Consider the following 57,671-nt stretch of genomic DNA (forward strand, 5'->3'; position numbering starts at 1 on the left):
AAGAACACCGCATCACCCGATCTCGAAAACAAGACAAACGATGCTAAAGTGACTACTGAGGCGATAGCTTCCTAATAGTCACCGATTACGGGTGACCTTCTCAAACACCACTTCCCTGGGCGCGGCCTCTGCTGCAGTGCCTCATCGACCATCTCGAAGGGCACCAGTTGCGTCAGCTCCCCCAGATGGCCGGGCGCAAAGGCGCCCGAGGCCACCACAAGGGTGCGATTGATGACAGACTTGTTTTCCAACGGGGCTCCCGCGCCGAACAGTGATCTTGGTCGACACCGTTCTAGCAGGAGCTCCGTGTCTATTTCAGACGGCCTTGACTTGGCCCGCAGGCGCTTAACTACATGGCATTGGCTCTAGAGGAGGTGCGGCGCCTGGTGTCCGGGCACACCGGTGTAGCTCTGTGACCGACAAACACGATCTTCGCTTCCCGACCGAGGCCCCGCGAGCACCCGCCTGTTTGGGTACGCGATCTGTTGAGGAGCGTGGTCGGTTGTGGTGATGCAGGATCCAGAGGGAGATTCCCGAGGCGGAGCATGAACGGATCGTGGCACGGGTGGCTGCGATCGGTGTGGCCAAGGCGTCCGGCGAGGTGTGCAGGCATGATCAGCGAATGCCGCCACCCCGCTTAACCGCAGCTCAGGACACGGAACTCAATGTTCGAGTGGTACAGCCGGGCGTATTCACACCCAGGATCTGGGAGCGCGGGCGACCGAGGCGAGGGCGGGGAAGAGCAAACCGGTGGGGTGAGCTCTCCCAGCCCTCATGCTCTGTCAGGAGTTCACAAGGATGCATGCTGGATGAGGCGCCACCAGTAGATGCCGTTGTCGCGGTTGATGTCGATCAGCGAGACACGGTTCACCACGACTGGGATTTCGGTGGTGTGCTGGGCGAGTATGTTCTGGATCGGTGCCAGGGGCGCCCCAGTGCTGTGGGAGTAGGCCAGGCTCACGTGAGGCCTGAACCTGTCCGCCGCTTCTGATACCCGGTCCGTTCCCCAGACATCAGCGATGCCGTCACGAACCGCAAGCCGAACCGCGTTCACCGCCTCGATCCGCCGGACGGGCAGGTTGACCCCTTCGGGATCCACGACTGGAGGCCCCAAGGTGACGGGCACGGGCCCGACCGCGGCTACACGTGCACTCACCGCTGCGGCGATCGCGTGCAGGTCCTCGTCGCTGACCTCGTCGGCGAAGCCGACGCCCTGCATCGTCATATGGAGCCACTCCAGCGGGATCGGGCCGAGCACCCCTGTTGCTGCCAGCTCAGGCTGAAGTGCCTGCGCGAACTCGTGGATGGCGGGCTGATCTTCGACGAGGATGTGCCAGGTGTAGTACGAGCGGCCGACGCGCCAGCCTGGTCGCCACCACCAATGGTCACGCGTCGTGGTCTCTTCCACTGCCAAGGGCCCGCCTTTCCACTTGGGAGGTCGTCGCCTCCTGCACCATGGTCACGACTGAGTCCGTATTCCCAAGGCTGGGCAGGATACGGACAGCCCCGGCGTCACGCAGGTCATCAGCGGAGCTTCGCCCCGATGCCACCGCGATCACTGGTACGCCGTTTTCCAGGGCGGCTTCGACATCGGCCGGCGTATCTCCGATGAGAGTCGCATTGCCGGGCGCGACCGGTTCCCCAAACACGGATGTAGCTCGTCCTAGTGCGATGCGCACCAGCTCGGCGCGCACGTCATCGTCCTCCCCGAAGGCCCCGATGTCCCAGCGGATATGCCTGTCAAGGCCGAAGACTTGGAGCTTGATTTCCGCGACCATTCGTACGTTTCCCGTCAGAACGGTCTGAACAACACCGGGTATCGCGCTCAGGGCGTTCAGAGCCGCGGCGGCGCCAGGTAGTGCGTGGCCACGCTCCCGCAACTCCGCAGCCCGCGCGAGGTGCGCCTTGGTGAGCGCTGAAGCGAACCGTTCGAAGTCGTGCCGGTCGGTATGCAACCCATGGAGTCTAGCGGTCTCCCGGAAGATCACAGATTCGGTGATGCCGTCGATCTTCGCCTGCTTGAGCATGGGTACGCCTGTCACCTGCTCGAATGCCTGGGCTGACAGTTCGCGACCGACGCCCCTTGTGTCGATGAGGGTATGGTCGATGTCCCACAGCACGATTCGGCGATCCATCATTGATTCCTCCAACCTCACCCATCGCTGCTCCAGACTGTCACACACTCGTGTAGATCTGGCCCTGTGCACCTGGGCCCGCCTACGCTCGATGCATCAATAGGCAGGGGGTCGGATGAGCGTCTCTGCGCTTCCCATCGGCGAACGTATTCGCTATTGGCGAGAAAAGAAGCACCGCAAACAAGCCGCCGTCGCCGGGCTATGCGGTATCACCGAAGAGTACCTGAGCCAAATCGAGCGTGGCTTGAAGATCCCCTCTCTACCAGTGCTCCAAGCCCTCGCGGCTGAACTCGGGGTCCCGGTTTCGGCTCTTCTGGGTGAGAAACGCAACGAACTCCTGGCAGAGAATGCCTACGTTGCCGACAGCGTCGTCACCGCCCTGATGGGGTACGGGCCGGCTGGCAGCGCGCAGCCCGTGACGCTGGCCGAGCTACGTGAGCGAGTGGAGTCGGTATGGCGGATCTGGCAAACCAGTCCGAAGCGTTTCACCGAGGCCGCCTCCGTTCTCCCTGCTCTCATCGTCGATACCGAGAACGCCATACGAGCTCACCGCCTCAGCTCTGACAGCGCGGCGCGGCGGGATGTTCTGAGAACGGCCGCAGACCTCTATTTCATGCTTCGCTCGTATTGCCGTCGTGCTGGGCGGGTTGAGCTATCGCTCATGGTTGCGGACCGAGCGTTGCGCGCAGCCGAGGACGCTGATGATCCGATTCGGTTGAGTGCGGCGCAGTGGAATCTTGGACATGTTCTTCTCGCCGATGGCGAGTACGAGGGAGCCAAGCAGGTCGCGCTCCGAGGCATTGAAGGTCTGCGTGCCCTGCCACGGGACGCAGACACGATCGCGATGGCGGGTGCGCTGGAACTGGTCGCGGTCGTCGCCGACGCTCGGCGCAAGCGGTGGGGGCAAGCACGCGAACGCCTCTCCAGCAACGCCACGCCGCGGGCACAGCAGGTCGGCGAGGGCAACACGATGTGGACTGTCTTCGGTCCTACCAACGTTGAACTCCACGCGGTAAGCATCGAAATGGAGGCCGGCGAGGCCGCAGAGGCCCTACGCGTTGCGGATCAGATCGACACCAGTCACCTACCGTCGATCGAGCGCCGTTTCACGTTCCTCCTGGAAGTTGCTCGCTGTTACGACTTGCGTCGCGAAGACCCGGCCGTGCTGGTACACCTCCTCGACCTGGAGCAGATGGCCCCCGAGGACCTGGCCAGGAACCCGCTCGCTCGAAACATGGTCACCCGTCTCCGTCGTCGTGTACGGGCTACGTATCGCCGACAGGTTGATGCCCTGGCTGAGCGCCTAAGCTCTGTTTGATCTCCTAGCTGCTGGTTACCCGAACTGACAGTTCGGGTGAGTCCCTCTCGCCGTCCTTACCGTCGCTGGAAACGTCACTCGACGAACAGCGATGGTGACCAATGCAAGGGATGGCAAACACAGTCCAGACTGCCGCTGGCACGCAAATCGCGGCGATGGCGGCTGAATGGGATGGCATCCGTGTGCCGAGGCACATCGGCCTGGCCATGCTCCAACGCCTGTCCGACGCCAGCCTGCCGGTCATCGTCGATCCAGCAGAACGCGCCCTGTATTTCCTGGTCCCCGTCGGCACCGCCGACGACTGGGAACTACCCGATCGGCGAGTTCTCGATATCAGGCGCCACGTCAACCTCCCTCCTACGCAGCGGCAGATGCCGCCTGGCTGCTACTGGCTCACGTTGCCGGGGTGCTCAGTGCGATGCGTCGGCTTGAGATCGCTACGCACGGCGCTGGTGGGCGTGTGGAACATCCTGCTTGCCTCCCGAGCGGGCACGAGGCCAGCCAGCGTGGCCGCCGGCGCGTATGCCGATGGCATGCGGGACATCGCTCGGTCCGGTGCTGGTCCTGCAGTGCTCCGTCCGGCTCCCCGTATCCAACAGAGGCCCATATGACAACCGAATCCACAGGACCGGGAAGCATGATCAACCCGTTCATCGCGACGCCGTCCCGCACGTACGCCTCTCTGCGCGGCGCAGAGAACGACGCCCTCGCCGCCGACCGGGAAGCCGTCGCCGAGCTGCGCGCCGCGATCGACAGGGTGGACGACGTCGTCCGGGAGAACGCCGAAGCGCTCATCAGGGCGGTCCGCTATCTCACCGGCATCGGCTTCGACCAGTTCGCCGACCTGGGCGGCGGCCGCCCCATGCAAGGCCTGGACGCCCGGAAACTGCCTGACCTGGCGGTCGTCGCCGCGCACGAACAGCCGGAGACGCGGTGGCTGCTCATCGACTCTGACATCACCGCGATCACGGCGGGCCGAGCCCTCCTGCGGGGTATAGCGCAGGCGGAGCAGGCGGACTTGCGCGACACCACGAAGGTCTTCCAAGCGGTCGAGGCGCACCTGGACCTGGACCGGCCGATCGCCGTGATTCTCGGGGCGGTGCTGCACTTCCTGACCGATCAGGAAGCGGCCCAGCTCATGGCCGACCTGTGGGATCGCCTGCCGGCAGGCAGCATGGTGGTCGTCACACACCTGACCAGCACCGGCGTAGACCCCGAAGTGGTCGCGCACGGCAAAGCCACCTACGAGGCCCAGCACGACATCCGTATCTACCCCCGCACCGTGGGGGAGATCACGGCGCTGGCCGGCAATTTCGCCATCGCCGATCCCCCGAGTGTCGTCCGCACGATCGAGTTCATGCCCGAGGAGGGGCCGTCTCCGGAGGAGGCCCCGCACTTCCTCATGTGGATGGCGACGCGGTGAAACCGCCGCGCCGCCCGCTGAACGATGCGTGCCGTCCCGAGCGCACCGGGCGGCCCGTGTCGCACCACCGTCTCGCCCCCCGGGGACGAGCTTCGTTCCTCTCCCCGGGGCGCGAGACGGCCAACATCTTTCCCGCCCTCCTTGGAGGAACCGTGAGCGACTTTCCCGAATTGGCCAGGCTGCCGTACACCATCCGCCAGCTCATCGTGAAAGGGCCCACCGGCCCGATCGACCGCATCCAGCCGGTCAGCACCTCCCGGCACGGTCTGGCCCTGCATGTGTACGGCACCCGCCAGGCCGTGTTCCTCCGCGCCACCCCAATGCGCAGCCCGGAGCTGCTGCTCTACAAGCGGGAGCGGTCGGCAAGCCTGAGCCTGCCCCTGGACGCGCCGGCGCCGCGCCTGCTGTGGACCACCGCGGTGGACGGCTGGCTGGTGCTGGCCTACGAGCTCATCAACGACAACGCCGATCACGCGTTTCTGTCGCCGGACCCGGAGTCGCTGGACGTACCGCTCGTCCTGGACGCCGTGCAGCGGCTGGGCAAGGTGCTCACCCCGGGCACGGATGAGCGCGCCCGGCCCGTGTTCGACCTGGTCACCAGCATGTGGGCGATGGCCAACCACATGCTCAACAAGGCGCCCACCGTGCTGCGCGGGCGGGACCTGTTCGAGGACGCGCTCCACGGGTTCGACCTGGAGGCGTTGCAGGGCGACACGCTGCTGCACGGCAACCTCAGCCCGCGGCACCTGCGCATCAAGGACGGCCAGGTGTACGCAGTGGACTGGTCGCAGGCATGCCGGGGCGCCGCCGGCGTCGACCCGGCGCTGCTCGCCCCGCATTTCGTTGAGGCCGGCTACAGCCCCGAGCACACCGAGGCGCTGATGGCGAGCATTCCCGCGTGGAACGAGCTGCCAGCCGCCCAGGCGGCCGGGCTGACCGCGTTATGGACGCTGGCCCGGCTGTATGCCGTCGAACACGGCCACCAGGTGCGCCACCCCGAGCAGACCCGCCTCTCCGACGCCGGACGTGCTTGGCTCGCTCACCTGCTGGCCCGGCTCTGACCGGAGCCGTCGATGCTGGCGCGGCAACCCGTACCGGTGCTGCCCTCCCCGCGGGGCTGCGCTGCTGGGCCGCGCCCCGTGCGGGGTGTGCCCGGTGTCGTCGTCCCCGCCGCCCCGCACCTGGCGCAGGCCGGGAGAACCCCAGCCCGCTCCGGCCTGCGCCATCAATCCATCCCGTCCTCAAGGAGACACCGATGCTGGCGCGCGACGAAGCCGCCGCTGACGAGGTAGCACGCCAGACGGTCCAGGAACTCGAGCTGGTCGCCCACGGCTGGTTCCACGTGGAGTACTCCCTCCACAGGCGTGAGTTCATCGCCTACTACCGGGGGCGCGACTGCCCTCCGGGCGGGCTAATCCTGCGGGCGGCCGTCCCTGACCAGCTCCTCACGCTGATGGACCGTGTGGCGCCGCCCGGCTGGCGGATGCCGGACCTGCCGGTCATGTCCGCACGACAGGCGTCGAGGCTCACCCGCTACGGCGCGCCTGGAAACCGGCGTAGCGGGTGAGGCAGCCAATGCGTACGACCCGATTCCAGGAAGAAGCCTATGGACGTGACGGCGACGTCGTATGTGTACGGCCGCGAGATCGATGGCAGCCACGAACGGTGGGTCATCTTGGTGGCGGTCCCCGTGCGCGGTGGCACGCTCCTGCACGAGGAACACACACGCAGCGGCCCCAACAACAGCAGGCGCATGCTGCTCAACCGCATCGTGCCGCTGCCCGCGGGCACGACGGTGGAGACGTGGTTGCAGGAGCGGGACCAAGAACTGCAGGCCAGCGGATGGGACCCGCCCAACCGCGTCGCCGGCTTCTGCTAACACCCGCATCTCTGCTCCCCCTCGCCGTGCTCCAGCCAGCACGGCGCCATCGGGGGGCGATGGCCGAGGAGAGAGAAGGGACGGCGCGGCTAACTCCGCCCAGCAGTCCACCCACAGCCATCATCGACCAGTTGCCCATCACAACCAAAGAAGAGGGGACCCAACCGGTGACCATCGACAACGACGTCCAAGACGCCTCCGCGCTACGTGCCGCCATGGTGCGCGAACTGCGCGAGCAGGGGGCGATCCAGTCTGAGCGTGTGGCGGCAGCCATCGCCACCGTGCCGCGCCACCTGTTCACGCCGGGCGAGACGTTGGAGACCGCGTACGCCGCGAACACCGCGCCGATCGTCAAAGCCGACGCCAACGGTATGACCCTCAGCTCCGTTTCCGCCGCTCACCTCCAGGCCACCATGCTGGAACAGGCGGAGATCGAACCGGGCATGCGCGTTCTGGAGGTTGGGTCCGGCGGCTACAACGCCGCCTTGCTGGCCGAGCTCGTCGGCGAAAGCGGACGCGTCACCACGGTGGACATCGACCCGGACATCGTCGAGCGCGCTGGCACCTTCCTGCGCGAGGCCGGCTACGACCACGTCCACGTGGTGCTGGCCGACGCGGAGCAGGGACTCGCCATGTCTGCCCCCTACGACAGGATCATCATCACGGCCGGGAGCTGGGATATCCCGCCCGCATGGATCGAGCAGCTCACCGACACCGGCCGGATCGTCGTCCCGCTCCGGTTCGCGGGGGTGACCCGCTGGATCGCGTTCGACCGTGACCGCTCGGGTCTGGTCAGCCGCGGCTACGGTTTGTGTTCCTTTGTGCCGGTCCAGGGGGCCGGCTCTCACACCGAGCGCGCCGTAAGCATCGACGACGGGGTGGTGCTGCGCCTCGACGACGACACCCTCACGGTCGATACGGATGCGTTGCGCCGGGCGTTGCACCTGCCGCGCATCGCACGCTGGTCCGGGACCGCGTTCGACATGCCCGACGAGGTGGTGCTGTTCCTGCTCACCACCGACCCGCACATGACGATGCTGCACGCTGACCAGCGACGCGTCGACCAGGAGCTGCTCGCTCCCTCGACGCTGCGGGGTGTGCCCGCGCTGATCAGCGGCGACAGCTTCGCCTACCGGACCAGGCGGGAAAACGACCAGACCGGCGGATACGAGAGCGGCGTCTACGCGCACGGCCCGGCCGCCGAGCAGGTCGCCGCCCGGTACGTGGAGCTGCTGCGCCAGTGGGTCAGCGAGTATCACCGCCGCGGTGCCGCGTCCATCCGGTACATCCCGATGCCCGCGAACGCGCCGACCCTTTCCGCAGGCGTCTTCGCGAAGCGGCACGGGACCGTCGTGGTCACCTGGCCATAGACCGCCGGGGGACACCCCCGGGGAACCCAACCGCCCCCACGAAGGAGGTTCACCATGTCCATGACCCAGCTCAACCCGCCAGTCGCGGCAGCCTTGCCCGTGCCGCCGAGGAATACCGGCTGGAGCGACGACGAGTGGACGGACTTGGACGTGTCCATCATCGAGTCCGGCGTGGCCGCCGAGCAGCTCATCCGCATGACCGACGACGGCTGCAACTCGACGTGCGCGACCGCGTGCAACAGCTGCCCGTAAGCGCCCCGTGCGCCTGAACAGATCCGACGCCTGACCCGAACGCCCGGCCGGCGCGGCTCACCACCGGCCGGGCAACCCCGATGCGGGAGCGGCAGATGTACCACTACCTCAACACCGCGGTGTTACGTGCCCCGGCATGGCGGCCAGACCAGCCGCCACCCTCGTGGCCTGATCTGACCGGGTCGGACGCCGGCCCCACCTCCTGGCGGGCCTGGCTGGCTCGCACGTGGCAGGCGCCCGGCTTCGCAGCGGCCGTCGAGCAGGCCAGCCCGGATCTGGCGCGGCGGGTGTGCACGATCCTCGATGGACGGCCGGTGCCTGTCCCGGCAGTGCGCCGCGCGGTCCTCGCGGTGATGCGCTACCTGCTGCGTGCTTCCACCCGCCCGACACCGTTCGGCCTGTTCGCCGGCGTCGCTCCGGCTCGCATCAGCACCGCAACGGACCTGCCTGAGGTGCGCATCGGGGACGCGCACCGCCCGATCGCCCGTGTCACAGCCGAATGGCTCGCCGCGATCGTTCAGCGGCTGGAAGGCGAGACAGCGCTCCAGCGACGCTTGACCGTGGTCGCCAACAATTTCGCGTTCGAGCGGGACGGCCGCCTGGTGCTTGAGCACCGCGCCAGCACTGAGGCGGGCGGCGCCCCAGGGGAGGTGAGCGTGCGCGCCACCGCCCCCGTACGGGAAGCCCTCCGGCTGGCGCGTGACCCCCTCCCCGTCGCGGACCTGGTGGCCCGGCTATCGGGCACCTCCCCGCACACCCCCGAACGCAGCATCGAGGCGCTCGTGGCCGAACTGGTCGCCCAGCGCCTCCTGCTCACCAGCCTGCGCCCGCCCATGACGACCTGCGACCCGCTCCGGTACCTGCTGCACGAGCTGGACGCCGTGGACGCGGAAGACATCAGCGAGGTGGCCGACATCGTCAAGGGCCTGCGCGGCATCGCCGAGGAGCTCACCCGGCACGACCACGCACCCGCCACCGCGGCGGGCGGTCACCGGGCGCGCGCGGCCGCCGCGATGACAGCCCTCCACCCTGCGACACGCCCGCCGCTCACACTCGATTTACGGCTGGATGGGCACGTGATGGTGCCGGCTGCCGTGGCGGCGGAAGCAGCCGCGGCAGCAGCCGCGCTCGTCCGCCTGGCCCGCCGCCTTGCTCTGAACGCGGGCTGGCTGGCCTGGCACGAGCGGTTCCTGGACCGCTACGGCTTGCGCGCCCTGGTCCCGCTGCGGGACGTGGTCGACGCCGACACCGGGCTCGGCTACCCGCCCGGTTACATCGGCGCCCCCGGCCTGGGCGGCGAGGTGCTGACCGATCGCGACAGCACGCTGCTGGCCCTGGCACAGAACGCCGCGGTGCGCCGCCAGCGCGAGATCCGGCTCGATGACGACCTGATCGCCCAGCTCAGCCCAGTGGACACGCAGACACTGATTCAGCCGACCACGGAGCTGACCGTACGCATCGACGCCCCCAGCACGCAGGCGTTGGCCGAGGGTACGTTCACGCTCGCCGTCACCGGGGTATCGCGCACGGCCGGCACCACCACCGGCCGGTTCCTCGACCTGCTCGACCCCGCCGACCGGCAGCCGATGACGGCCACGTACGCGAAGCTCCCCACCGGCGTACGGGACGCGCTCGCGGTGCAAGTCTCGGCGCCTTCGCCCTACACCAGTACCGAGAACGTCGCCCGCGTCCCCCAAGTGCTGCCCGACCTGCTGCCCGTGGGCCAGTACCCCGGCGCCCGCCCGGTCGCTCTGGACGACGTGGCCGTCACCGCTGACCGGCACGGAGTCTACCTCGTGTCGCGCTCCCGCCGCCGCGTCGTCGAGCCCGTGGCCCTCAACGCGGTGAACCCGCGCCAGCACACGCACCCACTCGTGCGGTTCCTCCTGGAAGCCCCGCACGCTCTGCGCGCCCCGTGCGCGGGCTTCGACTGGGGTGCCGCCGCGGCGCTGCCGTTCGTTCCGGCGCTGCGCTACCGGCGCACTATCCTCTCGCCCGCACGGTGGCGGCTCACCACGGCCGACCTGCCCGCGCCGGCGGCCGTATGGCAGGAATGGGAAAGCACGCTGACCAGATGGGCCGAGCAGGTCGCGCTCCCGCAGACGGTCTCCCTCGGCGGGGGAGACCAGCACCTTCGGCTCAACCTCGCCGAGCCCGCGCACCGCGCCCTGCTGCGCGCCCAAGTGGACCGCGCCGGCACCGTTGTGCTGCGCGCCGCACCCGAGCCTGAGGCGGCCGGGTGGATCGGTGGGGGCGCCCACGAGCTCGTGATCCCGCTCGCCACGACCCTCCCGCCAGCCGAGCCGCCCCCGCTCCCGCCCACGGTGACCCGCCGCTCCCACGGCCGCCTGCCTGGCCAGGACGGGCGGCTGTCGGTCAAGGTGTACGGCCACCCCGACCGGCACGACGCCATCCTCACCCGCCACCTGCCGCGCCTGACCGAGGCGCTCGGCAGCGACGCCCCATGGTGGTTCCTGCGCTACCACGACCCCGATCACCATCTCCGCATCCGCCTCACAGTGCCCACCGGCGCATTCGCCGCTACCGCCGCCGAGGTCGCCGCGTGGAGCGAGCAGCTGCGACGGGCCAGGCTTACCGGGCGCGTGCAGTGGGACACCTACTTCCCGGAGACCGCCCGCTTCGGCGGGCCCGACGCCGAGGCGGCGGCCGAGGCGTACTTCGCCGCCGACTCGGCCGCGGCCCTCGCCCAGGTGCTCGCGGTCACCTCTCTGGGAGGGCCCCACCTGCACGCCCTGGCCGCCGCCAGCATGCTCGACATCGCCGCCGCGCTGCTCGGCGACCGTGCCGCGGCGATGCGGTGGTTGATCGACCACACCCGCCCCGACGCTTCCGCCCCCGACCGGGCTATCTACGAGCAGGCCGTACGCCTGGCCGCCCCGGACGACCACGCCGAGCTCCACGCAGCGCAACCGGCAGGCGAGCAGATCATCACGTGCTGGGAGCGGCGACGGCGGACGCTGGCCGCCTACCGCCGCACGCTGGAGGAGACGGGAACGCCGCCCGCGGTGGTGCTGCCGGATCTGCTGCACCTGCACCACGTCCGCATGGCCGGACCCTCGCTGTCCAGCGAGCGGGCGTGCCTGCACCTGGCCCGCGCCGCCGCGTTGAGCTGGACCAACCGCCCCACAAGGAGCAGACCATGAGCGCGCCACAGCCCCACGCGCTGGCGGTAGCCGGGTCCATCGCCACGGCGCTGGCCGACCCCCAGCCATGGGTCGCCGAACCTCCCGGCAACGGACGGATCTGGCCGCAATCCCTCGCGGGCGGTGCAGCCGGTATCGCCCTGCTGCACATCGAGCGCGCCCACTCCGGCCACGGCGACCCCGCCACCGCGCACGCCTGGCTGCACGTGGCCGCCTCCGGCGCATTGACGGCGGCGGCCAACGCCGGCCTGTTCTTCGGCGCTCCCGCCTTGGCCTTCGTCACGCACGCGGCCGCAGACGACTCGGGCCGATATCGGGGCGCACTGGCCCGCCTGGACGACGCCGTCATGACCCTCACCCGCACACGCCTGACCGCAGCTCACGCCCGCATCGACTGCGGCGAACGACCCGAGATGAAGGAATTCGATCTGATCCGCGGGCTGGCCGGCCTGGGCGCCTACCATTTCAGACGCCATCCCGATCACCCGATCACCGGCGAGGTGCTGTCCTACCTCGTCCGCCTGACCGAACCGCTGCCCGCAGGCGGCGAGCTGCCGCCGTGGTGGACGAGCGTCGCACCCAACGGGGAGCCCAGCTCGGACTACCCGCACGGACACGGCAACCTGGGCATGTCCCACGGCATCTGCTCGGCGCTGGCCCTCCTCTCCCTGGCCGTGATCCGCAACGCCGGCGTCGCCGGCGTGAAAGAAGCGATCGAAGCCATCTGCGGCTGGACCGACACCTGGCGGCAGCACGACGACGCCGGACCGTGGTGGCCCGGATACATCACCCACGACCAGGCGTGTACCCAGCGCGTCGACCCGTCGCAGCGGCCCCGGCCGTCGTGGTGCTACGGGATCAGCGGCACGGCCCGCGCCCAGCAACTGGCGGGCATGGCGCTCGGCGACCACACCCGCAAACAGGCGGCTGAGGCCGCCATGCTGGCGACGCTGCGCGATCCCGCGCAACTCGACCGGCTCCCAGAGATCGGCCTGTGCCACGGCACAGCCGGGCTGCTCCAAGCCGCCTGGTGGATGGCCGCCGACGCCCACACCTCCCAGATCAGTGCCGAGCTCCCCAACCTGGCCCACCGGCTGACCGAGCAGCTATCCCGGAGCCTGCCCGGACCCGAACTCCTCGACGGCGCCGCCGGGGCCGCGCTCGCCCTGCACACCATCGGCACCGGCATCGCGCCAGCATCGCGCTGGGACACCTTCCTGCTGCTGGCCTGACCATCGGAGAACCTGCATGGATACCTGCCCGTGGCGGCAAGTCAACCTCGCCTTCCCCGACTGGGCCAGCGCCGAGCACATCGCGGTGACCCACCTCGCTCCGCTGCTGGAAGCGGCCGAACATGAACGGCTCATCACCGCCTGGTTCTTCATGCGCAAGAGGCCCTGCTGGCGCATCCGATACGCGCCCAGCAGCGGCCGAACGCAGCCACACTTCCGGGCCCACCTGAACAACCTCATCCGGCAACGCCACATCGACACCGCGACCGAGGCCGTCTACGAGCCTGAACAGCACGCTTTCGGCGGCGCCGAAGCCATGTGGTGCTCTCACGACCTGTTCCACCTCGACAGCCGGCACCTTCTCCACCACCTCACCCACTCGCCAGGTATGCAGCGCCGCCGCGAGCTGTCGATCCTGCTGTGCACCGTGTTGCTCCGCGCGGCCGGGCTGGACTGGTACGAGCAGGGCGACGTGTGGGCACGGGTAGCCGACCACCGCGATCTGCCCAGCCCGATCCCGCCCGAGCACGGCGCCCGTTGGAGGCCGGGCTGCGGCGGCTCATGAGCGTGGACGCCGGCCCCCTCCTGCGCGACGGCGCGCCGCTGGGGTTCGCCGCCGAATGGGCGGCAGCGTTCGCCGCTGCCGGGAGCCAACTGGCCCGCCTGGCATCCAGTGGGCTGCTGCACCGTGGCCTGCGCGCCGTCCTCGCCCACCACATCGTCTTCGCGTGGAACCGGCTCGGCATGCCCTACACCACCCAGGCCGTCTTGGCCCACACCGCCAAGCAGGTGGTGTTCGGGCCCGTCCCCGCTCGGCACCATCGGACCACCGAGGAGTAAACGATCATGGACGTCGTGCTGGAGCAGGCAGCTCAACGGTTCCCCCTGATCCCACGCCCCCGACCTGCGTGCCCGCCGCTGACGGCGCGCGTCGCCGCGCTGTGCGACCTCGCCGACGCGGCCGCACACCGGGCCGACGCCGACCACCTCGCGCTTGCCGCCGAGACGCTGAACAAGGCAGCGCTGATCGCGAGCGACTGCGGCGTCCCGGGCCTGGCGCGCTCGCTGTGCTGGCGGCATTTCACCATCTACCGGCTCGGGTGGCCGCTGGGCGGCCAGCATGCGCGGCGGGCGCTGGAACCGCTCGTCAACCTCGCCAGGCTGGCCATCCGCGCCGGCAACGGCTTCGGCGGCTACCAGCTGATCGAAAACCTGCTCCACGCCGTCAGCTCCGGCGGGCGGGCCGACATCGACGGGCGCCCGGTGTCGTTCGACTCCTTCACCCGCACCAGCGACGACCTGCGGATGGTCCGCCAGTGGCTGTACGGGGTGTTCGTCGCCGAAGGCATCCGGGCGCTGATCAGCTCCAGCCGCTGGCAGGACGCCGTCACCCATGCGCAGCAGTACCGAGGCGTCGGCGAGCGACTCTTGGACGGACGGCAGGCCGCCGTCGTCGCGCACTGCCTGGCCGGGCACGCCGACACCGCCGCGGCGCTCCTCGCCGGCAGCACCCTCGTTCAGCCGTGGGAGCACGCGGTGGCCGACTGCCTGGCCATGCTGTGCGACCGCTCCGCCGGACACTCGACCAGCAACATCGGCGCCGACCTACAACGCCACTACCTCGAACTCGACCGCACACCAGAACTGGTGGTGTTCCGTACCCGTCTCGGCCTGACCATCCTCGACCTCGCCGACGCCGACCGGCCCCTGACCGGCCAAGTGTTCGCCTGCCTGATCAGCGACCTAATCGCGACGGCGGACGGGTACGCCGCCCGAGACGCCCTGTCCCACCAAGGATGCAGAACCAGACTGACGACCCGCCAGCAGCGGGCACTCGCCTCAGCTGTGGAGTCCGCCGGGCTGAGGGCCGAGGCGATCCCGCAGCCGCTGGTGCGTTACCTCCACACCGCAGTGGAGATCGGCGAGGCTGTGCTCGCCCGGTCTCTCGACGCGGCCGCTGTCGAGGCGACTGCTCCTGCCTCGACGGTCCGCTCATAGCGGCGATACGGCCAGTAGAGAGCCTGCCGCCACCTGCAGGGGCAGCGGTCACCGGCTTTGTGCGCTCGCGGTAGCAGTAGCCATAACCGCGTTCTGCACCTGGCGCAGGCGCTTGGTCTGGTCATCGGCCGCCATCAGGCGCCGTCGGTAAGCGGCGACGACCTCCGACTCACCGAGCCACACCTTGTCGCCTCCGTGCCGACGCGGCCAACGCAGCGGGCTGTCCTTCGCACCGGGGAGCGAGACGGCGTGTGGAGCCTGCGGGCTTGGTGGTACCGAGATGAGCAGGAAGCCCGTGCCCGGGACGGAAGGGTTGGCTACCTCCGCATCTCGAATCGAGGCATCGGGATGCCCCGTGTGGCCGCCGCGTTACGCACCCGACTCTGCAGCTTGATGAAGGACACGTTCAACGGCTTGGACGGGATGTCTCCGACCTCGGCCACGCCGACGACGATCAGTCAACCGATGTGGTTGGCGAAGGTGGCGACGTCGACGGTGGTGTCCTCGTTGCCCTTCTCCCCGGAGGGGATGTCGCACTTGTAGTTCAGGTCTTCGGTTCGCGGGCATCGGGATTGTTGACCACAGCGGCGATCTGGGCATAGCTGAGCAGCGTGTAGCGAACGCAATGCCCGGGCCAGCTACATCCCGTGGCACGGGCTCTCGGCAGCGCCCATCCGGTCTTACGGGTGAGCACTGTTCTATTTTGGCATTTCAGCCCACGTGGAGCGGTTCGGGACGGTCGGCCGTGGTGGCGATCAAATGGTTGTGGAGGAACGCGCTGATGGCCTCGTACGCGGTCAGCTCGTTGGCGCGGTTGGTGAAGCCGTGGCCTTCGTCGGGATAGATGTCGTAGCGAACCTCGACGCCGCGTTCGCGTAGCCGGGCGACGATCTGGTCGGATTCGGCCTGGGGAACGCGTGGGTCGTGGGCTCCCTGGAGTACGAACAGGGGCGCGGTGATGCCGTCGGCGTAGGTGACGGGGCTGCGCTCCAGGAGCTGTTCGGCGCGGGTGTCGGGATCCCCGAGGACAGTGGCGACGAAGGTCTTCCAGGTGGGGGGCGACGCCTTCGCCAGTGTGAGGAGGTTGCTGGGGCCGCATATGGAGACGCCTGCGGCCCAGGGGTAGGGGAGGCGGGCCAGGCAGGACAGAGCGGCGAAGCCTCCGTAGGAAGCCCCCATGACGGCGAGTCGGTTCGGGTCGGTCCAGTCGAGGGCGTGGAGGTATTTGACGGCGTGGTCCAGGTCGTCGAGGTCGATGCCGCCCCAGTCGCAGTAGATGAGTTTCTGGTGGGCGGTGCCGTACCCGGTGGATCCGGCGAAGTTGGGGGCCAGGATGGCGATGCCCTGATGGAGAAGATGCTGGTAGAGGCCGGAGCGGGCGTAGAGGGGGCGTTCCTGGGATTCCGGGCCGCCGTGGATGGACAGCAGGACCGGGTGCGGGCCGGGGCCGTCCGGGCGGTAGAGCAGAGCGTGGACGTCGCGTCCGTCGCGGGCCGGGTAGGTGATCAGCTCGGGGGCGACGGGGTCGATGACATGCAGCGCCGGGGGGCGGGTGTCGGTGAGGTAGCGGAACTCGTGGCGGGCTAGATCAAGCACCGCTATTTCCGCCGGCCTCGCCGCGGAGTTGATCAGGAGGACAGCGAAGGAAGCGTCAGGCGCCAGGGACAGCGCGGAGATGACGCCGGGCGGGATGCCGGGCAGCGAGACAGGGGAGCCGTCGCGGTCGGCGTGCAGGCGGGAGCTGCCGCCCTCGTTGACGGACCAGATGCGGACTCCCGCAGCGGCGTCGAGGACCTCGACGTCCCACTTCGGGCGCGCGATCGCCTGCAGGGAGCTGGCTGCGAGGTCGTAGAAGGCGGCGGCGGTGAACTCGCTCCAGTGGTCGGTGAGCAGGTGGAAGCCGCTGGAGTCCGCCGCCCAGACTCCGGGCTCGAAGACACCCTCGCCCAGGGCGGATGTCAGGCAGACCGGCTCGGCGTCTGGGTCGCTCAGGTTGATGAGGTAGATGGCGATGTCGGTGTTGGAACGGAACCCGGTTGCCAGTAGCCAGCGGCCCTCGGGGGAGAGGCTGGCGGCCTCGAACGCAACCCCTTGCGGGGGCGTGAAGCGGCGGAGCTCACTGGTCTGCAGATCGTGGACGATGAGGTCCTGAGCGGCGGGGTCGCGGTCGTTGGCGGTGTAGGCCAGGAAGCGGCCGGTCGGGTCGAACGGCGATGTGGCCAGGACGCGCTGGCAGTCCGGCCCGGAGCTGATCTCGGTCAGGTCGCTGCCGTCGAGAGCGACGAGGTAGAGGCGGAATTGCTCGTCGCCGTTTTCGTCGGCGGTGAAGACCAGCCGATCGCCGGAGGGTGTCCAGGCGATCTGGCGGACAGCTCGGTCGTCGAAGCCCGCCACGCGGCGCGGCTCGCCACCGGAGACGGGAACGACCCACAGGTCGTAGTGTCCGGAGGCGTGGCTGGAGTAGGCGACCAGGTGGCCGTCTGGGGACAGTGCGAGGGTGGGCTGGAATCGCTGCTGGGGGACAAAGTCCAGGTATCCGGGCATGTGACAGGGCCTCTCGGGTTCAGTCGATCCAGCCGCGGCGTACTGCTGCGGCTCCGGCGGCGAAGCGGGTCTCCACGCCCAGCTCATCGCGGATGGCGGTCCAGTGTCTGCGCATGGTGTTGACGCTGATGTCCATCCGCCGGGCGATCGCCTCGTCGGGTAGTCCTTGGTTGAGCAGCTGGAGTACCTGCAACTGCGCGGGTGTGAGCGGCGCGGCGGCCTTCGCGCTGCCGAACGGGATCGCCTTCTCCCAGAGCAGCTCGAAGTACTCCCGCAGCGCACCAACGATGACGGGCGAGCGTACGAGCAGTGCCCCGCCCATGCCTGTCGGTGTCAAGGGAAGAAGCGCGACCGCCTCGTCTGCGAGCTTCATCTTCATTCCGATGCGGGGCAGTAGCCGCGCCTGTTCGCCGGCTTCGACCGCGGCCTCGATGGTCTTCGCACCGATCGGGTGCTCTGCGCAGCGTGTCTCGTAGATCGCCCGGCATTGCACCCGGCCCTCGAAGACTGGCAGCGGTGCGTACCCGGTGGAGTCCTCGACGGGCGCCTCCAGGACGTAGTTGTCGAGCGTGAGCCAGTCGTGTCGCGCGGCGTTGATGAGTGCGTAGGACAGGGAACTGATCTCGTCCCGGTCGGTGACGATCTGCACGAGCCGGTCCATCGCGGAGTTCGAGGACGCCGAGGCCGGCGTCTGGTGGAACTCGCTCAGCCGCTTGTGTCCAGCCAGCAACCGCTCCTGATCGCTGACCAGGCGGCGTGAAAGATCCGTCAAGACGCCCTGCAGCGCGAGTTCTGGGGGAGCGGGCACGAGACGCGGCGGCATCGCGGGGCCGTCCGGACGGCGATGTGCCATCCCGCGGGCCGTCAGTTCCGCGACCTGCTCACTGCTTCCCAGCAGGGACGCGGCGTCGTCCTCAGGGCAGCCGCCCTCCGTGAGCAGCATGGAGTACGACACGAAGATCTCTTCCGGGACGACGCCCTCCAATAGGCGCTTCGCTTTGACCTGATCCTGTCCGTCCACCGTCACCTCCGATCAGAGAGTAGTGGCCATGACACGCATTGTGATGGCCCATCTGGGCGTGTCGGACGATGAGTGGTTCCGAGCGATGGTGAGTTTTCACCATCGAGCGCTTTGCCCCAGAAGCCCGCAGCCATAGGCGTTCTCGCCACCCCGGACACCGCGCCCACGGCCAGTAGCTGCCGTGGAGAGTTTCACCACCTCTGTTGCGGTGCCGCGCGCGGTCTGATCAGTGCGAAAGCTCAAGAGCGGCAAGGGGAGGCAGCATGCGGCAGCTCGTCGAAGACGTGGTGAGGAAGCTGAGTGCAGCGGTTGCGGCGTCGATTGTGTTGGGCGCCAGTTCGCCAGCCGGTGCGTTGGCCAACGCGGAACCTTACTGTCCGCAGGTGGGCCGAGCGCCACGACAGGTGTACGACATCGAGAAGTTCTGTGAGTTGGTGTATGGCGACCTGATGGAAGGCCGGGCACCGAACCTCCTGGAGTTGCTGGCACGGTCGCAGCGCATTCCGGTGCATACCTCGCTCGCTTCCAAGTCGCAGAAGGTGTCGAAGTCACATGATGTGAGGTCGACGGTGAAGCGGCCTGAAGCTGAGCCCGCTCGTTTTCGTAGGAGTGATTTCGAACCACGCATGCCGGGTGAAGGCGGCAGGGAAGCCGGCCGGGCTCCGGGTCGAGCTCTGAACCGAGACCGTCGAGCAAGCGTCGACCGTCAGAAGCGTTCGCGGAGGAACGATAGGAAGCCATCGTCCACGACGGTTCCCACGCCACCGGCTGCTCCATCCGAAACGCCGTCGGCATCGGCTTCTACATCTTTCCCTGTGCCTGCAGCGGTTTCCTCTGCGCCTGCGCCTGCGCCTGCGCCTGCGTCGCGCGATGCGGTGAGGCCGAAGTCAGAGCATCTGTCTGAGGCGATGGGTCCGCTGGGTGCCGCGCTGGCGTTCGGGCTCATGCTCATGGTCCTGAGCGCTGCGCTTATCGGTCGTCTACGGTCCTGGCCGGCGCAGGCGAGCGCGGACTCGTCTGCCGTGGCCCTGTCTGGCGGTATCGATGGTCGCAACGGTGAGGAAGCTGAACTACGCCCGGCGGTTGTCCTGGCATCCGCTGGGGCGCAGGCGCCTGTGGTCGACTGCGTGACGGCGGAGGCGGTTGCCGAGCCTGACCGTCGTGAGCATCTGGCGGTGACCACGTCTCAGCCTGACCAGCCCAGCTTTCGCCCGGCGGTCGCAAAGGTAGGTGCGGAAGCGGAGACTGAGGAGCCGTTCGTGCAAGGCGCTTCAGTCGACCTGGGATCGGGGTTCCTTGCGGCGGCCGGCAAGGCGAAGGTCGAGGTACTAGGGGTACCGCGGCTGTCGTATGGCAGGTCGGATATCTCCTTCGGACGTGCCGAGGCTCGCGAGTTGTTTGCGTTGCTTTCGGTGTCACGGGACGGCGTTTCGGCGGAGGGGATCGCCGAGACGCTGTGGCCGGGGGAGGTCGGCGGGCGCCGGTTGGATTCGGCGGTACGGGAGATCAACCGGGCTATGCGGCAGGCGGTGGGGTGTAGGGCCGGCGTGCGGTTCGTGCTGAAGTCCGGGGAGCGGCGACTGCTGCCGGCGGCATCGTTTGATGCGGACTTCTGGCGGTTCGAGGACGCGTGCAAGCTGGCCTCGATCGCGGCCGAGGATGCTGTGCGGATGGCGGCGTTGCATGAGGTGCTGGCCTTGTATCGAGGGGCGCTACTGGCTGGGTGTGATGACCTGTGGGTGCTCCCGCTGCGGCAGGCCGCTCAGCGGCAGGCAGCGGATGCCGCTGAGCGGCTGGCCGAGTTGGTGCGAGCCGATGATCCAGGCCGGGCGGTGGACGTGCTTCGGTTGGCGGTCGAGCGCATCGATCCGTGCAGCGAGACGTTGTGGTGCCTGCTGATGTCGGTCCAAGGCGAGCTTGGGCGCCTGCCCGCGGTGCGGCGTTCGTTCGAGTTGTTGAGGGAACGGCTGTCGGAGATCGACGCAGTGCCGAGTACGCAGGCGCGGCAGGTGTATGAGCGGTTCATGCGCTGACCGGCCCCGTCGAACAGCGGAGGATGCTGGGGACCTGGCGGTGCCCCGGTCGGGGCTCACCCTTCTTCGTGAAGAATGCGTTGGTCGTGCCGTGCGTAGGTGGCCAGCGTCTCGGCCGTGAGCAGATGGGCGGGGCGGGTGCCGTAGATGCGGGCCAGCAAGCGGAGCGTGGAGACGGAGGGACGTCGGCCTGCTTGTGGCCAGTTCTCGTAGTCGTAGAGGCGAGACTCGCGCAATCCGGCACCGATAGTGCCGGCGAACTGGTGGAACGCCTCGATCGTCTGCGCCGCGGTGAGTCCGGCGGCATACCGGTAGAGGCGGAGCGGGGTGGCCGGGTGGTCGAGGCCGAGGATGACGGCGATCTGGTCGACGGTGAAGCCGTGCTGGCGTAGGTAACGGCTGCGTCGGCGGCAGTCGAGAAGTGTTCGGTATCCGGTACCTGACATGCGTTGATGCCCCCTTTCCAGCCCACACGTGGTGGGCGCGTCGGTGCCCCGCATCCGGGGTCGGGGGGACGGTAGGGGGACTTGGTGGAGAGGCTCAAGCTGCTGACCGGGGTGGTCGATACGTTGATCGTCAGGTGATCACATGCCCGGGACAGCGCGTTTTCGCAGGTCGTGACAGCGATCGGGCCCGGGCATGGACCCGTGATTGTTGGGGGTGTGATTCGGACACAGAGGTGTCCGATGGTGCTGGTCGCTCCGGATGGGCCGGGGTTCACGGAGGTGACCAGCGGTGAATCAGCATCGGGACCAGCAGCCACAGAGTTGGGCAACTCGGGCCGCCGATTCGTCTTGCGACGTTCTCTCGAGTGGGGGAGAAAAGTTGCGGAGCGAGTTCCCGAATTCTCAGCCGGATGACGTGCTGGCTGAGCTCCGCAGTACCCAGTACGAGGGTATGTGGTGGCGACGGGCGTTCGCAGGCCAGGGGGACCAGGCCGCTCCGGCCCGTCACCTCGTCGCGCTGCTGCTGGGGGACACCTGCTGGGGGCAGGATGCGGAGTGGGTGGCCGCGGAACTGATCAGCAATGCTCTGCGGCACACTGACTCCGGCGTCGCGGGCGGGTTCTTCGTGGTGGAGGTTGCGCGTACTCCACGTAAGGCGCGCTTGGTCGTGCACGACCTAGGTGGAAGCGGCACGCCGGACTTCGGCCGGGCGGTCAAACTGGCTGAACAGCGCAAGCCGGGCCAGTACGAGGACGGGTACGGCCTGGCAAGCGTGGCCCGGGTGGCGAGCCGGGTCGGTGTGTCGGGAGACCCGATCGGGGGGCACGCGGTCTGGGCAGAGTTCGACTTGATTGCGTCCGGCGACGAGGAGCACCAGCGCCGAGGCGAAGGTGATCGGAACCGGGAAGGTGCGGCTCCACCCGATTACGAGCCGACCGCGCTCCGCCAGTCAGCTCTCGCCTTGACGGCCGGACATCTGGGACAAGTTTCAGGCGCTCCTTCGTCGAAGGGAGGTGGTATACGGCTGGACCCTCCCGTGCTCCCGTGGGAGGCGTCGTGATTCAAGAGGCGGACCAGGTGTCCGCGTTCGGGCAAGAGCCGTGGGCGCAGCAGGAGCTGTGCCGCCTGCGCCAGGAAAACCCGAACTGGGCGTTCTTGGTGGTGCGCTATCGCTGGTTGGCGCTGCGAGGCAAGCACGTAGGGATCGTCGCCTCCGGGCCGGAGGAGTTGCGGGCGGCTCTACTCTCAGCCGACGGCCCATCAACAGCGCCAGCCATGGCGGATCGGATGCCGGGAGATCACGCAGTACATGCTGAGGAGGCAGCGGCCGCATCAGCCGGTGCGGTGCCGAGTGGTTCGGTTAGGGCTGATACGGGGGAAAGGCGGTCGTTGCCCGCACGCCAGTCTGGGACGGACACATGGATGGCCGTGACCACGCCGCAGGCCGGAGATGGGTGGCGGAGACCGTGGCGCTGGTTGCGGCGACGCCGACGTATCGCCGCCGATCCTAGCTCGGCAGCCCGTCATGCTGCCGGTGGCGCAGGGTGGCGATGTGCCGGCGACTAGCGGCAGCGTTTGCCTGTCAGCTGTCCTCTGACGTCCAACCTTGAGCCTGTGCTATCGAAGGTTGAGTAGCTGACGGCACCGATGTGTTCGCGCATCGTCAGCTCGACAAATGCCCAGAAACGCGACCAAAGATCGCTAGGCTGCGACGGTGGACCCTGGGTCGTGGAGCGGACCGTCCTCCTGGCTGGCCGGTTGCCGCCGTTTACACCGCCGCTACAAACACCGAGCCGACCATTTCGTATCCTGCGTCGCCATCGCTGCAGCTTTCATGTGTTATCGCAGCATGACCAAATGGATCGCTGTCTAAATACACTCTATGCTCACTGCCACCCCTGGGGAACCCTGGGAGCTCTGTGAGCGTGGAGCAGATTCCGTACATCTGTAGTGCGCTGCCTTTTCGGACCTGTCATGGACGGAACTTTCAGCTGTCCAAATATCCGCAGCCAAATGATCAAAGAGTTAGCTCCGAGGTACCCAAAGTTACGGTTGACGGGGCGATCACGTTTGAGTTGTACTCTTTGTTGAGATCAAGTCCACTTTGGAGGAAACGTGTCTACTCGTCCACTTCTCGGCAGGTTCAAGCGGATAGGCATGTTGGCCCTGGCTGCAGCTTTAGGATTAACGACCGCTCTCCCTGCTAGGGCCGACCAACCAAGCGAAGGCGTGGAACAGGCGCCGTTCAAAAACCCGGATGGCAGCTTCTGCGTGGTTCATTTGGTCAAGAAGACAGAACCGAAGCTCTCTACGAAACCAGTCTGCTACGATACCGCCACAGAAGCACTCAAGGACGCAAGCGGTGGGGCAATCACAGACGTTCCTGCTGACGGCAAGGGGCTCGGTTCGCCGGAGTTTGTGGCAAAGATCAAGGCACACAATGATTCTGTGGCACGGATTCGCGCCACAGGCGCCCGCGCTGACTATATCATAGGCGCCGTTTTCCAGCTAGAGTGGTACGAAGGTGAGTCGCTTTTCATATCGGGCCCTACTACATGTCCGGTCGGTGATGTATATTACGACACCGACTTCACCGGCACGTGGTGGGATAACCGTACCTCATCCGCACAATCGTACTACCAATGCTACGGGCTTCTTTGGCAGTTCACGTTCTCTGGGCAGTACTACCACGTCCAAGGTTCTACTCCATTGCTGGGTGACTTCGACAATAGAACATCCTCGGTCGAGTTCTACTAAATATGCAAGCCTGTGCCATGCAAGTTATGGCGCAGGCTCCCTTCTAGTAGGAAATCTCAATGCTGAAACTGCCAATTGCTTTTAATTCAGTTCTAAAGTCGGCTCTCGTTTGCGCCTTATTCACGACCGCGGTTGCTGGGTGCGGAGGAACTGCCACTCAGGCCAGTATGGCTAAAGTAGGTCTTCCTTCGCCAAAGAAGACAGCATCGGTTGCCGCCAACAAGCGATACTCAGAAGTTCGCTGCTATAGCGTGCCCGACCCCGACGGCCACTTTTCTGACGTGATGTATGCCACCGAGAGAGGCAGCGCTACAAGCCAGAAAATTACTGCCAAGCGGGCGAAGAACTCATGCGCTACACTTTTCCGGCAAGGGTTTCTCGTAGAAGGGATGTCTAAGAGCTACTCTTCTGCAAGTAGTACGGACGGCAAAGTCCCGGAACTTTTCGTATGCGCAATGGATACAGCACGTTTCGCTGTCTTCCCGACGAAATCGTGCAAGGCGCTCGGACTTGCCAAAGCGTAGGGTAAAAATCCATGTTCGGCTTTATGTTCTTGAGCAGCCCGTTGGCTGCTAATGTACCCGAACATAGCCTATCCTCCCTCATTCTCGTTGGAATGTGAGAGAGTGACTACGGTTGATCCAGCGTGGGGGTATCGAGGCTATCGCCTATTTTTTCGATATTCAGATTGAAAAGACCCCGACTGGAGTTACTTCGTCGTTCAAACGCGGCTGCGGGGGTGTCTTGTCGGTTATCTGGCTGGGGTGAGAGTAGCTGAGTCGATCTTTGTCTGGTAGAGGGCTACGTCGTCCATCCGGACGGAGCACTCGCCATCGCAGTCCGGCTTCCAACCGCAGCGATCGCCGGCCCTGCAGCGTGCCGCGCCTGCAGCGCGAGCCCAAGATCGCGCAGCGACTGACGACGCAGGGGCGGCACCGTTCGGGGCCATGGCCTTCGGTCTTCTCGTGATGCTGCTCAGTGCGTTGCTGCTGAGCTGGGCCCGCGTGCGAATCCGCCAGAAGACTGCGAAGGCGGCCGCCCCGTCCGCTGTCGCAGGAGGCGCGAACTCCTCGCGTGGTGGGTTCTTCTCACCATGAGCCCCACTTCATCTCACGGGATTCGCCCTCGGCCCGACACGAGGGCCTCTTCTTTGGCAGGGGCGCAGAGACCCCGGAGGGGGTGGCGTTCGCTGGTCTCGGTTCGCAGACTGGCCGTAGATCGGTGTAGTGGCTGGTGTGGCGTTTTGTGGTAGCGGTCGGTGTCGCCGCTGAGAGCGACCCACCCGCGCATTCTCGTTTTTGCAGGTCATAACGGTTTCGTCCGGCGCGATGCACGCCCCGACTCGCCTAAGGCGAGCCCAGGAATATATGTGCGGGTCCGTTGTGGTGTGGCCCTTACATTCTGGTCGGGGTTCCCGCCGCTGATGACTTTCGGTCTTCTGCTAGCCGGCCTTCTCGCGGCCGGCGCGGGGCCGGCCGTTGGGAGGGCCTCGAAAGAGGCGCGCAGAACCTCGCCCACCCGGTCGGTCCATGTCTGCCCATGTTCGGCCAGTTTCCTGGCTGCGCCGTCCGGGTCGGCCTGGCGCGTGTGTCCGATGCCCGTGCCGGGTGCGTGTGTACCGTCCCCGCCCCGCGCGGAGCCGTTGCCGGATGGGGTGCGGCATAGGCGGGACCCGGCTCGCCGCAGGGCGTTCCGAGGCCGGGGTGTCGGGTGGGGCTAGCTGATGGCCACAGTGCCAGCGGGTGAGGTGTCCGTGTATGCCAGGGCATCGGCCCAGGTGTGGTGGTGGTCACAGAGGATGTCGGTCAGGTCGGCGGCGATGGTGCGGTCGTCGTGGGGATCGCCTTGTTCGGCGCGGTTGTCGCGTAGCTGGCACATGTCCTCGTAGCTGATAATCTCCAGCAGGGCGCCTTCGTCGCCGTTTCCGGCACGGGTGATGACGGCGCCGGTGCCGTCCCACATCAGCGTCCATCCGGGGCCATAGGCGGACAGCCCTCGTACGTGGGCGACGTCCACCTCGATGTAGGCAGGTTCTTGCGGGAACCCGGTGCTGTCACGTCGGGGGTAGGCGTGCGCGATGTGCGGGGGCAGCCCGGCAGCCGTGGCGATCAGTGCGGCGATGGCGGCGGGCGGGGTGTGGTGGGGCACGGTTGCGGTGTAGGTGGTGGCCGGTGGCGTACCGGGCTCGCATGGGCCGGTGATGGTGATCATGATGGGCGTGGCCGACCTGTGGGTCTGGGCCATGATGTCCATGACGATCCGGGCCGTTGCGCCGATTGCGCCGATCCGGTATTCGGTGGCGATCTGGTAGCCGTTGGCGGTGGCCTTGCCCTGCCGGGTGCGGTGGATGCCGTAGGGGCGTAGGGCGGTGGTGTAGGGGGCCGTCATGAACATCATGGGGTGGACGCGTAGCCACTCGTCGAGGTAGTCGTGGGCGATGTCGGTGAAATCGGCCGCGACGGTGTCGTCGTTGGACGGTTCGCCGTATTCGGTACGCAACGCGTGTGATGCCGCGATGGCCTCGAAGTCGACGATCTCGAAGATCGATCCGTCGTCGGCGGTTTCAGCGCGGGCGATGAACACCTCGCGCCCGTTCCACATCAGGCCCCATCCGGGGCCGTAGGCCGATAGTCCGCGTACGTGCGAGGCGTTCACGATGACCTCGTCGTCGGCGGTGATCGTGTGTCGCATCATGCGTGCGTTTCCTTTCATTTCCGGGTTCCGCGCCCGGGGCTTCCCGCGCATATCTATGGACGCTCGACTTCTAATTGATGTCAAGCTGAACACGTGATTATTCGCGAGGCGCTGCTAACCGTGAATCGGGCAACACGGCATCGTCCGCCGTCGTTCGGATAAATGTCGGACGACCCGCACGCGCGTCTATTGTCAAGCCGATCCGGCGACCTTCTCGCGAGAAGTTTTCCCAGCTTGCAGAAGGTGTCGTTAGGTAAGCCTCTCCAGCCGTCGCGGTGACGAAAAAAGTTTCCGGGGTTGCTTGCCATGCGCCACGACGCGAGACATGGTCGAGCCGCAAACGAAAACACCGGCCGCACACCGGGCCGGGAATTCAACCGGGAAGGCATCGGAACAATGGCTATTCACGCCACGGAAATGGTCGTCGCGGAAAACGCCGCCAATGACACGGAAATCCTCGCTGACGCGCCCGTGACGGGCCCTGACGGCCCGGCCATCCCGGCCCCGGGCACCGACAACCAGGGCGGGGCGGAAGCCCGCGTGGCGGCGGTACGGGCCGCGCTGATCGCCACGCCGGGCGGGTCGGCCACGGCGATCGGGGCGGCCGCCGGGATGAGCCGGGTGACGGCGGGCAAGATCCTCAACCAGCTCGAAGACGACGGCCGGGCCCGGCGTGTGGCGGGCGGGCGTGACGGTCAGGGCCGAGGGCGCACCCCGGACCAGTGGTATCCGGCCGACAACGACGACATGACCGACAGTTCCACGGTCGCCTCGGAGCAGACCGTAGAGGTCGACCTCCCCGACACGGCGGAAGCCACGCCTACGGCTGCCACCACAGACGGCCTGAACGCGGCCGATCTGGATGAGACGACGGAGGAGGCCACCGGGCTGGACACCCACCAGGAGGCAGTACTGGCCGCGCTGGAGGGGAACTCCGGCTGGTCCGCCGCCGCGATCGGCGCAGCGGCCGGACTGACCCAGGAGGGCGCGATCAAGGTGCTCGAGCAGCTGGTGGCGGCCCGGCTGGCCTCACGCGGAGACGAGGAGGACCCGAACAAGGACGAGTGGCACCTGGCATCCGGCGGCGAGCAGACCGCCTGCGACGAGGCTCCCGAGGTGAACGTGGAGCCCACCGAGACCTTCCCGCCGGACGCTGACGAGACTCCAGACGAGCCGATCGCTGAGCCGGTTGCCGACACCGATCCGGCCTGGGTGGGGGTGCGGGCCGAACTCCTTGAGTTGGCTGACCTGCTGTCCGGGACGGTCACCGCGAAAGACGACAACGGGGATTCGGTGATGGCGTTGGGCCGCCTCGAAATGGCGATGGCCAAGGCCGCTCAGGTGCATCGGACCGCCCGCGCGGTGCTGACCGGCATCACCCCCGCCCCGGCACGGACGCCGTCCACCCGCACCGGCAACGGGGGCGGCGGCGGGGCGACGGTCCGGCCGGGCGCGCTGCGCGATCGGGTGCACGCGCACCTGACCGAGCACCCCGGTAAGGAGTTCACGCCGTACGAGATCGGGCGGGTGCTGGACGCCTCGTCCGGCGCGGTGGCCAACGCGTTGGACAGGCTCGTCAGCCTCGGGCAGGCAGCGCTGACCTGTGAACGGCCCCGACGGTTCGCCCTCGCCGCCACCGACAGCACGAGCGACTGATCCGCGCGCGGGCGGGCTACCCCACCAGCCCGCCCGCCGCCCCAGGCAGGCGTTGCCTGGACCCCGGCCTGTCCCGGGACGGCCGCACCAACGATCCGCATCACACATCCCTTACCTGATTCATCACGCCTGAGGAGGCACCGTCATGGCCCACGAGATCGAGATCTTCGCCAACGGCTCGGCCGGTTTCGCCGCTGCCGGGAAGCCTGGCTGGCACGGGCTCGGCTACACCGCGCCCGGCCCGATGACCGCCGAGGAACTCCTGAACAACGCCCAGCTCGCCGGATGGGACGTGCGCAAGGTCGGGGTCGGTCCGGTGACCGACCCCGTCACCGGACAGCCCGTCACCGCCGAGGAGGACTTCCTGGTCGTCCGTACGAACCCGGTAACCGGTCAGCCCGAACGGCTCGGCATGGTCGGCAAGGACTACAAGGTCGTACAGAACGAGGAGGTCACCGACTTCCTGCAGACCCTGGTGGACGAGTCCGGCGCGGTCTTCGACACCGGCGGTTCGCTGAACGGCGGACGCCGGGTCTTCGTCACCATGCGCCTGCCCGAGCCGCTCATGGTCGGTGGGTTCGACCAGGTCGACCTGTACCTGGCGGCGTTCTCCCGTCACGACGGCTGGGGCGCGTTCACCACCGTTGCGACCCCCGTCCGTGTGGTGTGCGCGAACACCGAACGCGCGGCGTTGCGCAACCACGCGGCCAAGTTCACGGTCCGGCACACCGGTCACATCGCCGGGCGCATCGCGGAGGCCCGCGAGGCGCTCAAACTGACGTGGCGGCACGGCCAGGCGTTCGCCGAAGAAGCCGAGAAGCTCCTTTCGGTTCCGATGGACGTCAAGGAGTTCCGGCAGTTCGCCGCCGCCCTCCATCCCATGGACCCCAACGCCAAAGAGTTGCGGCGCAAGAACCACGAGATGACGATGCGCGAGCTGGAGTGGCTGTTCACCAGCGCGCCGACCCAGGAACCGATCAGGAACACCCGCTGGGCCGCGTACAACGCCGTCACCGAGCGGCTCGACCACAAGAGCCCCGTCTTCGGCAGCCGTGACATCGGCACCGTGCGGGCCGAGCGTGCCCTGCTCGACGACCACGACAACACCAAGATCAAGATCCGCGCGTTCAAGCTCCTCGCCACCGCCTGAACGCCTGAACGACCCGGTACGGCCCGCCCCAGGGCCGTACCGGACCACCCACAACCTCAAGGAGAAGATCATGGGACAGCTCGAGACCATGGCCGAGACGCATTACACCCGCACCTCCATCGAGGCGCGCGAGGCGATCGACAAGCTGACCTACGCCGCCGAGTCCGGCAAGGGCCTCGCCTGCGAGGACCTGGCCCGGCTCGCCGTCACCCAGTTCGCCTGCGGCTGGTGGCAGCAGGTCATGGACCTGATCAACGGTGAGGGACTCGACGCGGCCGAGGCCGTCATGCGCATCCGCCGCGAAGCCGAACAGCACCTCCTGACCGGCAGCCCGATCCGTTACGGAGACCTGTTCTCGCAGGCGATGGCCCAGGCCCGGCGTCAGGCCGCGCAGGGATTCCTGGCCACCACCCGGTCATTGGCCGATGCGCTGGCAGGGCCTGCCGCCCCGGCGAGCCACGCCGCGAAGTAGCCCTCCGACCAAGGAACCCATCATGACGACCAAGTCCCCTGATCGCCGTCAGCCGCATGAGAACGGCAGTACGGACGTGTCCGGCGCGCGCGTTCAGCAACCCCCGGTCACGCCCGACGTGCCATCCACCGAGACAGAAGACCAGCTCACACGGTTCGAGTGGCGGGTGAAGCAGGTGCTCGCGGCTACCCAGCACGCCGCCTACGCCGCTGGCGCCGAAGTGGCGTACCTGCTGCAGCGCGGACTCCGGCTGACGGGCGAGCCGCTCTACCAGGCCAGCTTCACCCAGGCGCTGCGCATGTGGTGGGAGCTGGTGGACGAGCAGATCAACCAGCACCACCTCGAAGGCGACCACGCGGTACGCCGGGTCCGTTCGTGGGCCCGTACGTACCTGACCGCCGAGCCCACCTCGACCAAGCCGGGAAGCCTGCTGGACCACGGCCTCGCGCACGCGTCCCGCGCCGCCGCCCGCCGGTTCCTGGCCGCCACCGGCGAACTGCTCGCCAGCCACGCCACGTGCCAGGGACGCACCCCGGCCCCGAACAACGACTCAACCCATAGGACACCTCATGACCAGCCATCCCTCGAACCCGCCCACCAGCCCTAACCCGTCCACGCCTGAGCCACTGCGCGCGGTGGCCGAGCGGGCGCAGCAACTGCACGAGGAGGTGGCGCGTGACCTGGCGCACCGCTTCACACAGGGGCAACACGTGACAGCCCGGCAGGTGACCATCGGGCTTCGCGCGCAGACCCTGCACATCTGGTGGAGCATGGTCCTGCGGCACGACGCCGCCATGACCCCCGGCGGTGGTGGGGACGGCATCCACGGACTGGAGCGGTACGCGTCCTGGATCGCCAGCTACCTCACCCACCACCCTGCCGACGGCGCCGCCGCTCCCACAACTCAGGCAGTGGCCGAGCGGGAACTGGCGGAAGAGGACCTGGCCCTCGTGCACATCGACTACGGACTCGCTCTCATCCGGCGTTCCGCCGCACGCGAGTTCCTCAAGGTAGCGGCGAGTATCTCGCCGGCTGTGCAGCGTCTCCGAGACCAGGACCGTCGGGGAGCTGCTCGCTTGCGCGGGTCGGCTTCTCCTGAGGCGGCATGGAGGGGGACGAGCCGATGAGCGCCAGCACCATCGGGCCCGATCAGGCCAGCGGCGACGCGGAGGAGGTCACCAACTCGGCCGAAGGCTCGCACGCCGAGATGTTCCAGCTCATGGCATGGCGGTGGAACGTCTCACACGCCAAGAAGCTGACGGCGGACCGTACTCCGGGCGGACAAGTCGAGGTGGCGGCCTGGGCCGGGCTGCTGCAACTGATCCACATCGACGAGGAGCACGCCCAGCAGGTCGATCTGTCGGAGCCGCTGATCGTCGTACCGGTCCCCAACGGTGGCCTCCTGGTCATCGACGGCTGGCACCGCATCCGCAAAGCCCTGGTCAGCGGGGTGAAGCACCTGCTGGCCCACGTGCTGAGCGTTGAGGAGGAACTCGCCTGCCGCGTTCACGGCGGGGAGAAGGGCGAGGGCTGGATCCGGTAGTCGGTCCGGTGGCGTAGGTGGCCTGCCCCGGCCAGCACAGGCGAATTGTGCTGGCCGGGGCAGACCTCCTGCACCACCGGCCCCGACCCCCGAAGGACACGGCCTGAGCGGCGCCAGGAAACGAGATCGTAGTGCTCCTCCCGCGTTCTACTCTGCGGCTTTGGCGCGGGCTCGCTCGATCCTGGCCTGCACCTCGGCAAGCTTCAGCTTCGCAGCAGCATTGGCTTCGCGTAGCTCGCGGGCTTCGGCCTGGGCGGTGTCCTTCTCCAACTCCGGCTCGATCATCTCAAGAAGCGGTGTCCCGCCGTCGGCGACTGAGGAGGAGGGATGGAGGGTGTGGCCGAGGAGCCGCAATGTCCATGGGACCGCCTGGAGGTATTCGACCAGGCTGGTTTCGTCCTCATCAGACAGGGTGAGGTCGCGAGGGCGATTTCGATTGTGCAGGTCGACCTGTGCGGCGTCGGCGAGGCCGTCGTAGAGCTTCCCTTCCAGCCATGCGGCCTCTCCGCTGTGCAACTGGTGGCCGCCTTCGCTCCGGATGAGCAGGGCCCGGTACCAATGACCACGTTCGAGCTGTTCGAGTACGCGCTTGCGCAAGCCCGACGTGGTGGCCTTGCCGACGTAGGCTCCCCATCGGCCCTCCGCGTCCGGCCGGTCCATGAGGAGATACACGCCCGGGACGTTCCAGTCTTCCGGCGTGCGGATGGCGTAATCCCGGTCGACGACAAGCATGCCCGCGACCTTGTGCTTGGGCTGGATCTTCAAGGGGCCATTCAGGTCGAGCGGAAGGCTCACGATGAGCGGCGGCGGGGCCAGGCGCAGCGCGTTCGTCTGAATCTCCTCCCATCGCGCCGTCGTACGAGACCTTCCCGGACAGTATCGGCGGCATACCTCAGCGTGCCGTGAATTAGAGAAGAAGGCCCTGCAACTCACCGGCCCCACGGCCTCGTCAGCGGGGGTCGGAACGGCCGAGGGGGCGGGTGAAACCGATCAAATCGCCCCGCTGGTACGAGCTGATTTTGACGACTTCACGACGGTTCGGCGCATGGATCATCTGACCATTGCCGATGACGAGGCCTACGTGTCCGGGCCCGTCGGCTTGCCTGTTGAAGAAGGCGAGGTCGCCCGGCTGCTCCTGGCCGGTCGGGATGCGCGTGCCGTGTTGCCATTGGTCAGCGGCCACGCGTGGGATGGCGATCCCGGCGGCTTGGAAGGCGCGCATGGTCAGCCCGGAGCAGTCGAAGGCATTCGGGCCCTCGGCTCCCCATACGTACGGCTTTCCAAGCTGAGCCTGGGCATAGGCGATGACGACCGCCGCCTGCTCGCCCGGCATGACGGTGACGCAGGAGCCGGCGAGGGCGTCCACGGTTCGCTGCGCGAGCGGCTCCCATGAGGCGTATGCGTCTGGGCGGCTGGAGCGTTGGACGGCTTGGGCCGCCTTGGTCAGCGGCAGCTGGACCCAGCCAGGGACCGCGACGAGGTGGGTGTAGAACTGGCGGGCCGCGTAGGTCGGGTTGAGGATCTGCTCGGGCGTTCCCCATCCCTGGCTGGGACGCTGCTGGAACAGTCCCAGCGAGTCGAGGTGACCGTAGCGCAGGTTACGGAGCCTGGACTCTTGCAGCGCGGTCGCTACCGCGATTCGGGAAGGAAGGCCCAGTTGGAAGCCGGTCTGCACGATGAGAGCGGCGTTGCTCTGCTGCTCCTCGTCCAGATCGTCGAGGGAGGCCACGGCCGGGCCGCCTTGCGGGCTGCTGTTCGTGGTCGTGATGACGCAGCCGATCCCTCCAGGGGTTCCCGAGCTGGTGAGGATGCTCGTGATGGCTGCGATGAACGCCAAGACGATGAGCAGCAGGAGGGCGGCGCCGGCCGCGGCGTACTTCACCTCGTCATCTCTCCTCTCGGTGAGGCGATGTTCGGTGGGCTAGGCGTCGATCTCGTCCTGCCTGGTGGCGGGGTGGGCCAGATCAGGCCAGGCGTCAGCGAGCTCGGCCAGCCGGAGCCGAGGGCCGTCGTGGTTGACGGGTAGCCAGACAGGCCCGGCTGGGCCGTCGCCGAGACTGGTGTGGATGGCGGTGGCGACCAGCACTTCTACGTTGGCCAGGAGCCTGCGCAGGTTCGTCTCTCGGGCGCGGCTGGGCAGCCATAGCAGCACGGGCGTCGTGATCTGGGTGGCGTCGGCGAGCTCGGCGTAGTCGGGCAGCTTGGCGGCGACCTTGTTCAGAGACTCGGTACCGGTGTCGTGTTCGAGGAAGAAGTCGATCACTCGGCCGTTCTCGGCCCAGCGGCCGTAGGCGTCGGGGCGGGCCAGGTCGCCCCAGAGCTTGGCGCAGCGCTTCTCCGACCACCACGCCAGCACCTCCGCGCTGGTTTCAGCTCCGGCGTGGCGGGCGTGGTAGTGCAGGTCGGCGAAGAAGTCGTTGACTCCGACCTGGTGGCCGGTCTTGGTCGAGACCGAGATGGACATGGCCAGGTCGGGGTGGTAGCCGAACTCCTTGACCGTCACGCCTTCGCGGATGGCGAGGAGCTCGGCGCCGGCGCGCCCGAGGATCCAGTGGTTGGGTGCGGAGCCACCGTACGGGGTCCAGGGCCGGAATCGGGTGACGGTGTGCAGCTTGTGCAAGATCCCCATACGGCGGCGGGTGGACTGCGGGATGCCGAAGAAGATGCGTTGGATCTGATGGGTGGTCAGGACACGGTGCTCGTGCAGATGGGCGAGGATGTCGTAGTCGCGAGGCGTCAGGCGGGCGGCGATTTCCGCCATGGCGGCGGCATCGAAGCGGGGCAGGCCGCGCGGGATGCGGGCGATTGGCATGGGCTTCTCCTTGCGGTGGGACCGGAACGAAGTGGTGAGGCGATGAGTTACGAGTCGGGCCTTTCGGCCGTTGGCGCCACGGCGGTCTGAACACGCGGGCGTGGGTCGGTGCCGGAGGCGCTCGTGCGTCGCCTGCGGCTCGCTCTGGTCGTCGCAGGGTCGGTGGATGGCGTGGAGAAGCGTTCACGCGATGCCTCCCGGATGGCCTGCTCGCGACCTGCCGCTACGGGTGGCAGCGGGCGGGTGCGCAGGGTGAAGGCCGGTGCCTGCTGGCCGTCGATGATGAGGCGGGCGGCGACCTGGTAGGCGCCGAGGTGGGTGAGGTCGTGCGGGCTGATCAGCGGCGACGTGTGGTGCTTGAGGTCATTGGCGTCTTTGGGCGAAGCGGTGAAGTAGACCTTGTTGCGGGCGTCCGCTGAGAGGGCTTCGCGGAGATCGGCTGGAAGCTGGTCGAGGTGCTGGTGGGCCAGGACGAGGGAGAGCCGGTAGCCGCGTGCCTCGGCCAGGACGTCGTTGATGTGGCCAGGGAGATTGAGGAAGTTGTGGCATTCGTCGATGACCAGCGAGGCGTCAGGGCGGCTGGCCTCGGCGAGGTGGGCGCGGCGAGTGGCGGCCTGCCAGGTATGAGCGAGCAGGATCGAGCCGAACAGGCGCGCGGCGTCATCGCCGAGGATGCCTTTGGGCAGGCGGGCCAGGACGAGCCCGCCGTCGCCAAGGAGCTGGCCGATGGGAACCGTGGTGGTCGGGCTGGCCAGGGCCTGCCGGACGAACGGGCGTAGGAGCACGGCGCGCAGCTTGTTCATGACGGGGCCGATGACCGTGGCTTGTCCGGCTGGGGTGAGTGCCTGGTAGGAGTCCCAGAAGCCGGCCAGTAGTTCGTCGTCGAGGCGTTTGGTGACGCGGGCGCGGAAAGCGGAGTCGGTCAGCAGCCGGGGAACCTCGCCCAGAGTCGCCTTGTGGCCGAGCACCTTCGTCAACGTCAGGCAGGTCGAACGGAGGAGGTCATCCACGCGTGGTCCCCAGGCCGAGGAGAAGCAGCGGTGGAAGATGGTGACGACCGAATCGACGGCGAAGGCGGGATCGTGTCCGGCCAAGATGTTGATGGAGGGCGGCCGGGCCGGATCTTGCGGGTCGAACACGACCGTCTTGCCGATCGCCCGCCGGGGCAGGCGGGCGAGAATGTCGGTGATGAGGTCGCCTTTGGGGTCGATGACCAGGGCGCCCCGCCCGGCCTGGGCGTCGGCGAGGACGAGGTTGGCGAGCAGGGTGGATTTGCCGACGCCGGTGCCGCCGAGGACGTGGGTGTGGTGGCGGCCGTCGGCGACGGGCATGGCGACGGGCCGCGTATGGCCGCTGTCGCTGTCGCCCAGGACGCGGACCGGCCCGAAATCCGATCTTCGTGGTACGTCCGGTGGCGGGGCTATGGGACGCGCTCCGGCGCGGGTGATGCCAGGGGCGTCAACGTCCCACGGCAGGTGGGCGAGCGCCGCCAGCTCGCCGACCGAGAGCAGGTAGCCGGTATCGAACCGGCGGGAGCTGGTCCGGGCGTGGGGCCGGAAGAGGCGGGCCCTGCGCAGATACTGGTGACCGGAGGTGAACAGGGCGAAGACACCGGCGAGGGTGTGTGCTTGGCCGCGCAGCCAGCCTCGGGCCGAGTCCGGGTTGGGGTGGAAGCCGTCGGCACGGTTCGTGGCTACGGCGTAGTGGATGGCGACGGTGTAGCGGGGCTGGCCTGCCTTGGCGAGGACGGCACGTACCTGCTCGGCTCGTTCGGGGAACATGCGGGCCAGTTCGCCGAATCGGTGATGGCTGGAGACGGGCGCGAGTTCGTCGAGGACGTGGCCGAGCGTGCTCTGAGTGCGGGCGCCGCGCAGGGCGGCTGCTGCTCGATAGGCATGACGCAGGCGTTTGCCGGTGGTGGGGCGGGCCAGAACCTGGACCAGCGCGTGTTCACCCTCGCGGAGAGTGCTCATGGCGGTGAGCAGCGAGCGGATCGGGTCGTTGTCGTGGTCGGTTTTGAGCGGGTAGTGCTCGGGCCTTCCCAGGACGAGCCGTCCGCCAGCGGCCCTGGCGTCCGAGGGCAGCGGGGGAGAGGCTGCATGGGTGGCGGTGGTCGCGCCAGGCCAGGCGGCCTGGATGGCCTTCTCCACGGTGCCGGGCGGGATGACGCCGGGCACCCACAAGCGGATCCGTACGCCGGATTCGCTGGCGAGGTATTCCCAGGCCAGGTGCGGTTGGCCGGCGAAGAAGCGCTTCCATGCGGGTCGGAGAAGTCCGATCAGCTGGCTCCACAGCACGACCGCGCCCTGTGGGTCGCTGGTGGGCGGGGAAGAGATTTCGATCAAGCGAGCGTTCGGAATGAGTTCGGCGTGGTGGAGCCAGCCCAGCAGGTAGCTGACGACGGTTGTCACCACGCACAGCGCTAGAACCGAGAGAGCCAGACGAGGTCCGTAGGCGAGCAGAAACTCGGGGAGCCGGGCAGGCAGCTCGCTCAGAAAGTCCAGGGTGGTCTGGACGTCGTGGTCGTCGATGTCGCAGAGCAGGCACGGCCCAGCAGAAGCGGCTGATGTCATAGCGGGTCGCCTTCGTCGTCGTGGCGATGATCGGCCGCAGGCCCGGGACGTTGGGGCGTACGGTGGTCGATCTGGGCCAGCTCGGCGGGGTCGGTTGTGATCAGGTCGTTCTCAGCGGGCGACGCCACGATGCTCAGCGCTGCTCGATTCGCGGGCCCGGCGATGAGCAGGGCTTCGCCCCGATCTGCTGTCAGCAGGAACTGGCGTTCACCGTCGGTAAGGTCGAAGGCGTCACCGACGGCGCCGATGGCCTGCGGTGCTTGGCGGAGCAGGATCTGGCTGGCGGCATTGGCGACGATCGCCTGCCCCAGCTCCGAGCCGAGCAAGTCGGCGGCATCCTGAGTGACGACCGCCAGCCCCGCCCAGTGCTTCCTCGCGGCCTTGGCCATCCGGAACAGGAAACGGGCGCCCTCGGGCTCCTTCATCAGCAGCCAGGCTTCGTCGACGACGACCAGGCGTTTCCTCCGGTCGCGAGGGTTGGCGACCCGCCGCCAGACCGCATCCAGGGCCAGGAGGGTGCCGACCGCCTTCATTTCTTCGGGGAGGTCGCGCAGGGAGAAGATGATCAGATGTCCGGCTGGGCTGGTCGTGGTCGGGCCGTCGAACAGTTCGCGATAGGAGCCGGACACGTACGGCGCGAGCTGCGCGGCCAGCTCAGCTCCTTGTTCCGAGGACTTCAGGGTGGTGACGAGGTCGGCCAGTAGGGGTGCGGGCTTGGTCCAGGTCTCCGGGTTGTGGGTGATCCCGGCCTCCTGGTAGGTGGCGATGACGGCTGCGTCCAGTGCCGCGCGTGCCTGTGCGGTGAGTTGGCGGCCGAGCATGGTGGCGGTCAGGGTTTGCAGGAACATGGCTCGCCGGGCGAGCACGTCGTCTTGTGGGCCGTGGGCGGCGGGCAGGTCGAGGGGGTTCCAGCGCACTCCGGCGGCACCGAGGTGGAGGCACGTGCCTCCGACGGCGCGGGCGAGGCGGGCGTACTCGTCTTCGGGGTCGACGACGGCTACTTCGACGCCTTGATACAGCAGGCGCAGGGCTTCGAGCTTGGTGAAGAAGCTCTTGCCGGCGCCTGAGCGGGCCAGGACGACGGAGTTGTGGTTGTCCTGGTTGTAGCGGTCCCAGACGATGACGCCGGAACCGGTGGCGCTCAGCCCGTACAGCACTCCGGTATCGCCGACCGGAGCCGCGAGGTCGGGCGAGGTGAACGGGAAGGCGGCGGCCAGGGCTGTGGTGTCGAAGCTGCGCGTTGTGCGCAGCGAGTCCACGGCCAGTGGCAAGCTCGTCGTCCACGCCTGCAGGGCCCGGAAGGTGGCCGGCTGGGTGTCCAGCAGGAGGGATGAGGCCAGGGCACGGACCCGCTCCACCTCTGATGCCAGCTCGGGTTCGGTGGAGGCATGGATGGTGAGGTAGAGACCGACTTTGAACAGGCGGCCGTGCCCCCGGGCGAGGCTGTCGGCCAGGTTGGTGGCATCGTCGGCGGCTGCCTCAGCGGCGAAATCTTGAAGACGGCCATGTTGAGCGTCGGTTCGGCTGGTTGATTCCAGGCGGGCGAGCTGGCGGCGCAGCCGCATCGCCGCCACGGCTTGGGGGATCGGCTCGACATGCAGGGACACGTCGAGGCGTCCCGGATAGGTGAGCAACGGCTCCAGCCAGCCCGCGCCGACTTCGCGCGGGTAGCCGGTCACGGCGAAGGACGCGGTCATCCCGTTGGGCAAGGCGAGTTTTCGGGCGCCGACCTCAAGGGAGCCTGGCTCGGTGAAGGCGCTGCTCTCCGTTGCTTGCGCCCGTCGGCGTAGCTTCATGCGGTCTCCTCGCCGGTGATGATGTCGTCCGGAAGGGCCTGGCCGGCGGGATGCCAGCCGCCGGGATCGAGGCACTCGGTCAGCACCTGGTGTGCTGCGGGAGCGTCGAGGACGCGGGTGGTGACGCCGAGTGCGGCCAGGCTGCGCTCGGCTTCGGCCGCTCGACGCAGCACCACGGCCGCGGAGGCTTCTCTCCGTACAGAGCGCCGCCTTCGACCGGCGGCGTGGTTGTCGCGCAGCACGATGAGCACCTGGTGGGCCAGCAACTCGCGCGAGCTGTTCAGCTCATCGAGGAAGGCGGCGTGCTGGCCGGCGGCGTCGGCGAGCGCTGGATGCGGCAAGCTCGCCGCCCGCCGCTCCACGGCGTCGATCAGATTGCCGAGATCAACCGGCCGGGCGCGGACGAGGATCTGAACTGGCGCTTCGAGGGAGTTGAGCCAGCGGCCGAACGCGCCGGCCAGCGCGGCCTGCTCGCCTGCGGTGCGCAGGTGGAAGGACAAGGTGCCGGTTTCCACGAGTACGGCCACCCCGCCATCGGCCAGATCCAGGGCGCCGTCAGTGCGGATGGCCCGCACCGGCAGCTGCAACGGCGCGGGCGGCTTGCCGCGTAGACGGCACCAGCGTGGCGGCTCAGCGACACCGTCCGGAGCGGCCACCAATCTTTTCGGCGAATGGGCGAACCGGAGCGCGGCAAGGAGGAACCGGTCCAGGCTCAGGCCGTCACGGCGGCCGAGCGCGATGGCCATGCCGAGTGCTGCGAGCGGAAGTAGGACGGCGGCGAGGATGACGATGGGCAGCAGCTGGTGGAACAGGTAGTAGATGGCGGTGGCGACGCCGCCGGTGGTGGCGGTGATGAGGATCTGGCGCACGGTGAGCCCGTAGGCGATCTTGTCTGGACGGTCGATGTCGGATGGGATCTGGGCGATCAACAACTGGTCTGTCTCATTCATCGGCCGTCCTTCCTCGGGATGCGGCTGTTTCTCGGGACGCGCTGTGGCGGCGGGTCCAGCCGCAGACGGAGCTGGCCAGGCCGGGGCGCGCGGGTGGGCATGCCGAGCAGCCGATCTTGGATCCAGGGCGGGCGCGGACGGATCCACGGCCCCGTGGCGGGCGCGGGCGCTCTTGGCGGTGTGGGCGGGCGTGGGACGTGGGTGACAGGGAACGGCAACGCCAGCTGCTTGCCCTGCCGAGCTCGCCGCGCGGCGGCCGAAGACGCTGCTGGGGCGGGCGCCGAGGTGGCGGTGTTGGGCGGCAGTCCGAGAGGTAGCTGGAGTTGCTGCCAGGTAGGTGTGCGGCTGGGCATGGGTGAGGCTCCTGTAGGCGTGGCGGACGGGCCGGGGCCGCTGGGGCCGCGTCCTCGTGGTCCGCGGGGGCCGCGCTGCGGGCCGCCGCTGGGCGGCCGTCTGCTGTGCTGGCGGGCGGCGGTGGTCGCGGTCTTGCGCTGGACCGCGCGCTGTCCGGTCTTGCCGAGAGTGCGGGCGGCGCCGAGGGTCTTGTAGACGATCGCGGCCTTGATCAGCCGTTTGAGCATGTGGGGCTGGCCCTGTTGCCAGATGGTGCGTGCAACCCAGCCGGGAATCTTGATCAGCACGTAGAGAATGCCGATCACGATGAGCGCGTCCAGGGTCCGGTTCACTGTCGGGCGCACGACTGTGAGAGCCGCCTCCCCGAGATCTGGATCGGCGGGTGGGGGCAGGTAGGTGTCGGGCGAGTCGGTGAGGAACAATTTGAACGCCAGGATCAGGCCCAGGGCTTGCAGGATCTGGATGGCGAGCAGACCGACGAAGCATCGCCACCACAACCGCGCGATGCCTTCGGTCTGCGGGAGTGCGTGGCACAGCAGCGCCAGCGGTGCGGCGATGATCACAAACATCAGCAAGGTGACGCGGATGATGGCGATGAAGGCCAGCAGGAGGCCCATCAGGACGGCGGCGCAGATCAGCAGCACGAGGAACAGCGCCGTGCCCTTCGGATCCTTGATCAGCGCGTCGACCTTGGCCGCGATCAAGTTCCCGGCCCGCTGGCCGTTCACGCCATCGCCGAGCAGAGCGGCGACGAGAGAGTTGGTCAGTTCGATGGCGTGCTGGCACACGGTGAGTGAGCAGTTCAAGGCGATCACGGCGACCACCAGGCGTGGAATAACGTCCTTGGCCGTGGTGGAGGTTTGTGCGCTGCCGTAGGCCATGACGATCACACCTGCGGCGAGCACCATGAGGGCGAGCAGCGCGTTGGCCACCAGGCGTACGTGCTGGGACAGCTCCTGCACGCGGGCGAACATCGATGGCGGCGGCGCGGAGAGCAGCGCCTGGCCGACGACGGTGAAGGCAGGATTGATGGCGTCGGTGACCAGGGTGGTGAACCAGCCGTTCATCGCCTGGTTGATCTTGCAGCCGATGTCCATCCACCCGCACCCGTCCACACCTGTGGGCGGGGTGGCGGCGGGTGGAGAGATCGAGCTCACCTGCGGAGACGGTCGCGGGCCCGGGCCGGAGCTGGGTACTGGGCTGGGTGTGGGTTCAGGCACTGCGGAGGCCGCGACCTCAGGCAGGCTGACCAGGGCAACGACCGCCACCATGACGGTGAGTGCCTTCCATGGCCACCGCGTACGCGAGCCCGGCGGATCTGGTGGGTGCCGGCGAGCCACCGTCAGGCTCCCACGATGCCTTTGAGGACCGAGACCAGGAGCGGAGCCAGGACGGCGATGCCGTAGCCGAGGGCGGCGTAGCGGAGGGTCTTCTTGGCCGCCTCGACTTCGCCGGGATCGCCGCCGGCCAGGATGTATCGGACTCCTCCGACGGTGAGAAAGAGCGTCGCCAGGGCGACGAGCAGGCCCACGATGACGTTGCGCAGGTTGTCGATCACCGCGTTCAGTGAGTTGGGCGCCTGCTCCAGTTTGACCAGGGCGTTCGCGGCCGTGCTGATGTGAACGGCGAGGGCGTATTCGAGCACGATGCCTAGGACGATGGAACCGAGGATGAAGCCGGCGATGAGCAGGATTTTGAAGGCGAAGCGAGATGTGGTGGTACGGCGCGGGCGGGATGTCATGTGGTGCCTCCCGACGGATGGTGAGGATGCGCGTCTGGTTTGGGTGCGTGAGGCTGGCCTAGCGGGGAGGGCGGCGCGGAGGTGCCGGACCCGGCACGGGGCCGAGCGGGCGTCCTCCTTCGAACGGCGGATGGCGGTGGACCGGGGTGACAGGGACCGGTGACCAGGTGCGGTCCCGGGCCGGGTCGGCGTTCTCCGCGCTGCCTCTCTACCTGGACAAAGACCAGGTCGAAGAGCCGAGTTAGGACATCAGCGCCAGCGGAGTTTGCTCGACCTTTGCTGCGAGCCACCGCGGGAGCTGATGGCGATCGCTACAGGTCACCGTTGAGGAGTGCTTGGTAGAGAGCCTTTTCGGCGCGCTGGCGGCGCTTGAGAGCGGTGCAGTAGAGCAGCCCGCGGTGGCGGCAGTAGGAACTGAGCGGGATACTCTCCAGCCGGGTGGAGCCGATCATCTGCGCGTCCTGGGCGGTGATGACACCCTGGCGGACGGCCTGGGCCAGGAGCAGGTCGGGGTGGCCGGCCGGGTAGGTGAGCGCCTGCTGCTCGCAGTCGTTCCGATCGGGGTCGGCCAGCAGGTCTGGCCGTTCGGGAGCGTAGGCACGCAGGACGGCGAACTGGGTCAGCCGCGACAGCCGCAGCACCGGATGGGACCAGGCCAGGTTCACCCGGCAGACGGCTTCCATGTAGCACGCCAGTACTTCGGCCTCCAGCTCTTCCCGATCGACGGAGATCTTGTCGGCGAGGGCTGCGGTGAGGCGATGCAGCATCGGGATGGCCAGCACGACGGTGGCGAGCATCCACGCGCCTCGCTGGGTGCGCGCCTGGCCGATGAGGTGGCGCCATACGTGGTCGCGGGTGGTGCGCGAGCAGGCCGGGTGCAGCAGCATCGCGCGCAGGTCGTCCAGCGGGATCATCCGGGCGGGCAGGCCATGGCCAAGTCGGCCGCCGTCGACTGAGAGCGGCTGTGGGCCGCGCATCAGCAGTTCGAAGGAGCGCTCGGCCACGTCCAGCGGCAGCGAGTTGCTCTGACGGCTGGGGTCGTCCGTGTGGCAGGGCGTCTCGCAGGCCGTCGTGTCGGTGGCGTCGAGGTCAGGGTCGGTGGTGGTGTGCGTGCGGGGACGGGTCGAGGTGTGGAACATCGCAGCTCCCGAAGACGTGATCGGTTCGGACGCTGCTCATGCCGCCAGAAGGCCTGGACAGGAACCGTGCAAAAAGCGAGCAGACATCGGGCGAGGAAAAGATCCCTCAAAGAACAAGCCACTCAACCGAACCGCCTCTGACCTGCGAAGACGTCGAGAGTTGCGCTACGCCAACCGAAGAGAAGTCATGGTCGACCGTTGCTCGAAAGGCCGCTGACCAGCGGAAACGGTCGGGCCTAAGGTTTCCGGGTCAAAGATCGTTCAAGCTCGCGGCGGCTCTGCTGCCTCGACCTGCTTCGGCCCCCATCGGCGATTCCGGCGGGTGAGCCTACGACGAGGGTTACCCATGCCTGCGCGGCCGCTTTGACTGCCGAGTCTTCCGCGACTCCCAGGCCCAGCCTCCCGTGAGGAGCATGACGCACGTGATCGCGATCAACGGGATCACCCAGATTCTGTCGCCATGCTTGGTGTCCATCATCGCCAGAAGGACGGCGATGCCGTCAAAGGCGAAATACACGGCGCCGACGCCGGTGAGGAACCCAACGGTACCTCCGATGATGGCAACGGTCTTGCCGGCGATCGGCGCTATGTAGCGGGCGACCTGGGCGCACAATAAGCCGGCCAGAGTGATGTCGGTGATGGGGACGACTCCCAGGGCAACCTCCCAGACGTCGTCAACCCCGGTCTGGTGTTGCACCACTATTCCACGGAGGTACTTCCAGGGCTCGCCGACGTCGGTGAGCCCGAGGATGCCCATGGTGTTCATGAGGCCGATAACACCGAGTGTGAAGATGATCGCCATCATCACCGCGATGCCTTTGCGCTGCCACCCCTGCACGGGGACCTCCCCAGGTGGGAGGATCTTGGTGCTGTTCGGGACAGGGATCCGGCTCGGTTGCTGCTCACCGAGCATGGCCAGCGCCTGCTCGACGGTCGGCCGATTGTGCGGCTCCTTGTCGAGCAGCCGGATGATCAGCGGTCCGAGCCGGCCGGCTTGGCGCGGTGGTGGGGGCTCTTCCAGCAGCACCGCGGTGAGCGCCGCCGGCTGGGCGTTGCGACGGAACGGCGAGACGCCCTCGACGGCATGGTAGAGAGTCACGCCAAGGGAGAACAGGTCGCTGGCGGGAAGCCCGTCAATGCCACGCAAACGTTCGGGGGCCATGTATTCGGGCGAGCCGATGAGCATTCCAGTGGTTGTCAGAGTGGTGTCGGTGGTGTGAACCGCGATTCCGAAGTCAGTGAGCAGCACCTTGCCATCGGTGGAGAGCATGACATTGGCCGGTTTGATGTCGCGGTGCACGATACCGGCTCGGTGCGCCGCGCCGAGCGCTGCCAGCAGCCCTGCGGCGAGCTGCGTGGCCCGTTCCACCGGCAGCGGCCCCTGCATGTCGAGGTGCTCGTGCAGTGACCGGCCGTCGATCAGTTCCATCACGATCCAAGGCAGGCCGTCGGTCACGACATCGTGGATGGCCACGACATTCTCGTGCGCCCGCAACCGGACTGCGTTGCGGGCCTCACGTGCGGTGCGCTCCAATCGCTTGTCCTGCTCCGCCTGCGACATACCGGGCAGCAACTGCAGTTCCTTGATCGCCACCTCGACGTCCAGGACCTGGTCATGGGCGCGCCAGACCCGCCCGAATCCACCAGACCCCAAGACGGAGATCAACCGGTAACGTCCGCCGACCCGATAGCCAGGCTGCGCCGATGTCATTGCCACCCCGCCTCATCGAGCGGGGCGAGCTGCGGCCTGCCGTCCTCGGCGACGTAGCGGACCTCGAATTCCCCGGCCCGGAGAGGCGTGTCCATACCGCCGGTCAGCACGTGCAGAGCCGTCATAGCTCAGCATTCTGCACCACCAAGATCGGAGCCGAAGCGGGATCGGACAATTGGCGCTGAACACCGACAGCTTCATCGGCAACCGACACGAGAACAAACGAGTGAACGCTGGCTTCCGACCGGTGTCCGCTTCTTGTACGAGAATGCTATGACCTGCGAAAACACGTCAACGGATCGGGAGGAGGCTCGAACGCTGGCCCGACAGAGCAGCGGCCAGGCCGACAGTGCGTCACCACCAGGCATTACTGATCCTTTGCGTGATGGGCTGTCCCAAGTCGTGCCTGGCGGCAGGTATTTGGATAAGTGACAGGATCCGGTGGCCCGGGTGATGGGGCCACACCCGCATGACAGCACGCACGACCTGCTCCACCCGTTCCAACCATCATTCCGACTCCGCTCACCGCGCCGCCCGCGAAGCTCAGGAGGTAGCTCGGCGGCATCTGCCGCTGAGCGTCTGGCTGGCCGCAGCCGATGCCGAGTCCATCTCCGCCTGCGAGCGTGGGTGCTGCGTCCCGGTGAGCGGGCCGCTGGCCCGTCACCTCGTCTCGGCGTGCACCCGGCTCGGCGACACCGTCATCCACCTCGATGCCACCGACCACCAGCTCGTCTCGGCCGCCTTGGTGACGGGCTGCCGAGTGACCGCCACGTTCGCCGATCCCGCTCTGGCCGGGGTCACCTGGACCCGGCTGACCCGTACCCACCTTGAGGATGACCTCCAGGTCGCCGACCTACGCGTCATCCGGCCGGAGAACTCCGCCCAGGCGCTGGAGGACCTGTCGGGCACCGCTGCGCTGGTCGTAGTGCAGCAGTCGTGCGCGCCGTCATCTGACGAGGCCGGCCGTCCCGCTGCCGGCGCGGCTGCTTCGGACGTCCAGCCCATTGCCGTGTCTGCCGCGGCGACACTTCTGAAGCCGGGCGGGCATCTCGCGGTGGTCACCGGCTTGCACCGCGCAGAAGACCGTGTGGTCGACCCGGTGCCGGAGGTCATTAGGCGGGCGCGGGGAGCCGGGCTGAGGTACCTGCAGCACATCATCGCGTTGCGTCTCCCGGTGCGGGGCGAGCGGATCGACCCGGTGATGTCGCAGCGCGAGGTCGCGGCGGCGCAGGCGCTGCCGCCATGTGCCGGGCTGCCGGTCAGCGCCCGCGTTCACTCCGACGTGCTGCTGTTCACCAAGGTCACGGGCCTCGCGGATGGCTCCTGCGAGCTGGGGGAGCCTCGGCACAAGGCCAAGGCGGGAGAACGTACCGGCTCGGCCCTGGCAGCAGATTCGTCCCCACCAGCTGGGTCAGGACAGGGTGGCACGACTCAGGCCGGTGGTGGCCGTTGATGGTCGAGGTGACGACGTCGGTGTGGGCGACCGGGCAGTGGCAGTCGCGGTTGCAACGGCGGGGCCGGTACGTGCCGGAGTCGATGCGGCATCCGGGCAAGATGCTCCCGTCCATCGCGTCCAAGGTGATCCAGACGTACACGCGGCCCGGCGAACTGGTGGTCGACCCGATGTGCGGGATCGGTACCAGCCTTGTCGAGGCCGTCCACCTGGGGCGGCACGCGGCCGGGGTGGAGTACGAGGAGGGGTGGGCGCGGCTGGCTGTCGCCAACCTCGGCCACGCCCAGCGACGGGGCGCGTCCGGGAAGGGCCGGGTGGTCGCCGGGGACGCGCGCAACATCGCCGCTCTGCTTCCCGATCTGCTCGGGCGAGCAGCGCTGGTGCTGACCTCGCCGCCGTACGGGGCGGCCACCCATGGCCATATCCGTTCCAGCCGCGACAGTGGCCAGCCCGGCGTGCGCAAGTGGAACCATCGCTACTCCCGTGACCGCGCCAACCTTGCTCACCAGAGCCTGCCCACGATGCTGGAAGGGTTCGGCCGAATCTTGTCCGGTAGTGCGCGATTGCTGCGGCCGGGTGGCGTCGTGGCGATCACCGTGCGTCCGTATCGCGTCAAGGGCGAGCTGGTCGATCTGCCCGGCCACGTGCAGGAGATCGCCGGCCAGACAGGGCTGGCGCTCGCTGACCGGCTGGCGTGCCTGCTGTGCGGGCTCGGTGACGGCAAGCTCATCAACCGCTCCTCCTTCTTCCAACTTCACGAAGCCCGCAAGGGCTGGGCACGCGGGCTGCCCATCCACGCCAGCGCACACGAGGATCTGTTGATCTTCCGAACGCACGCGTCGGCCGCGGGTTCAGGGAAACTGAAGGGTTCTCAGTGGGAACCCGAGGATGCTGGTGGAGGTTTCCGGGGCTCTGATACTCGGGTTCCAGGCGAAGACGGTGGGTGGTCTTCGTGAGGGCGGGTGAGCAGGGCGCGGGCGGAGGCGGCGTAGCGGACGGCGGTGCTGTCGTCGATGTCGAACACCTTGACGAGGTGGAGGGGATCGGCGCGGTTGGCCAGGGCCTCTTCGAGCTGCCGGTCGATGCGCAGGCGTTCGAGGGTGGCGGTCTGCCCGCGCAGCAATCGGCCGATCCAGGGGCTGCTGACGGGGCCGGTGCCGACGGCGCTGGCCTGGCTGATCAGCAGATGGGGGTTGGCTGTGGTGGGCCAGCGTTCGCGCCGGTAGGTGAGCCACTCGGTGAGGATCCGGTGGGTGAGGTCGTCGAGCGGACGGGGCCGTCCGGCGATGATGATCTGGCGGTTGCCGAGGTCGATGTCATCCAGCTGCAGAGAGCGGATGGCATGGTGGCGTGCGGCATGCACGGCGGCGAGCGCGACGAAAAGACGCGCGGCCGGGCTGGCGGCGACCTGGATGGTTCGGGCGATGTGCTCGGGCTCGAGTGGCTGGAACAGGGATGGCTCGGGCCGCCGGATCTTGATGCGGCTGGCGGGATCGCGGAAGATCACGCCTTGGCGTTTGGCCCAGCCGAACAGCGAACGCAGCGCGGACAGGAGCGTCTCGCGTTGCTGACCGGTGAGTGTGCCGAGGTGGGTGAGGACGTCGTCGCGGGTGACTTCCCGCAGGTGATCGTGGCGGTTGGTCCAGTCCAGCAGGGCAGGCAGCGCGGCGCGAACGTAGATGCCGACGGTGCCTTCGTCACGGGGCAGAACACGGGGGCCACCGTCGCGCAGGGTGCGGGCCCATATGTTGACGGGGTCGGCGAACCCGGGGGACAGACCCTGGAGTCTGCTGGTCAGCCAGGCCTCGAAGGTGGCCGGCAGGTCCTGGTCCCAGATCCCCATGATGTCGAGAAGCTCAGCGGCACGGCGGAAGCTGGCGCCGCGCCCTTTGATCACGTCGTTGATGTCGGAGGCGCGGATCGTGTCTCCGGCCACGTGATGGGCCAGCAGCATGACCAAGGTGCGCTGGGTGGTCCCGGCAACGATGGGCGACCAGCCGCGGGCCTGGCCCATCAGGTGGGCCAAATGCAGCGCCCATGCCAGCCACGGGTTGTCCGGTACGGGGCCGCGGCGCAGGTCGATGCGTCCGTAACTGAACTGGCGGCGGGGAGCGGGAAACAGCGGCAACTGGATCGAGTCGGTGCGGGGCCGCACCGCTGCAGGGGGCGGGTTCTTGAGCGGACGTCCTTTGATCCCTCGCCGCCGTTCGATGCGAGGAGGGGGCGGGACGCGGCGCGGGCTGCAGAGCAGGAACAACTGCTGGTGGGTGACCTTCGGCAGCCACGGCTCCATCATGACCTTCGACCGCGCGTCGCCGTCATGGTGGCGACGGTCTTGGTCAGCCTGGCACCAGCACAGCCGGCAGTAGCCCTTCTTCATCGGCATCACCCGGCGGCAGGTGGTGCACGGACCGGTCCGAGGATTGCCGCGGGCGAAGGAGTAGCAGGCCACGCACAGGCCCATGGTGTAGGTCTGGCCCCAGCCCAGGCAGGAACCGCAGCTCATGATGCCTCGGCTCGTTCCGCGGCGAGCCATCGGAGTGGTGGTCATCGCAGGTCAGACGGGCGGAAGGGAGCGGCCGTCCCGGCGGCGCGGCACCACCGGGCTGGGGCCGGTGCCGGTCGCGGCCTGCGGGGCGGCGGTGCGGCCGGGCTGGGGGACGGTCTCGGGTTCGGGCAGCAGCAACTCCTCGATCCCGCAGCCCAGAACGGCGCAAATGACGTCGAGGTCGGCGAGTTTGATCGAGATTGGCTGGCCGGACCACAGACCGGACATCTTCCCAGCCGAGATGACCAGGCCCCGTTCGGCCAGCTTCCGTTGCAGCTCGGATGCCTTCCAGATACCGCGATTCGCGGCGGCCAGGCGGAGGTTCCATCTCACGGGTCACAGTCCCTTCAGCCGAGCGGCGGCCCGGGCCTGGCCGGCAAGCCAGGCGTCCTCGACATGGGTGCGGTGGACGTGTACGTAGTGCATCGTCGTGGTGATCCAGGCGTGGCCGAGGGTCTCCTGGACCGCGACCAGGTCCATCCCGCCCGCATACAGCTGGCTGGCGCAAAAGTGCCGCAGGACGTGCGGAGTCAGTGTGTCAGGCCAGTCCGGCAGATGCCGGGCGGCTGCGTTCGCGAGTGCGCCGCGCAGCCGGTCGGGGCCGATCCTGGCAGCGCTCCCGTCGACGTTCTTGCGCTCGGAGGGGAACAGCGGGGCACCGGGCCGGGCGTGGTCATCGTCGAGTTGGCCCCACACGTCCTGCACGAACCAGCGCAGGGTGCGGTCCGCGCCGTTGATCAACGGGACCATCCGCTCGCGAGGCCCCGATCCGCGTGCGCCCTTTCCGTGCCGGACGTGGAGTTTGCCGAACCGGCCCAGCTCCCACTTCACATCCGACAAGTCGAGCCGGCACACCTCGTTCACGCGCAGCCCGACCTCGGACATCAGCTTCGCGGTCGCGTAGTTCCGGGCTGTGGGCGCGTACTTGCGGCACGTCGTCAGATCACTGCGCCAGCCAGCGAACAGTTGCTCGAGCTGCACGGCCGATGGCGGGATCCGCAACGCGGCCTTCCGGCGTCCGCGAGGCCGGTTGAGCTCATCGATTGGGCACGCCACCACCAGCCCGGTCAACCGATGCAGCTCGACCTGGTGACGCAGCTCCAGAAACAGGAAGTACGTCTTCAACGCCTGCGCACGGGCCAACCTCGTGCCCGATGCCGCCGCGCGCAGAACCGTCCCGAAGTAGACGTCGGCGTCGGCAGGCAGCATCTCCCACAACGGGCGACCGAACCAGGCCCGCATCAACTCCAGATGCCCGACCTCACTGCTGATCGTCGAGTCCGCCAAACCCGCCGACGCCCGCGCCAACACGAGCCCAGCCAGCACGTCCGTCTCGAATGCTGCGACCTCTTCCAGGCTGGCAGGTCCGCAAGCATCCCGAAGATCCCGGACCGCTGCCAGACCCAACCCGAGCCACCACACCTTCACCAAAGCCACAGCTCGATCGGAGCTACCGAAATGTCTTCAGAAATCCTGAAGATCCATCAGCCGACCATGATCGCACAGATATACACCACCCAAGACCAGCTCCAAGCCGAGCAGCACACAACCCCGCACCACCACGCCATCAGGAACCTGCGGGTTGTTTCTCAGCCGCCGCCGGAGCCGGGCCCCGGCTTGCGACATGACCTCCGGGACGGCCGCAAGTTAGAGTAGCTTCTGGCCCGCCCTTGTTCCTGGCCCGGATTCGGGCCAGGAACAGGGGGTGGGCGTAGACCTGCGGATTTCGCTTGACGCGGGCCATGAAGGTGGCGTCGATACCGCCGCCACCCCAACCCGGTACCGGGCCCACAGGCCGGGGCTATGGCCGCCCGGGCCGGGCGGTGCCGCGTCGGTGGCGCAGCGCCCACCATTGCCGACCAGCCGCGCATCCCGCGCGGCCTCTGTTCATCAACGCTCATCGAGGTGATGCATGACCAGCACAACCCTAACCAGCCGTACGACCCCGCAGGAACCGGAGGTGGTCGGCCTGCTGACGGCCGGACGGCTGCTCGGAATGGGCCGCACCAAGGCATACCGCCTGGCCAAAACAGGGGCATTCCCGTGTCGGGTGCTGCGCATCGGCGGCCGGTATGCGGTTCCGGTACGTGGGCTGCGGGCGCTACTCGACCACAGCAGCCCGGACAGCGGGAGCCGTCCGGCTAGCGAGGAAGGATGACCATGATGCGAAAAGCCCGAACATGATGGCGGGCAAGGAGTTGAGCGTCGCAAAGGGCACCACGTTCAAGATCTGCACGTGTATCGATCCCGCCACCGCTAAGAACATCAGCAAGACCTACCCCAGCTGCGGCGCTCGCCCGCCGGTGGCAGTGGCGGTGGTGGGGCTCGAAAAGGACCTTGGTGTTGAACAGCCATGCAGGTCAGCGAGAGTGCTCCCCGCGTACGCGGGGATAGTCCCCGCCCCGGCACCCGGCCGCTTGCCTATCTGCGGTGCTCCCCGCGCATGCGGGGCTGGCCGCGGACCACCTCAGGTGTGTCCTGGGGTTCACCCCGTGTCCAGCAGTGGCAGGACGGGGCCGCTGCTGGAAGCTTGGGGTGGGCGGTCCCTCGCGTTGTGTCCGCGGTCGTCGCGACCGTGAACCTGAGCGAGGGACCCCCTGGTGACGATCTGGCGAGTGGGGGGATATCCGCCGTGATCGTCGGGGTGGTTGACCGGTCCTCGGCTCTGCGGTCAGCCACCAGAAGGTGACCGCGCCCGCACCAGGGTGCGTCGCCTTGCGGTCACCAGGTTCCGAGACGTTGACCAAGCGTGTCCGTGCCTAAGGTTCAGTAGCTCGGCTAGTGCGTTGACCACATACGTTCACCGGGTCTGATGACACACCTTTCGAGGTCCATGGCGGGTGCGCCGGGTGGCCCCACCACTTAGCCCGAGTGACGGGGCAACTGTTACGTTCCGGGCATGAAAAGAGTCCCGTTCACCGGTGGTGAGAAGGAAAGCCTCCAGGCCAGCATGGACCGGCATCGCGACGCGGTGCTGTGGAAGGTCGAGGGCCTGGACGACGAGGCGCTGCGACGCCCCATGACCCCGTCTGGGACGAACCTCCTGGGCCTGGTCAAGCATCTGGCGGCCGTCGAGTACTGGTGGTTCGCCGACACGTTCGGGCAGGAGCACGAGGAGCTCCCGTTCGACGACGATGACGAGGACGCCGACCTGCGCGTCGGCCCCGGCGAGACCACGGCCGACGTCCTCGCCTTCTACGCCCGCGCCCGCGCGTCCTCGGACGAGGTCATCGAGAAGTTCGGCCTTGAGGACCTCGGCACCAACGAGCGCGGCGAGAGGATGACGCTGCGCTGGGTGCTCATTCACATGATCGAGGAGACCGCCCGGCACGTCGGCCACATGGACATCGTGCGCGAGCTCATCGACGGCGCGAGCGGCGACCACCGGCGCGCCTAGTGCTGTCACCGGAAACGATCACCAGGTTTGGGTGAGGATTTTCAGGCGGCCGGTGCGAGGGGTCGACCACCCCAGCGGAGACCCTTCTCGCTACGGATTCGGGCACGTTCGCGGCGTTGGGCGGCCAGCACGTCGGGGTGGCGGGCATGGGCGTTGCGCCAGCGCAGGTAGGCGTGCAGGGCCCGGGTCTGGACGGTGTGGTTGCGGTGGCTGGAGTTGGCCAGGGTGAACTGGCGCAACGGTCCGAAGTGCGCCTCGATCGGGTTGGCCCAGGAGGCGTAGGTCGGCGTGAACAGCAGCCTGACCTTGTTCTTCTCGGCCCAGGCGCGGATGCGCCAGTTCTTGTGCGCCGACAGGTTGTCCAGGATGACGTAGATCGGGGCGCCGTCCGGCCGGGCGGCGCGGATGGATTTCAGCGCGGCCCAGGTGGGGTCGATGCCCTTGCGGGCTCGGTTGACGCCCCACAGCAGGTCGTCGCCGGCGGAGTAGCAGCCGTGGAAGTAGGTGACGCCCTGGGTGCGGCGGTAGGTGGCCGGCAGCCGGTCCGGCTCGCCCTGCGGGGCCCAGCCGGATCCGGCGGTGGGCCGGATGCCCAGGGGTCCGAACTCGTCGAAGGCGAAGGTGCGTTCGGGCCGGTGGGTCAGGGCGTACTCGATGTCGTCCAGTTTGGCGTCGAAGTCGGGGTCGGGTGAGTCCTTCCAGGTCTTGGTGCGCTGGAAGGTGATCCCGCGGCGGGCCAGCAGGGTGCGTAACGCCTCGCGGCCGATGGTGATGGCCCGGCCGGGCAGGCGGCGCAGGTAGTCGAGCAGTTTGCGGATGGACCAGCGGGTGAAGGGCTGGCCGAGCTTGGCAGGTCGGGTGGTGGCCGTCGCGGCGACGAAGTCTTCGTCGTCAGGACTGAGCAGGCGGGGACGGCCTCCCGCCCACTGAGGGTCCAGGCAGGCCAGCCCGATCTCGTTGAAGCGATGGATCACATCGCGCACGGTGTTCTCATCGGCTTGCACCAGCCGGGCGATGACCGGGACGGTGTTGCCGCCGGCCGAGGCCAGCAGGATCATCGCCCGCCGATAGCGGACCGTGCTCATCGTGCCGCGCCGCACGATCCGCTGCAGCTTCTGCCCTTCTGGGCTCGTGAGCCTGCGGACCTTGACCGGTTGCGTCACCTGGCCTCCCGACTGCCAATCGAACGTGATCAGCACCATCCAACCGGCAGGACCGTCTTACGAGCCAACCCGGTGATCGTTTCCGGTCACAGCACTAGTAAGGCAGGTGAGCCTCGTGTTCATCGGTATTGGCGGAGAGGGGGCACGGCGTCGTAACGGTGGTCGTCGGGGGTGACGGTTCGCCGTACATCGCGGTCGGATACAGCGATTCGATGTCGGCTTCGCTGGGTTGTACGTCCAGGTGGCACCACACGACGCGGTGGCGGCTGTGCGGTAGTAGATGGGTGCCCCATCGCCCGCGTGAGAGGGCGGCCACGATGGCCAGTCCGTGGCCCTGTTCGGCGTTCCGGTCCATGCGGGGTATCTGGAGCGGGACGTGGTGCGGGACAGGCAACGCCGGCCCTGGATCGGTGACTGCGAGCCGGAAGAGCTCGTCCCCTTGCGCGAGTTGGATCAGCAGCCAGTGTCGGCCGTCTCCATAGTCGGCGTGTACGACGGCGTTGGTGACGAGCTCGGAGGCGGCCAGGACCAGCATCTCTCGGGCTGGATGGGAGCGGCCCACCCAGCCGGTCACCGCCTCGCGGGCCCGCCGCGGCGCCTGATCGTCGCGCGTCAGCTCGATCATTCCCAGCTTCTGCATGTCGGTCTGAGAAACCATATGAATCACCGCATTTGCCTCATTACTCCTCGATGATCGGCTGCACGTTCAGCGGAGAGAAAGCGTGTAGCCGACTTCGAGTACTTGACGGCGCCTGTCGTCGGCATGGTGCGACAATCCCAGAATCCGCGAGCATATGGCGGTCAGCCCGAAGCACTTTCGAGGCACAAATGCCGTGTGCTACTACACGGATGCCGTGTATTTTCCGTGCACTGGCCAGAGAGGAGCCGATGACCTCGCACGACATGAACCTGGAGCCCTCATTGAAGGCGCCACGGGTAGAATTCGGCGCCGCTATGCGCGAATACCGTATTGCGGCAGGTATGCGGCAAAAAGACCTCGCTGCAGCGCTCGGCTGGTCGGTATCGAAGATCAGCATGGTCGAACGCGGGGACCGGCCGGCGGATGAGGATTTCGCCCGTGACGCCGACACGGCGCTGCGCGCAAGCGGCTCACTGCTGGCGCTGTGGCGCGATACGACCCACCATGCGGCTCGCTGGCCCGTATGGCTGGCACGATTGGTGGAGATCGAGCAGCAGGCCGCCATGCTGCGCACCTGGCAGCCGTTGATCGTGCCGGGCATGCTGCAAACCCCGGAGTATGCCCGGGCCATCTTCCGCGGCAAGCCCGGTACCACCCCGGATGTGGTGGAGCAGAACGTCGCCGACCGGATGCAACGGCAAGATGTCCTCCAACGGGAAAACGGGCCTACGCTATGGGCAGTCATAGACGAAGGCGTCCTGACCCGACCCATCGGCACGAAGGCGGTGATGGCCGAACAGATGGCCCATTTGGTCGCCTTGGACGACCACCCCCGGATCAACGTCCGGGTTCTTCCCCGGGACTCGTGGCTCACCACTGGCCTGCAAGGCGCGTTTATTCTTCTCAGCGGGCCACGCATGCCCGACATGGCCTACCTCGAGTCCGTGACGTTGAGCCAGATCACTGCGGACGCGGATCGGGTCCTGGAGACCAAGTCGAGGTATGAGATGTTGCACGGTGATGCCCTGTCCCGCCGGGCGTCACTGCAGTTGATCGAGGAGACAGCCACGCAATGGAAGTGACCAAGGAACTGCTCGACAACGCCGTCTGGCGCAAGGCGACGCGCTCAGGAGACAGCGGCGACTGCCTCGAGGTAGCTCCACTCGCCGGAGGATGGGTCGGCGTCCGGGATTCCGAACACCCAGAAAAGCCGCCCTACGTGGTCAGCCGCTCCGTGTGGAACGCTTTCATCGACGGCGCCAAGAAGGGCGAGTTCGACTTCTGACACCCCCTGAAGAGGGCAGCAGCCTACGCACGATCACGCCAGAGGGCTCCCAGCAACGTCCCGGGAGCCCACTCGCGGGCCTACAGCCGGCCCGCGTTCTGCAAGGAGCAGGAGGCGCGCCAGCCCCGGCATCGCCCATCCGGCCGTAAGGCTCAGCGAGAGCGCTGACCGTGCCCGGGGTTACCTGAGAGTGGATCGTGAAATCCACACCGAGGGCAGGCATGTGTCGAATGGGTGGACTTGGCAGAGCTTGAAGACGGTGATGCGGCTGAGGAAAGTGGTGTCGGTTCCGCAGCCCGGGCGGGCGCCGTTGGCGTCGACGACGGTCCAGGTCTGCAGGTAGGTGGTGGCGTACTCGGCGCGCACGGACAGGCCGTCGGCTTTCAGGTCACAGACCGTAATGTGCTTGCGGTCGGCTGAGACGGTGACCGAGCCCCAGTGGGCTTCATCGTGCCAGCCGTCCGATGGCTGGGCCAGGGCTGGCGAAGGAGCCAGCATGACCGCCAGAGCAGCGGCAGCCAGGGCGAAACGAGGGAACATCCAGCCTTCCGTTCCGGTGAGGAGATCAGAACGGGAGCCACTGTGAACCCCACACTCATCGAGATCCCGGAGGACAGCGTCCCTGACGACGTGTCTTGAGCAGCCCTTGGCCGATGCTTCGCCAGAGCGCCGATCCGGCGCCCCCGGGGCGCGTGAACAGAGGCAGGGCGTCATCTTGATGGCAGTCCCGGACACGGCCAAGCCGAAGCCTGCGGCGAACCACTCAACGATCCCGATGGGCGATGCCCTCAGGCGCCCGAGGGCATCTGATCGGCTGGGGGAACTGGCCTGATCCCTTTGACATCCTGCTCGGGCTCGATCGTGTCCAGCAGCATCTGCTTGCGCCATCACCTGGCGGGTGGTGGGAGCCGGGCCTGGTCGGGGATGCCGTTGATCGTCTTATGAGGGCATTCCACTGTCTGCCTCTCCTCGGGCCGTGGCGGCCGGCCCCGCTCCCGCTCGGCGTTCGTTAAGCCACGCCTTATACGCCTATCGTGACAACGTCACCACAAGTAATCCGCTGATCTCAGAACCAGCTCTTAGCCCATCCTCATAGTTCTGGATCATGGAATCTTGCCCAGCCTCGTCCGACCACATGTCGGCAGAGCGCCTTGCGACGCCCCCATGCCGTACTGTCCCGATGTCAAAACAGTGTTCGATTCCGGGTAGAGAAATGTGCACTTATGGCATTGAGGGCCTACCGAAGATAAGAAAAGGCATCCCAGGAGGATGAAATTCTTCCGCCTCGGGACAGAAGAGCTACCATCCTCCTGGAAAGCTGCTGCTACCGACCGCTGATGACCACCCAGGCGATGCCCAGGGCGAGAATTAACGGTGGAGTGATGCTCGCCCCAATGGTGGCAAGGATCACGCACAAGCGGACGGTCCGGGTTCTGCTTTCGAGGGCGTCCCGGACCGTTCGCCCAACTTCACCTAGAACTGCGGTCGGGAGTGTATCGGACGGTTCGGTATCTGAGGAATCGTTGCCCTCATCGTTGTGGTTTTTCATGGTCAGACAGTGTCATATCAGGTCACTTACTGCCTAAAATGCGAATTTCCTTCAAGGCTGAACTTTCATCCCCTCGGGTAGATCGCACCCATCCCCGGGAGGATATTTTCAAGCGCAAGGCAACATGTTGGACGCGGGGCGCATTCGCTGGCCGCCCGGACGTAAAATCGGACCTTACGGCACATATACTCTCATGGCTCGGATATCCTGACCGCCGCCGGGCTCAGCCCTTATGAGGCGGTGTTCCGGCGCCACCCCTGAGTTCCTACCCGATGAGCAGCCATTGCGAGGTTGGTCAGGCGGACTCGCTACGCCGGTATTCCGGCGCTTATCGAGGACGTATGATCGCGCTGAACGTCGACTGGGATGGGGGCCCCATGGTCGACTTCGCTCGCCAGGTCGGGCGAAATGGCTGTCTCCGTCGATCTCGCGGGGTTGACTGTCGGACCTGGTGCGTTCACTCCTCGAGGGCGGTCACGTAGAGGTCGCGGACCAGGTCGAGGAGAGCCCCCCGGTGGGGTCCGCGTCGGGGACCATCAGATCAGTCAGCTGTGCGCGCGGCCCTCCGTCGGCGCCGTCCGTCTGGAACTGTAGCGGGTGCCCCCTGTCCGGTGCCGAACTGAGCGGGCAACAGCAGTCATGGTGCTTGGATCGTCGACCAAGCCGGCCGTCAGCGAGTCGGCCAGCTTGTCCGGCACTTCCCACGGTCGCTTTCCGAACGACCGCCAGATGCGCCGCACGCTAATCGGTGGCGTGGGGATGCAAATAACGCCCGAGCGGCCTTGACCATTACTTGGACGAGTTGGGGGTCTATTCGGGCGCGTCTCGTCCACTAGTCCCCTCACCCGTCCCTTTTGATAAGTGTTCCTCTGGAGGGGTTTTACGGTCTGCCCTGAGGCGGCCTATAGCCGACAGCACAAACCGGCACAGTTCGTTTCCGTGGGCCGCTCGTCGATGTGCCGGACCCGCGCTCAAGGGCATGCGACGAGCATGAACTCGGCCATCTTCCCTCTGGGAAGATATCTGAGAATCGAGAAAGCGCAGGTCAGGCAGGGCGTAGGGTGGCAGGGGGCCCGGAGTTCAAACCCGGAGCCTACGGATTAAGAATCCGCGGTCTTGTTCCTGCATGCCGGAGCGTGCCGCATTCTGTCGCACGGGTTCACAAAGTGTCAGCGCGAATGCGTCGAATCCGGGCCGGCGTCCTCGGAGCGATCGCGGTGATTTGTCCTTGTACGTCGCGATCTGAAATCGTTCGCTGCTGCTGGTTGCTTGAGCTGCTCGGTTCGGAATGCGATGCCGGTTTGGCTGAAGGTTGGCTTATCGCGCTGTCTTAACTCGGCCTTTGCAGCCGGTATTTAGATAGGTGACAGGGATGATTCGTCCGCCAGATCGGGGCGTCTGATGGTGACCGTACGGTCCAGCCACTTCACCGAGCCTCGATGCCATGCCTCCCGCGCCGGTCGGAGCCGCTGT

The 57,671-nt window shown here is 67.5% G+C and carries 49 protein-coding genes and 1 pseudogene; 27 read left to right on the top strand and 23 right to left on the bottom strand.

The genetic code is table 11. The annotated features are described in order from the left end of the window. Window positions 1-790: 790 nt before the first annotated feature. Window positions 791-1,408: a 2'-5' RNA ligase family protein gene (locus FH608_RS23790; protein WP_226899884.1), complete on the bottom strand. Its 618-nt coding sequence runs from the start codon at window positions 1,406-1,408 to the stop codon at window positions 791-793. After that, on the bottom strand, window positions 1,386-2,120 hold the full coding sequence (locus FH608_RS23795) for an HAD family hydrolase (RefSeq protein ID WP_226899825.1): 735 nt from the start codon (window positions 2,118-2,120) through the stop codon (window positions 1,386-1,388). The genes FH608_RS23790 and FH608_RS23795 overlap by 23 nt, the downstream gene beginning before the upstream one ends. Before the next feature lie 130 nt (window positions 2,121-2,250). Between FH608_RS23795 and FH608_RS23800 the strand changes: the two genes are divergently transcribed. From FH608_RS23800 to FH608_RS23850, 12 genes are all read left to right on the top strand, one after another. Beyond that, entirely contained in the window at window positions 2,251-3,453 is a 1,203-nt protein-coding gene (locus FH608_RS23800; protein WP_139632804.1) for a helix-turn-helix domain-containing protein, read from the top strand. A gap of 637 nt (window positions 3,454-4,090) precedes the next feature. Next, on the top strand, window positions 4,091-4,876 hold the full coding sequence (locus FH608_RS51615) for an SAM-dependent methyltransferase (RefSeq protein WP_193318583.1): 786 nt from the start codon (window positions 4,091-4,093) through the stop codon (window positions 4,874-4,876). A gap of 152 nt (window positions 4,877-5,028) precedes the next feature. After that, a complete protein-coding gene (locus FH608_RS23810) occupies window positions 5,029-5,937 on the top strand; it encodes a hypothetical protein (RefSeq protein ID WP_139632806.1) in 909 nt (302 codons plus the stop codon). Window positions 5,938-6,131: 194 nt separating this feature from the next. Continuing rightward, window positions 6,132-6,443 carry a hypothetical protein gene (locus FH608_RS23815; RefSeq protein ID WP_139632807.1) on the top strand — a complete coding sequence of 104 codons (312 nt, stop codon included), beginning with the start codon at window positions 6,132-6,134 and terminating at the stop codon, window positions 6,441-6,443. A 45-nt stretch (window positions 6,444-6,488) separates the two neighbouring features. Beyond that, window positions 6,489-6,755 (top strand): hypothetical protein, encoded by a 267-nt coding sequence (locus FH608_RS23820; RefSeq protein WP_139632808.1) that lies wholly within the window; start codon window positions 6,489-6,491, stop codon window positions 6,753-6,755. A gap of 167 nt (window positions 6,756-6,922) precedes the next feature. Further along, the gene (gene fxlM, locus FH608_RS23825; RefSeq protein ID WP_226899826.1) at window positions 6,923-8,125 is read left to right on the top strand and encodes a methyltransferase, FxLD system; all 1,203 of its coding nucleotides are present in this window, start codon (window positions 6,923-6,925) and stop codon (window positions 8,123-8,125) included. 54 nt (window positions 8,126-8,179) lie between these two features. Then, complete coding sequence (locus FH608_RS23830) at window positions 8,180-8,377, top strand: FxLD family lanthipeptide (protein ID WP_139632810.1); 198 nt, start codon at window positions 8,180-8,182, stop codon at window positions 8,375-8,377. A gap of 95 nt (window positions 8,378-8,472) precedes the next feature. After that, window positions 8,473-11,541, top strand: a complete 3,069-nt coding sequence (locus tag FH608_RS23835; protein ID WP_139632811.1) for a lantibiotic dehydratase — start codon at window positions 8,473-8,475, stop codon at window positions 11,539-11,541. After that, the gene (locus tag FH608_RS23840; RefSeq protein ID WP_139632812.1) at window positions 11,538-12,773 is read left to right on the top strand and encodes a lanthionine synthetase C family protein; all 1,236 of its coding nucleotides are present in this window, start codon (window positions 11,538-11,540) and stop codon (window positions 12,771-12,773) included. The genes FH608_RS23835 and FH608_RS23840 overlap by 4 nt, the downstream gene beginning before the upstream one ends. Before the next feature lie 16 nt (window positions 12,774-12,789). Then, window positions 12,790-13,338 (top strand): thiopeptide-type bacteriocin biosynthesis protein, encoded by a 549-nt coding sequence (locus FH608_RS23845; RefSeq protein WP_264372917.1) that lies wholly within the window; start codon window positions 12,790-12,792, stop codon window positions 13,336-13,338. Next, window positions 13,335-13,613 (top strand): lantibiotic dehydratase C-terminal domain-containing protein, encoded by a 279-nt coding sequence (locus tag FH608_RS53850; RefSeq protein ID WP_264372918.1) that lies wholly within the window; start codon window positions 13,335-13,337, stop codon window positions 13,611-13,613. Before FH608_RS23845 ends, FH608_RS53850 begins: the two co-directional genes overlap by 4 nt. Before the next feature lie 6 nt (window positions 13,614-13,619). Next, a complete protein-coding gene (locus tag FH608_RS23850; RefSeq protein ID WP_139632813.1) occupies window positions 13,620-14,771 on the top strand; it encodes a hypothetical protein in 1,152 nt (383 codons plus the stop codon). Window positions 14,772-15,482: 711 nt separating this feature from the next. Here the strand turns inward: FH608_RS23850 and FH608_RS23855 are convergent. Both FH608_RS23855 and FH608_RS23860 read right to left on the bottom strand, forming a co-directional pair. After that, the gene (locus FH608_RS23855) at window positions 15,483-17,315 is read right to left on the bottom strand and encodes a S9 family peptidase (protein WP_193318584.1); all 1,833 of its coding nucleotides are present in this window, start codon (window positions 17,313-17,315) and stop codon (window positions 15,483-15,485) included. Between the two features lie 19 nt (window positions 17,316-17,334). Next, on the bottom strand, window positions 17,335-18,342 hold the full coding sequence (locus FH608_RS23860) for a LuxR C-terminal-related transcriptional regulator (protein WP_139632815.1): 1,008 nt from the start codon (window positions 18,340-18,342) through the stop codon (window positions 17,335-17,337). A 257-nt stretch (window positions 18,343-18,599) separates the two neighbouring features. On the opposite strand from FH608_RS23860, the gene FH608_RS23865 reads away from it, so the two are divergent. Next, window positions 18,600-20,369 carry an AfsR/SARP family transcriptional regulator gene (locus FH608_RS23865; RefSeq protein WP_139632816.1) on the top strand — a complete coding sequence of 590 codons (1,770 nt, stop codon included), beginning with the start codon at window positions 18,600-18,602 and terminating at the stop codon, window positions 20,367-20,369. Window positions 20,370-20,425: 56 nt separating this feature from the next. Here the strand turns inward: FH608_RS23865 and FH608_RS23870 are convergent, their stop codons facing one another. After that, on the bottom strand, window positions 20,426-20,815 hold the full coding sequence (locus tag FH608_RS23870; RefSeq protein WP_139632817.1) for a helix-turn-helix domain-containing protein: 390 nt from the start codon (window positions 20,813-20,815) through the stop codon (window positions 20,426-20,428). 379 nt (window positions 20,816-21,194) lie between these two features. Between FH608_RS23870 and FH608_RS23875 the strand changes: the two genes are divergently transcribed. From FH608_RS23875 to FH608_RS23880, 3 genes and pseudogenes are all read left to right on the top strand, one after another. Then, window positions 21,195-21,875 carry an ATP-binding protein gene (locus tag FH608_RS23875; RefSeq protein WP_139632818.1) on the top strand — a complete coding sequence of 227 codons (681 nt, stop codon included), beginning with the start codon at window positions 21,195-21,197 and terminating at the stop codon, window positions 21,873-21,875. A gap of 662 nt (window positions 21,876-22,537) precedes the next feature. Beyond that, window positions 22,538-22,688: pseudogene (locus tag FH608_RS52910) on the top strand (IS5/IS1182 family transposase); the annotation flags it as partial. Between the two features lie 242 nt (window positions 22,689-22,930). After that, window positions 22,931-23,572: a hypothetical protein gene (locus FH608_RS23880; RefSeq protein WP_139632819.1), complete on the top strand. Its 642-nt coding sequence runs from the start codon at window positions 22,931-22,933 to the stop codon at window positions 23,570-23,572. Between the two features lie 1,716 nt (window positions 23,573-25,288). Here the strand turns inward: FH608_RS23880 and FH608_RS23885 are convergent. Continuing rightward, complete coding sequence (locus FH608_RS23885; RefSeq protein WP_139632820.1) at window positions 25,289-26,266, bottom strand: hypothetical protein; 978 nt, start codon at window positions 26,264-26,266, stop codon at window positions 25,289-25,291. 306 nt (window positions 26,267-26,572) lie between these two features. On the opposite strand from FH608_RS23885, the gene FH608_RS23890 reads away from it, so the two are divergent. The 6 genes from FH608_RS23890 to FH608_RS23915 all read left to right on the top strand — a co-directional run bounded on the left by FH608_RS23890 (window position 26,573) and on the right by FH608_RS23915 (window position 31,087). After that, entirely contained in the window at window positions 26,573-27,922 is a 1,350-nt protein-coding gene (locus FH608_RS23890; protein ID WP_139632821.1) for a hypothetical protein, read from the top strand. 145 nt (window positions 27,923-28,067) lie between these two features. After that, window positions 28,068-29,072: a DUF932 domain-containing protein gene (locus FH608_RS23895; protein WP_139632822.1), complete on the top strand. Its 1,005-nt coding sequence runs from the start codon at window positions 28,068-28,070 to the stop codon at window positions 29,070-29,072. 70 nt (window positions 29,073-29,142) lie between these two features. Beyond that, window positions 29,143-29,544, top strand: coding sequence for a hypothetical protein (locus FH608_RS23900; protein ID WP_139632823.1), 402 nt, complete (start codon window positions 29,143-29,145; stop codon window positions 29,542-29,544). 22 nt (window positions 29,545-29,566) lie between these two features. Further along, window positions 29,567-30,151: a hypothetical protein gene (locus tag FH608_RS23905; protein WP_139632824.1), complete on the top strand. Its 585-nt coding sequence runs from the start codon at window positions 29,567-29,569 to the stop codon at window positions 30,149-30,151. Then, a complete protein-coding gene (locus FH608_RS23910; protein WP_139632826.1) occupies window positions 30,114-30,671 on the top strand; it encodes a hypothetical protein in 558 nt (185 codons plus the stop codon). Before FH608_RS23905 ends, FH608_RS23910 begins: the two co-directional genes overlap by 38 nt. Continuing rightward, on the top strand, window positions 30,668-31,087 hold the full coding sequence (locus FH608_RS23915; RefSeq protein ID WP_139632827.1) for a hypothetical protein: 420 nt from the start codon (window positions 30,668-30,670) through the stop codon (window positions 31,085-31,087). The genes FH608_RS23910 and FH608_RS23915 overlap by 4 nt, the downstream gene beginning before the upstream one ends. 147 nt (window positions 31,088-31,234) lie before the next feature. Here FH608_RS23915 and FH608_RS23920 read toward each other — a convergent pair whose 3' ends face one another. The 11 genes from FH608_RS23920 to FH608_RS53855 all read right to left on the bottom strand — a co-directional run bounded on the left by FH608_RS23920 (window position 31,235) and on the right by FH608_RS53855 (window position 44,288). Then, window positions 31,235-31,852 carry a GIY-YIG nuclease family protein gene (locus tag FH608_RS23920; protein ID WP_139632828.1) on the bottom strand — a complete coding sequence of 206 codons (618 nt, stop codon included), beginning with the start codon at window positions 31,850-31,852 and terminating at the stop codon, window positions 31,235-31,237. A gap of 184 nt (window positions 31,853-32,036) precedes the next feature. Next, on the bottom strand, window positions 32,037-32,969 hold the full coding sequence (locus FH608_RS23925) for a C40 family peptidase (protein ID WP_139632829.1): 933 nt from the start codon (window positions 32,967-32,969) through the stop codon (window positions 32,037-32,039). 39 nt (window positions 32,970-33,008) lie between these two features. Further along, a complete protein-coding gene (locus FH608_RS23930) occupies window positions 33,009-33,899 on the bottom strand; it encodes a replication-relaxation family protein (protein WP_139632830.1) in 891 nt (296 codons plus the stop codon). Window positions 33,900-33,946: 47 nt separating this feature from the next. Beyond that, on the bottom strand, window positions 33,947-36,472 hold the full coding sequence (locus FH608_RS23935) for a type IV secretory system conjugative DNA transfer family protein (RefSeq protein WP_226899827.1): 2,526 nt from the start codon (window positions 36,470-36,472) through the stop codon (window positions 33,947-33,949). After that, complete coding sequence (locus FH608_RS23940; RefSeq protein WP_139632831.1) at window positions 36,469-38,268, bottom strand: VirB4 family type IV secretion system protein; 1,800 nt, start codon at window positions 38,266-38,268, stop codon at window positions 36,469-36,471. The genes FH608_RS23935 and FH608_RS23940 overlap by 4 nt, the downstream gene beginning before the upstream one ends. Continuing rightward, window positions 38,265-39,197, bottom strand: coding sequence for a PrgI family protein (locus FH608_RS51620; RefSeq protein ID WP_193318585.1), 933 nt, complete (start codon window positions 39,195-39,197; stop codon window positions 38,265-38,267). The genes FH608_RS23940 and FH608_RS51620 overlap by 4 nt, the downstream gene beginning before the upstream one ends. A 17-nt stretch (window positions 39,198-39,214) precedes the next feature. Then, window positions 39,215-40,669, bottom strand: a complete 1,455-nt coding sequence (locus tag FH608_RS51625; RefSeq protein WP_193318586.1) for a DUF2207 domain-containing protein — start codon at window positions 40,667-40,669, stop codon at window positions 39,215-39,217. Between the two features lie 245 nt (window positions 40,670-40,914). Further along, entirely contained in the window at window positions 40,915-41,313 is a 399-nt protein-coding gene (locus tag FH608_RS23950; RefSeq protein WP_226899828.1) for a pilin, read from the bottom strand. Between the two features lie 311 nt (window positions 41,314-41,624). Beyond that, a complete protein-coding gene (locus FH608_RS23955; RefSeq protein WP_139632832.1) occupies window positions 41,625-42,452 on the bottom strand; it encodes a hypothetical protein in 828 nt (275 codons plus the stop codon). A 340-nt stretch (window positions 42,453-42,792) separates the two neighbouring features. Continuing rightward, complete coding sequence (locus tag FH608_RS23960; RefSeq protein ID WP_226899885.1) at window positions 42,793-44,163, bottom strand: serine/threonine-protein kinase; 1,371 nt, start codon at window positions 44,161-44,163, stop codon at window positions 42,793-42,795. Then, window positions 44,160-44,288: a hypothetical protein gene (locus FH608_RS53855; protein ID WP_263008751.1), complete on the bottom strand. Its 129-nt coding sequence runs from the start codon at window positions 44,286-44,288 to the stop codon at window positions 44,160-44,162. Before FH608_RS53855 ends, FH608_RS23960 begins: the two co-directional genes overlap by 4 nt. Window positions 44,289-44,803: 515 nt before the next feature. On the opposite strand from FH608_RS53855, the gene FH608_RS23965 reads away from it, so the two are divergent. Further along, window positions 44,804-45,616 (top strand): hypothetical protein, encoded by an 813-nt coding sequence (locus FH608_RS23965; protein WP_139632834.1) that lies wholly within the window; start codon window positions 44,804-44,806, stop codon window positions 45,614-45,616. After that, on the top strand, window positions 45,616-46,572 hold the full coding sequence (locus FH608_RS23970) for a TRM11 family SAM-dependent methyltransferase (protein ID WP_139632835.1): 957 nt from the start codon (window positions 45,616-45,618) through the stop codon (window positions 46,570-46,572). The genes FH608_RS23965 and FH608_RS23970 overlap by 1 nt, the downstream gene beginning before the upstream one ends. Here FH608_RS23970 and FH608_RS23975 read toward each other — a convergent pair. From FH608_RS23975 to FH608_RS23985, 3 genes are read right to left on the bottom strand one after another with little or no spacing between them, the layout of a single operon-like run. After that, on the bottom strand, window positions 46,488-48,122 hold the full coding sequence (locus FH608_RS23975; protein ID WP_226899829.1) for a site-specific integrase: 1,635 nt from the start codon (window positions 48,120-48,122) through the stop codon (window positions 46,488-46,490). The two genes, FH608_RS23970 and FH608_RS23975, sit on opposite strands and share 85 nt — an antisense overlap. A 51-nt stretch (window positions 48,123-48,173) precedes the next feature. Beyond that, window positions 48,174-48,497 (bottom strand): helix-turn-helix domain-containing protein, encoded by a 324-nt coding sequence (locus FH608_RS23980; protein ID WP_139632837.1) that lies wholly within the window; start codon window positions 48,495-48,497, stop codon window positions 48,174-48,176. Window positions 48,498-48,500: 3 nt separating this feature from the next. Continuing rightward, window positions 48,501-49,601 (bottom strand): tyrosine-type recombinase/integrase, encoded by a 1,101-nt coding sequence (locus FH608_RS23985; protein ID WP_226899830.1) that lies wholly within the window; start codon window positions 49,599-49,601, stop codon window positions 48,501-48,503. Between the two features lie 1,462 nt (window positions 49,602-51,063). Here FH608_RS23985 and FH608_RS23995 point away from each other — a divergent pair. Then, window positions 51,064-51,561 (top strand): DinB family protein, encoded by a 498-nt coding sequence (locus FH608_RS23995; protein ID WP_139632840.1) that lies wholly within the window; start codon window positions 51,064-51,066, stop codon window positions 51,559-51,561. A gap of 41 nt (window positions 51,562-51,602) precedes the next feature. Here FH608_RS23995 and FH608_RS24000 read toward each other — a convergent pair whose 3' ends face one another. Together FH608_RS24000 and FH608_RS24005 are read right to left on the bottom strand one after the other, a co-directional pair. Next, the gene (locus tag FH608_RS24000; protein ID WP_226899831.1) at window positions 51,603-52,724 is read right to left on the bottom strand and encodes an IS630 family transposase; all 1,122 of its coding nucleotides are present in this window, start codon (window positions 52,722-52,724) and stop codon (window positions 51,603-51,605) included. Between the two features lie 94 nt (window positions 52,725-52,818). Further along, on the bottom strand, window positions 52,819-53,364 hold the full coding sequence (locus FH608_RS24005; RefSeq protein WP_194244264.1) for an ATP-binding protein: 546 nt from the start codon (window positions 53,362-53,364) through the stop codon (window positions 52,819-52,821). Window positions 53,365-53,612: 248 nt separating this feature from the next. On the opposite strand from FH608_RS24005, the gene FH608_RS24010 reads away from it, so the two are divergent. Then, a complete protein-coding gene (locus FH608_RS24010; RefSeq protein WP_193318588.1) occupies window positions 53,613-54,446 on the top strand; it encodes a helix-turn-helix domain-containing protein in 834 nt (277 codons plus the stop codon). Continuing rightward, the gene (locus FH608_RS24015) at window positions 54,437-54,649 is read left to right on the top strand and encodes a DUF397 domain-containing protein (protein WP_139632845.1); all 213 of its coding nucleotides are present in this window, start codon (window positions 54,437-54,439) and stop codon (window positions 54,647-54,649) included. The genes FH608_RS24010 and FH608_RS24015 overlap by 10 nt, the downstream gene beginning before the upstream one ends. A gap of 180 nt (window positions 54,650-54,829) precedes the next feature. Here FH608_RS24015 and FH608_RS24020 read toward each other — a convergent pair whose 3' ends face one another. Beyond that, window positions 54,830-55,189: a hypothetical protein gene (locus tag FH608_RS24020; protein WP_139632846.1), complete on the bottom strand. Its 360-nt coding sequence runs from the start codon at window positions 55,187-55,189 to the stop codon at window positions 54,830-54,832. Between the last annotated feature and the right edge of the window lie 2,482 nt (window positions 55,190-57,671).

It is taken from the genome of Nonomuraea phyllanthi (assembly GCF_006334985.2).
Taxonomy (GTDB): Bacteria; Actinomycetota; Actinomycetes; order Streptosporangiales; family Streptosporangiaceae; genus Nonomuraea; species Nonomuraea phyllanthi.

Bases quoted from the DNA above. Each gene is read 5' to 3' on its own strand.
- FH608_RS23885 (WP_139632820.1), bottom strand. From the start codon at position 26,266: ATGATGCGACACACGATCACCGCCGACGACGAGGTCATCGTGAACGCC.
- FH608_RS23850 (WP_139632813.1), top strand. From the start codon at position 13,620: ATGGACGTCGTGCTGGAGCAGGCAGCTCAACGGTTCCCCCTGATCCCA.
- FH608_RS23950 (WP_226899828.1), bottom strand. From the start codon at position 41,313: ATGACATCCCGCCCGCGCCGTACCACCACATCTCGCTTCGCCTTCAAA.
- FH608_RS23890 (WP_139632821.1), top strand. From the start codon at position 26,573: ATGCGCCACGACGCGAGACATGGTCGAGCCGCAAACGAAAACACCGGC.
- FH608_RS23910 (WP_139632826.1), top strand. From the start codon at position 30,114: ATGACCAGCCATCCCTCGAACCCGCCCACCAGCCCTAACCCGTCCACG.
- FH608_RS23935 (WP_226899827.1), bottom strand. From the start codon at position 36,472: ATGACATCAGCCGCTTCTGCTGGGCCGTGCCTGCTCTGCGACATCGAC.
- FH608_RS23970 (WP_139632835.1), top strand. From the start codon at position 45,616: ATGGTCGAGGTGACGACGTCGGTGTGGGCGACCGGGCAGTGGCAGTCG.
- FH608_RS23895 (WP_139632822.1), top strand. From the start codon at position 28,068: ATGGCCCACGAGATCGAGATCTTCGCCAACGGCTCGGCCGGTTTCGCC.
- FH608_RS23940 (WP_139632831.1), bottom strand. From the start codon at position 38,268: ATGAAGCTACGCCGACGGGCGCAAGCAACGGAGAGCAGCGCCTTCACC.
- FH608_RS24010 (WP_193318588.1), top strand. From the start codon at position 53,613: ATGACCTCGCACGACATGAACCTGGAGCCCTCATTGAAGGCGCCACGG.
- FH608_RS23840 (WP_139632812.1), top strand. From the start codon at position 11,538: ATGAGCGCGCCACAGCCCCACGCGCTGGCGGTAGCCGGGTCCATCGCC.
- FH608_RS23870 (WP_139632817.1), bottom strand. From the start codon at position 20,815: ATGTCAGGTACCGGATACCGAACACTTCTCGACTGCCGCCGACGCAGC.
- FH608_RS23865 (WP_139632816.1), top strand. From the start codon at position 18,600: ATGCGGCAGCTCGTCGAAGACGTGGTGAGGAAGCTGAGTGCAGCGGTT.
- FH608_RS23930 (WP_139632830.1), bottom strand. From the start codon at position 33,899: ATGCCAATCGCCCGCATCCCGCGCGGCCTGCCCCGCTTCGATGCCGCC.
- FH608_RS24015 (WP_139632845.1), top strand. From the start codon at position 54,437: ATGGAAGTGACCAAGGAACTGCTCGACAACGCCGTCTGGCGCAAGGCG.
- FH608_RS23900 (WP_139632823.1), top strand. From the start codon at position 29,143: ATGGGACAGCTCGAGACCATGGCCGAGACGCATTACACCCGCACCTCC.
- FH608_RS23800 (WP_139632804.1), top strand. From the start codon at position 2,251: ATGAGCGTCTCTGCGCTTCCCATCGGCGAACGTATTCGCTATTGGCGA.
- FH608_RS51625 (WP_193318586.1), bottom strand. From the start codon at position 40,669: ATGGACATCGGCTGCAAGATCAACCAGGCGATGAACGGCTGGTTCACC.
- FH608_RS23905 (WP_139632824.1), top strand. From the start codon at position 29,567: ATGACGACCAAGTCCCCTGATCGCCGTCAGCCGCATGAGAACGGCAGT.
- FH608_RS24005 (WP_194244264.1), bottom strand. From the start codon at position 53,364: ATGCAGAAGCTGGGAATGATCGAGCTGACGCGCGACGATCAGGCGCCG.
- FH608_RS23830 (WP_139632810.1), top strand. From the start codon at position 8,180: ATGTCCATGACCCAGCTCAACCCGCCAGTCGCGGCAGCCTTGCCCGTG.
- FH608_RS51615 (WP_193318583.1), top strand. From the start codon at position 4,091: ATGATCAACCCGTTCATCGCGACGCCGTCCCGCACGTACGCCTCTCTG.
- FH608_RS23955 (WP_139632832.1), bottom strand. From the start codon at position 42,452: ATGTTCCACACCTCGACCCGTCCCCGCACGCACACCACCACCGACCCT.
- FH608_RS53850 (WP_264372918.1), top strand. From the start codon at position 13,335: ATGAGCGTGGACGCCGGCCCCCTCCTGCGCGACGGCGCGCCGCTGGGG.
- FH608_RS23915 (WP_139632827.1), top strand. From the start codon at position 30,668: ATGAGCGCCAGCACCATCGGGCCCGATCAGGCCAGCGGCGACGCGGAG.
- FH608_RS23960 (WP_226899885.1), bottom strand. From the start codon at position 44,163: ATGACATCGGCGCAGCCTGGCTATCGGGTCGGCGGACGTTACCGGTTG.
- FH608_RS23855 (WP_193318584.1), bottom strand. From the start codon at position 17,315: ATGCCCGGATACCTGGACTTTGTCCCCCAGCAGCGATTCCAGCCCACC.
- FH608_RS24020 (WP_139632846.1), bottom strand. From the start codon at position 55,189: ATGTTCCCTCGTTTCGCCCTGGCTGCCGCTGCTCTGGCGGTCATGCTG.
- FH608_RS23815 (WP_139632807.1), top strand. From the start codon at position 6,132: ATGCTGGCGCGCGACGAAGCCGCCGCTGACGAGGTAGCACGCCAGACG.
- FH608_RS53855 (WP_263008751.1), bottom strand. From the start codon at position 44,288: ATGACGGCTCTGCACGTGCTGACCGGCGGTATGGACACGCCTCTCCGG.
- FH608_RS23995 (WP_139632840.1), top strand. From the start codon at position 51,064: ATGAAAAGAGTCCCGTTCACCGGTGGTGAGAAGGAAAGCCTCCAGGCC.
- FH608_RS23835 (WP_139632811.1), top strand. From the start codon at position 8,473: ATGTACCACTACCTCAACACCGCGGTGTTACGTGCCCCGGCATGGCGG.
- FH608_RS23975 (WP_226899829.1), bottom strand. From the start codon at position 48,122: ATGAGCTGCGGTTCCTGCCTGGGCTGGGGCCAGACCTACACCATGGGC.
- FH608_RS23845 (WP_264372917.1), top strand. From the start codon at position 12,790: ATGGATACCTGCCCGTGGCGGCAAGTCAACCTCGCCTTCCCCGACTGG.